Annotated in this window: 69 protein-coding genes and 2 tRNA genes (2 of these 71 only partly in view); 21 read left to right on the top strand and 50 right to left on the bottom strand. The window is 30.8% G+C overall.

Features of this window, described 5'->3' with window-relative positions:
• The 23 genes from L8X38_RS04750 to rpsJ all read right to left on the bottom strand — a co-directional run.
• A protein-coding gene (locus L8X38_RS04750) for a type II asparaginase (protein WP_263659249.1) crosses the window boundary here: on the bottom strand, positions 1-206 show its beginning. Its footprint begins 826 nt before the window's first position; the window shows 206 of its 1,032 coding nt (coding positions 1-206); its start codon is at positions 204-206; its stop codon lies off the left edge, out of view.
• Between the two features lie 114 nt (positions 207-320).
• Entirely contained in the window at positions 321-1,061 is a 741-nt protein-coding gene (gene murI, locus L8X38_RS04745; protein ID WP_263660381.1) for a glutamate racemase, read from the bottom strand.
• Between the two features lie 41 nt (positions 1,062-1,102).
• Positions 1,103-2,365 (bottom strand): preprotein translocase subunit SecY, encoded by a 1,263-nt coding sequence (secY, locus tag L8X38_RS04740; RefSeq protein ID WP_133319135.1) that lies wholly within the window; start codon positions 2,363-2,365, stop codon positions 1,103-1,105.
• Positions 2,365-2,757 (bottom strand): 50S ribosomal protein L15, encoded by a 393-nt coding sequence (gene rplO / locus L8X38_RS04735; protein ID WP_039617163.1) that lies wholly within the window; start codon positions 2,755-2,757, stop codon positions 2,365-2,367. The genes secY and rplO overlap by 1 nt, the downstream gene beginning before the upstream one ends.
• Before the next feature lie 3 nt (positions 2,758-2,760).
• Positions 2,761-3,204 carry a 30S ribosomal protein S5 gene (rpsE, locus tag L8X38_RS04730; protein ID WP_039617161.1) on the bottom strand — a complete coding sequence of 148 codons (444 nt, stop codon included), beginning with the start codon at positions 3,202-3,204 and terminating at the stop codon, positions 2,761-2,763.
• Positions 3,205-3,220: 16 nt separating this feature from the next.
• Positions 3,221-3,577 (bottom strand): 50S ribosomal protein L18, encoded by a 357-nt coding sequence (gene rplR / locus L8X38_RS04725; RefSeq protein WP_039617157.1) that lies wholly within the window; start codon positions 3,575-3,577, stop codon positions 3,221-3,223.
• Positions 3,578-3,586: 9 nt separating this feature from the next.
• Complete coding sequence (gene rplF / locus L8X38_RS04720; protein ID WP_263661429.1) at positions 3,587-4,123, bottom strand: 50S ribosomal protein L6; 537 nt, start codon at positions 4,121-4,123, stop codon at positions 3,587-3,589.
• A 78-nt stretch (positions 4,124-4,201) separates the two neighbouring features.
• Entirely contained in the window at positions 4,202-4,597 is a 396-nt protein-coding gene (rpsH, locus tag L8X38_RS04715; RefSeq protein ID WP_039617152.1) for a 30S ribosomal protein S8, read from the bottom strand.
• Between the two features lie 12 nt (positions 4,598-4,609).
• Positions 4,610-4,795 (bottom strand): type Z 30S ribosomal protein S14, encoded by a 186-nt coding sequence (locus L8X38_RS04710; RefSeq protein ID WP_263661428.1) that lies wholly within the window; start codon positions 4,793-4,795, stop codon positions 4,610-4,612.
• 1 nt (position 4,796) lies between these two features.
• Positions 4,797-5,342, bottom strand: coding sequence for a 50S ribosomal protein L5 (gene rplE, locus L8X38_RS04705; protein ID WP_133319134.1), 546 nt, complete (start codon positions 5,340-5,342; stop codon positions 4,797-4,799).
• Position 5,343: 1 nt separating this feature from the next.
• On the bottom strand, positions 5,344-5,571 hold the full coding sequence (gene rplX / locus L8X38_RS04700; RefSeq protein WP_012660822.1) for a 50S ribosomal protein L24: 228 nt from the start codon (positions 5,569-5,571) through the stop codon (positions 5,344-5,346).
• Complete coding sequence (rplN, locus tag L8X38_RS04695) at positions 5,571-5,939, bottom strand: 50S ribosomal protein L14 (RefSeq protein WP_012660821.1); 369 nt, start codon at positions 5,937-5,939, stop codon at positions 5,571-5,573. The genes rplX and rplN overlap by 1 nt, the downstream gene beginning before the upstream one ends.
• Positions 5,939-6,190 carry a 30S ribosomal protein S17 gene (gene rpsQ / locus L8X38_RS04690; RefSeq protein ID WP_039617148.1) on the bottom strand — a complete coding sequence of 84 codons (252 nt, stop codon included), beginning with the start codon at positions 6,188-6,190 and terminating at the stop codon, positions 5,939-5,941. The genes rplN and rpsQ overlap by 1 nt, the downstream gene beginning before the upstream one ends.
• A gap of 9 nt (positions 6,191-6,199) precedes the next feature.
• A complete protein-coding gene (gene rpmC / locus L8X38_RS04685; RefSeq protein ID WP_012660819.1) occupies positions 6,200-6,385 on the bottom strand; it encodes a 50S ribosomal protein L29 in 186 nt (61 codons plus the stop codon).
• Positions 6,372-6,797, bottom strand: coding sequence for a 50S ribosomal protein L16 (gene rplP, locus L8X38_RS04680; protein WP_012660818.1), 426 nt, complete (start codon positions 6,795-6,797; stop codon positions 6,372-6,374). Before rplP ends, rpmC begins: the two co-directional genes overlap by 14 nt.
• A gap of 2 nt (positions 6,798-6,799) precedes the next feature.
• Entirely contained in the window at positions 6,800-7,501 is a 702-nt protein-coding gene (gene rpsC / locus L8X38_RS04675; protein ID WP_039617145.1) for a 30S ribosomal protein S3, read from the bottom strand.
• 1 nt (position 7,502) lies between these two features.
• Positions 7,503-7,877, bottom strand: a complete 375-nt coding sequence (gene rplV, locus L8X38_RS04670; RefSeq protein WP_039617143.1) for a 50S ribosomal protein L22 — start codon at positions 7,875-7,877, stop codon at positions 7,503-7,505.
• 9 nt (positions 7,878-7,886) lie between these two features.
• Positions 7,887-8,168 (bottom strand): 30S ribosomal protein S19, encoded by a 282-nt coding sequence (gene rpsS, locus L8X38_RS04665; protein WP_039664929.1) that lies wholly within the window; start codon positions 8,166-8,168, stop codon positions 7,887-7,889.
• Between the two features lies 1 nt (position 8,169).
• Positions 8,170-9,000, bottom strand: a complete 831-nt coding sequence (gene rplB, locus L8X38_RS04660; protein ID WP_039625087.1) for a 50S ribosomal protein L2 — start codon at positions 8,998-9,000, stop codon at positions 8,170-8,172.
• Between the two features lies 1 nt (position 9,001).
• A complete protein-coding gene (locus L8X38_RS04655; protein WP_039617139.1) occupies positions 9,002-9,283 on the bottom strand; it encodes a 50S ribosomal protein L23 in 282 nt (93 codons plus the stop codon).
• A 1-nt stretch (position 9,284) separates the two neighbouring features.
• Entirely contained in the window at positions 9,285-9,899 is a 615-nt protein-coding gene (gene rplD, locus L8X38_RS04650) for a 50S ribosomal protein L4 (RefSeq protein WP_039617137.1), read from the bottom strand.
• Positions 9,896-10,471 (bottom strand): 50S ribosomal protein L3, encoded by a 576-nt coding sequence (gene rplC / locus L8X38_RS04645; RefSeq protein WP_012660811.1) that lies wholly within the window; start codon positions 10,469-10,471, stop codon positions 9,896-9,898. Before rplC ends, rplD begins: the two co-directional genes overlap by 4 nt.
• 9 nt (positions 10,472-10,480) lie before the next feature.
• Entirely contained in the window at positions 10,481-10,792 is a 312-nt protein-coding gene (rpsJ, locus tag L8X38_RS04640) for a 30S ribosomal protein S10 (RefSeq protein ID WP_012660810.1), read from the bottom strand.
• A 226-nt stretch (positions 10,793-11,018) separates the two neighbouring features.
• Between rpsJ and L8X38_RS04635 the strand changes: the two genes are divergently transcribed.
• Together L8X38_RS04635 and L8X38_RS04630 are read left to right on the top strand one after the other, a co-directional pair.
• Positions 11,019-11,094: transfer RNA gene (locus L8X38_RS04635), tRNA-Ala, on the top strand.
• A gap of 18 nt (positions 11,095-11,112) precedes the next feature.
• Entirely contained in the window at positions 11,113-12,174 is a 1,062-nt protein-coding gene (locus L8X38_RS04630) for an ATP-binding protein (protein ID WP_263661427.1), read from the top strand.
• Here the strand turns inward: L8X38_RS04630 and L8X38_RS04625 are convergent.
• From L8X38_RS04625 to coaE, 3 genes are read right to left on the bottom strand one after another with little or no spacing between them, the layout of a single operon-like run.
• Positions 12,171-12,878: a glucosaminidase domain-containing protein gene (locus L8X38_RS04625; RefSeq protein ID WP_263661426.1), complete on the bottom strand. Its 708-nt coding sequence runs from the start codon at positions 12,876-12,878 to the stop codon at positions 12,171-12,173. The genes L8X38_RS04630 and L8X38_RS04625 overlap by 4 nt on opposite strands.
• Entirely contained in the window at positions 12,853-13,602 is a 750-nt protein-coding gene (dapF, locus tag L8X38_RS04620) for a diaminopimelate epimerase (protein ID WP_263661425.1), read from the bottom strand. The genes L8X38_RS04625 and dapF overlap by 26 nt, the downstream gene beginning before the upstream one ends.
• On the bottom strand, positions 13,589-14,191 hold the full coding sequence (gene coaE / locus L8X38_RS04615) for a dephospho-CoA kinase (protein WP_220566998.1): 603 nt from the start codon (positions 14,189-14,191) through the stop codon (positions 13,589-13,591). Before coaE ends, dapF begins: the two co-directional genes overlap by 14 nt.
• A 58-nt stretch (positions 14,192-14,249) precedes the next feature.
• On the opposite strand from coaE, the gene purM reads away from it, so the two are divergent.
• Positions 14,250-15,239 (top strand): phosphoribosylformylglycinamidine cyclo-ligase, encoded by a 990-nt coding sequence (purM, locus tag L8X38_RS04610; RefSeq protein WP_263661424.1) that lies wholly within the window; start codon positions 14,250-14,252, stop codon positions 15,237-15,239.
• 269 nt (positions 15,240-15,508) lie between these two features.
• Here the strand turns inward: purM and L8X38_RS04605 are convergent, their stop codons facing one another.
• The 7 genes from L8X38_RS04605 to L8X38_RS04575 form a co-directional block, all read right to left on the bottom strand.
• Complete coding sequence (locus L8X38_RS04605) at positions 15,509-18,679, bottom strand: autotransporter outer membrane beta-barrel domain-containing protein (protein ID WP_263661423.1); 3,171 nt, start codon at positions 18,677-18,679, stop codon at positions 15,509-15,511.
• A gap of 552 nt (positions 18,680-19,231) precedes the next feature.
• On the bottom strand, positions 19,232-19,885 hold the full coding sequence (gene sodB / locus L8X38_RS04600) for a superoxide dismutase [Fe] (protein WP_263661422.1): 654 nt from the start codon (positions 19,883-19,885) through the stop codon (positions 19,232-19,234).
• Positions 19,886-19,953: 68 nt separating this feature from the next.
• The gene (gene nrdG / locus L8X38_RS04595) at positions 19,954-20,463 is read right to left on the bottom strand and encodes an anaerobic ribonucleoside-triphosphate reductase activating protein (RefSeq protein WP_263661421.1); all 510 of its coding nucleotides are present in this window, start codon (positions 20,461-20,463) and stop codon (positions 19,954-19,956) included.
• On the bottom strand, positions 20,435-22,714 hold the full coding sequence (locus L8X38_RS04590) for an anaerobic ribonucleoside triphosphate reductase (protein ID WP_220566995.1): 2,280 nt from the start codon (positions 22,712-22,714) through the stop codon (positions 20,435-20,437). Before L8X38_RS04590 ends, nrdG begins: the two co-directional genes overlap by 29 nt.
• A gap of 132 nt (positions 22,715-22,846) precedes the next feature.
• Entirely contained in the window at positions 22,847-23,461 is a 615-nt protein-coding gene (locus L8X38_RS04585; protein WP_263661420.1) for a BspA family leucine-rich repeat surface protein, read from the bottom strand.
• 218 nt (positions 23,462-23,679) lie between these two features.
• A tRNA-Glu gene (locus L8X38_RS04580) sits at positions 23,680-23,754 on the bottom strand.
• A gap of 69 nt (positions 23,755-23,823) precedes the next feature.
• Positions 23,824-24,582, bottom strand: coding sequence for an exodeoxyribonuclease III (locus L8X38_RS04575; protein ID WP_039617114.1), 759 nt, complete (start codon positions 24,580-24,582; stop codon positions 23,824-23,826).
• A gap of 99 nt (positions 24,583-24,681) precedes the next feature.
• Here L8X38_RS04575 and L8X38_RS04570 point away from each other — a divergent pair, with 99 nt between their 5' ends.
• The 4 genes from L8X38_RS04570 to pyrC are packed head-to-tail and all read left to right on the top strand — an operon-like array spanning position 24,682 to position 27,816.
• Positions 24,682-26,229, top strand: coding sequence for a phosphoethanolamine transferase (locus L8X38_RS04570; protein WP_263661419.1), 1,548 nt, complete (start codon positions 24,682-24,684; stop codon positions 26,227-26,229).
• The gene (locus L8X38_RS04565; RefSeq protein ID WP_263660393.1) at positions 26,229-26,600 is read left to right on the top strand and encodes a diacylglycerol kinase; all 372 of its coding nucleotides are present in this window, start codon (positions 26,229-26,231) and stop codon (positions 26,598-26,600) included. Before L8X38_RS04570 ends, L8X38_RS04565 begins: the two co-directional genes overlap by 1 nt.
• Entirely contained in the window at positions 26,585-26,815 is a 231-nt protein-coding gene (locus L8X38_RS04560) for a helix-turn-helix domain-containing protein (protein WP_263661418.1), read from the top strand. The genes L8X38_RS04565 and L8X38_RS04560 overlap by 16 nt, the downstream gene beginning before the upstream one ends.
• An 8-nt stretch (positions 26,816-26,823) precedes the next feature.
• Positions 26,824-27,816, top strand: a complete 993-nt coding sequence (pyrC, locus tag L8X38_RS04555) for a dihydroorotase (protein ID WP_263661417.1) — start codon at positions 26,824-26,826, stop codon at positions 27,814-27,816.
• Between the two features lie 9 nt (positions 27,817-27,825).
• Here pyrC and L8X38_RS04550 read toward each other — a convergent pair whose 3' ends face one another.
• Together L8X38_RS04550 and L8X38_RS04545 are read right to left on the bottom strand one after the other, a co-directional pair.
• Positions 27,826-28,524: a class I SAM-dependent methyltransferase gene (locus L8X38_RS04550; RefSeq protein WP_263661416.1), complete on the bottom strand. Its 699-nt coding sequence runs from the start codon at positions 28,522-28,524 to the stop codon at positions 27,826-27,828.
• A complete protein-coding gene (locus tag L8X38_RS04545; protein WP_220566989.1) occupies positions 28,524-28,871 on the bottom strand; it encodes a Fur family transcriptional regulator in 348 nt (115 codons plus the stop codon). Before L8X38_RS04545 ends, L8X38_RS04550 begins: the two co-directional genes overlap by 1 nt.
• A gap of 127 nt (positions 28,872-28,998) precedes the next feature.
• Here L8X38_RS04545 and L8X38_RS04540 point away from each other — a divergent pair, with 127 nt between their 5' ends.
• From L8X38_RS04540 to L8X38_RS04525, 4 genes are read left to right on the top strand one after another with little or no spacing between them, the layout of a single operon-like run.
• A complete protein-coding gene (locus tag L8X38_RS04540; RefSeq protein ID WP_263659193.1) occupies positions 28,999-29,844 on the top strand; it encodes a metal ABC transporter solute-binding protein, Zn/Mn family in 846 nt (281 codons plus the stop codon).
• Positions 29,841-31,169 carry a DUF1007 family protein gene (locus L8X38_RS04535; protein ID WP_263661415.1) on the top strand — a complete coding sequence of 443 codons (1,329 nt, stop codon included), beginning with the start codon at positions 29,841-29,843 and terminating at the stop codon, positions 31,167-31,169. Before L8X38_RS04540 ends, L8X38_RS04535 begins: the two co-directional genes overlap by 4 nt.
• Complete coding sequence (locus L8X38_RS04530) at positions 31,169-31,918, top strand: metal ABC transporter ATP-binding protein (protein ID WP_263660398.1); 750 nt, start codon at positions 31,169-31,171, stop codon at positions 31,916-31,918. The genes L8X38_RS04535 and L8X38_RS04530 overlap by 1 nt, the downstream gene beginning before the upstream one ends.
• Positions 31,911-32,726: a metal ABC transporter permease gene (locus L8X38_RS04525; protein WP_263659196.1), complete on the top strand. Its 816-nt coding sequence runs from the start codon at positions 31,911-31,913 to the stop codon at positions 32,724-32,726. The genes L8X38_RS04530 and L8X38_RS04525 overlap by 8 nt, the downstream gene beginning before the upstream one ends.
• Here the strand turns inward: L8X38_RS04525 and L8X38_RS04520 are convergent.
• From L8X38_RS04520 to rpmI, 3 genes are all read right to left on the bottom strand, one after another.
• On the bottom strand, positions 32,703-33,602 hold the full coding sequence (locus L8X38_RS04520; RefSeq protein WP_263661414.1) for a DNA ligase: 900 nt from the start codon (positions 33,600-33,602) through the stop codon (positions 32,703-32,705). The two genes, L8X38_RS04525 and L8X38_RS04520, sit on opposite strands and share 24 nt — an antisense overlap.
• Positions 33,580-33,933, bottom strand: coding sequence for a 50S ribosomal protein L20 (rplT, locus tag L8X38_RS04515; protein ID WP_039617097.1), 354 nt, complete (start codon positions 33,931-33,933; stop codon positions 33,580-33,582). The genes L8X38_RS04520 and rplT overlap by 23 nt, the downstream gene beginning before the upstream one ends.
• A gap of 98 nt (positions 33,934-34,031) precedes the next feature.
• Complete coding sequence (gene rpmI, locus L8X38_RS04510) at positions 34,032-34,223, bottom strand: 50S ribosomal protein L35 (protein ID WP_039617094.1); 192 nt, start codon at positions 34,221-34,223, stop codon at positions 34,032-34,034.
• Between the two features lie 147 nt (positions 34,224-34,370).
• Between rpmI and L8X38_RS04505 the strand changes: the two genes are divergently transcribed.
• The 6 genes from L8X38_RS04505 to L8X38_RS04480 all read left to right on the top strand — a co-directional run bounded on the left by L8X38_RS04505 (position 34,371) and on the right by L8X38_RS04480 (position 39,225).
• Positions 34,371-34,592, top strand: a complete 222-nt coding sequence (locus L8X38_RS04505) for a hypothetical protein (RefSeq protein ID WP_263659198.1) — start codon at positions 34,371-34,373, stop codon at positions 34,590-34,592.
• Between the two features lie 62 nt (positions 34,593-34,654).
• Entirely contained in the window at positions 34,655-35,401 is a 747-nt protein-coding gene (locus L8X38_RS04500) for a DUF3944 domain-containing protein (RefSeq protein WP_263661413.1), read from the top strand.
• A gap of 11 nt (positions 35,402-35,412) precedes the next feature.
• Positions 35,413-37,146 carry a hypothetical protein gene (locus tag L8X38_RS04495; protein WP_263661412.1) on the top strand — a complete coding sequence of 578 codons (1,734 nt, stop codon included), beginning with the start codon at positions 35,413-35,415 and terminating at the stop codon, positions 37,144-37,146.
• Positions 37,139-38,032 (top strand): hypothetical protein, encoded by an 894-nt coding sequence (locus tag L8X38_RS04490; protein ID WP_263661411.1) that lies wholly within the window; start codon positions 37,139-37,141, stop codon positions 38,030-38,032. Before L8X38_RS04495 ends, L8X38_RS04490 begins: the two co-directional genes overlap by 8 nt.
• A 3-nt stretch (positions 38,033-38,035) precedes the next feature.
• Positions 38,036-38,341, top strand: coding sequence for a hypothetical protein (locus L8X38_RS04485; RefSeq protein WP_263661410.1), 306 nt, complete (start codon positions 38,036-38,038; stop codon positions 38,339-38,341).
• Positions 38,342-38,358: 17 nt separating this feature from the next.
• Positions 38,359-39,225: a helix-turn-helix transcriptional regulator gene (locus L8X38_RS04480; RefSeq protein WP_263661409.1), complete on the top strand. Its 867-nt coding sequence runs from the start codon at positions 38,359-38,361 to the stop codon at positions 39,223-39,225.
• On the opposite strand, the gene L8X38_RS04475 is transcribed toward L8X38_RS04480, so the two are convergent.
• From L8X38_RS04475 to purB, 7 genes are all read right to left on the bottom strand, one after another.
• Complete coding sequence (locus tag L8X38_RS04475; RefSeq protein ID WP_263661408.1) at positions 39,222-40,313, bottom strand: DNA adenine methylase; 1,092 nt, start codon at positions 40,311-40,313, stop codon at positions 39,222-39,224. The two genes, L8X38_RS04480 and L8X38_RS04475, sit on opposite strands and share 4 nt — an antisense overlap.
• A gap of 34 nt (positions 40,314-40,347) precedes the next feature.
• Positions 40,348-40,869: a translation initiation factor IF-3 gene (infC, locus tag L8X38_RS04470; RefSeq protein WP_039617082.1), complete on the bottom strand. Its 522-nt coding sequence runs from the start codon at positions 40,867-40,869 to the stop codon at positions 40,348-40,350.
• Entirely contained in the window at positions 40,866-42,677 is a 1,812-nt protein-coding gene (thrS, locus tag L8X38_RS04465) for a threonine--tRNA ligase (RefSeq protein ID WP_039619515.1), read from the bottom strand. The genes infC and thrS overlap by 4 nt, the downstream gene beginning before the upstream one ends.
• 106 nt (positions 42,678-42,783) lie before the next feature.
• A complete protein-coding gene (locus L8X38_RS04460; protein ID WP_263661407.1) occupies positions 42,784-43,590 on the bottom strand; it encodes an undecaprenyl-diphosphate phosphatase in 807 nt (268 codons plus the stop codon).
• The gene (locus L8X38_RS04455) at positions 43,587-45,572 is read right to left on the bottom strand and encodes an OPT family oligopeptide transporter (protein WP_263661406.1); all 1,986 of its coding nucleotides are present in this window, start codon (positions 45,570-45,572) and stop codon (positions 43,587-43,589) included. The genes L8X38_RS04460 and L8X38_RS04455 overlap by 4 nt, the downstream gene beginning before the upstream one ends.
• Positions 45,573-45,587: 15 nt before the next feature.
• Positions 45,588-47,963, bottom strand: a complete 2,376-nt coding sequence (locus L8X38_RS04450) for a ribonucleoside-diphosphate reductase subunit alpha (protein WP_263661405.1) — start codon at positions 47,961-47,963, stop codon at positions 45,588-45,590.
• A gap of 17 nt (positions 47,964-47,980) precedes the next feature.
• On the bottom strand, positions 47,981-49,309 hold the full coding sequence (purB, locus tag L8X38_RS04445) for an adenylosuccinate lyase (RefSeq protein ID WP_258107746.1): 1,329 nt from the start codon (positions 49,307-49,309) through the stop codon (positions 47,981-47,983).
• Positions 49,310-49,388: 79 nt separating this feature from the next.
• On the opposite strand from purB, the gene L8X38_RS04440 reads away from it, so the two are divergent.
• Positions 49,389-50,291 (top strand): RluA family pseudouridine synthase, encoded by a 903-nt coding sequence (locus tag L8X38_RS04440; RefSeq protein WP_263661404.1) that lies wholly within the window; start codon positions 49,389-49,391, stop codon positions 50,289-50,291.
• Here the strand turns inward: L8X38_RS04440 and L8X38_RS04435 are convergent.
• The 5 genes from L8X38_RS04435 to L8X38_RS04415 form a co-directional block, all read right to left on the bottom strand.
• Complete coding sequence (locus L8X38_RS04435; protein ID WP_263661403.1) at positions 50,288-50,992, bottom strand: hypothetical protein; 705 nt, start codon at positions 50,990-50,992, stop codon at positions 50,288-50,290. The genes L8X38_RS04440 and L8X38_RS04435 overlap by 4 nt on opposite strands.
• Before the next feature lie 45 nt (positions 50,993-51,037).
• Positions 51,038-51,169, bottom strand: a complete 132-nt coding sequence (locus L8X38_RS04430) for a hypothetical protein (RefSeq protein ID WP_263661402.1) — start codon at positions 51,167-51,169, stop codon at positions 51,038-51,040.
• Between the two features lie 126 nt (positions 51,170-51,295).
• Positions 51,296-51,406 (bottom strand): hypothetical protein, encoded by a 111-nt coding sequence (locus L8X38_RS04425; RefSeq protein ID WP_263659213.1) that lies wholly within the window; start codon positions 51,404-51,406, stop codon positions 51,296-51,298.
• A complete protein-coding gene (gene rlmN, locus L8X38_RS04420; protein ID WP_263661401.1) occupies positions 51,403-52,473 on the bottom strand; it encodes a 23S rRNA (adenine(2503)-C(2))-methyltransferase RlmN in 1,071 nt (356 codons plus the stop codon). Before rlmN ends, L8X38_RS04425 begins: the two co-directional genes overlap by 4 nt.
• An 8-nt stretch (positions 52,474-52,481) precedes the next feature.
• Complete coding sequence (locus L8X38_RS04415) at positions 52,482-53,015, bottom strand: purine-nucleoside phosphorylase (protein ID WP_263661400.1); 534 nt, start codon at positions 53,013-53,015, stop codon at positions 52,482-52,484.
• Between the two features lie 90 nt (positions 53,016-53,105).
• Here L8X38_RS04415 and rsmA point away from each other — a divergent pair, with 90 nt between their 5' ends.
• The 3 genes in view from rsmA to L8X38_RS04400 are tightly spaced (at most 9 nt apart) and all read left to right on the top strand, a layout consistent with a single transcriptional unit that may run on beyond the window.
• The gene (gene rsmA, locus L8X38_RS04410; protein WP_263661399.1) at positions 53,106-53,927 is read left to right on the top strand and encodes a 16S rRNA (adenine(1518)-N(6)/adenine(1519)-N(6))-dimethyltransferase RsmA; all 822 of its coding nucleotides are present in this window, start codon (positions 53,106-53,108) and stop codon (positions 53,925-53,927) included.
• On the top strand, positions 53,893-55,851 hold the full coding sequence (locus L8X38_RS04405) for a ribonuclease J (RefSeq protein WP_263661398.1): 1,959 nt from the start codon (positions 53,893-53,895) through the stop codon (positions 55,849-55,851). Before rsmA ends, L8X38_RS04405 begins: the two co-directional genes overlap by 35 nt.
• A gap of 9 nt (positions 55,852-55,860) precedes the next feature.
• A protein-coding gene (locus L8X38_RS04400; RefSeq protein ID WP_263659218.1) for a pseudouridine synthase crosses the window boundary here: on the top strand, positions 55,861-56,251 show its 5' portion. 371 nt of this gene lie beyond the right edge of the window; the window shows 391 of its 762 coding nt (coding positions 1-391); it begins with the start codon at positions 55,861-55,863; its stop codon lies off the right edge, out of view.

Below are 56,251 nucleotides of genomic sequence, written 5' to 3'. Positions count from 1 at the left end.
TGATCCCCGCTAATTACTGCTAAATCTTGAATTTGAGGCACTGCTTTAATCAAAGCATCAACCCCTAAAACACCCGCTGTATAACCTGTTGTAGCTACCGAACTATCAATCGAGCCTGCAATAGTTCCACCTGTAGCTAAAATTGCAACTTTTGGTTTTGCTTCCAAAATTCCTGCTCCTAAACTTAGTGCCATAGCTGCGCACATTAACATTTTTTTCATGTTAGTCCTTTCATTAGAAATGATAAAAATTATAATGCAACTATGTTTAAATAAAAATAAATTATTAATATAAAAAATACTTTAGTAAATATTCATTAATTAAAGCCATAAATTTGCAATTTTTTTTAGTTTTTCCACATCGCTTGAAGCATAAAATTGAATGTTGGCTTCTTCTTGGATTGATGTTAAGTTAAATTCTTGTTGCAATTGCAAAGCTATAGCCTCGCCTGAATGAATAAGTTTTGTATTTTTGCCAAAATACTCTTCCAAAGAATGAGCAATTAAAGGAAAATGCGTGCATGCTAAGATTAGAGCATTAGGATGAAATTTAAGCTTATTAAAATAATACTCAAAAGCAGCTTTTAAAAAATCTCCTTGAAAAATCCCTTCTTCAACCATAGGTACAAAAAGCCCAGTTGCTTTTTCTTCCACTTTTAAAAAACCTTCTTTGATTAAAGCTTGCTTATAAGCGTGAGAATCCACGGTAGCTTGTGTTGCAATAACTAATATATTAGAGTTTTTATCTTCTAAAGAGTTTTTAACCGCTAAAACCCCTGCTTCTATAACTCCAAGAACCGGAAATGGTGCATTTGCTTTTAGAATTTCTAAAGCATGCGCGCTAACTGTATTACACGCAATAATAAGCATATCGACTTTTTTTTCTTTGAAAAACTCTAAAGCTTCTAGGGAAAATTTAATGATAGTTTCTTTATCTTTAACCCCATAAGGTACCCTTGCGGTATCTCCATAGTAAATATATTCTTTAAAAAGTTTTGCTTGAAGTAAAGATTTTAAAACACTAAGCCCACCTACACCGCTATCAAAAACGCCTAGTCTCATCAAAATCCTTAAAAAGAGAAGAAAGTAGAAAATCTACTTTCTTATAAGCCTACTGCACTTAAGGTTTGGTATTTATTCATATAAATTTGAGCTTCAATTTTTCTCATTGTATCAAGCGCTACTTGAACTACGATCAAAACAGAAGTTCCACCAAAATAAAAAGGCACACCAAACAACTTCACAATAAGCCATGGTAATGTAGCTACAAGCCCTAAATAAATAGAACCTGACAAGGTAAGTCTTGATGCTACTTCATTAAGATAATTTGCAGTTCCTTCACCTGGTCTAATACCTGGTATGAAACCGCCTTGTCTTTTAAGATTTTCAGCTATATCTTTTGCATTAAATACAATTGATGCATAAAAATACGCAAAGAAAATAACAAGTAAGAATGTTAAAAAATGAAAGAAAAATCCATTTGGATTTAAAAAGTCATAAATTTTTAACACATACTCATTTGTACTTGTTTGCAAAATAGTGCTTGGAAACATCAAAATCGCACTTGCAAAAATAGGAGGAATTACTCCACTTAAATTTATTTTAATAGGTATGTAATTCATAATGCGTTTGTTTTGATTTTGCATGATTACTTTTCTTGAGTAAGAAATAGGAATTCTTCTTTCTCCAAGCTCTACTACTATAATAGCCCAAATAGTAAGTAAAATTACAACTAAAATAGCAATGATAGTCAAGAAATTCATCTCACCTGTATTTACCAAATTTACTGTTCCACTAATTGCACCTGGAATTGTAGAAACAATACCGCCAAAGATGATCAAAGAAATACCATTTCCTATACCGCGTTGAGTGATTTGCTCACCTATCCACATTAAAAGCATGGTACCTGCAAGCATAGAAATAGCAGAAAGTGCAATAAAAGTATTCATATCAATCATAATAGCTGACTGACCTGCTTTCCCATGAAGACTTTGCAAGCCTATAGAAACGCCTATACTTTGTATCAAAGTGATAGCTATAGTAGCATAACGGATAATTTGCATATATTTTTGCATACCATCGCGTTCTTTTTTCATCTTTCCTATGTTAGGAAAAGTTGCCGCTAAAAGCTCCATAATAATCGAAGCAGTAATATAAGGCATAATGCCTAGAGAGATGATGCTAAGTCTTTCAGCAGCACCCCCACTAAACATATTAAACAAGCCTAATGCATTAGATGCATTAGAATCAAAAAATTCCTTGATAACACTGACATTAACCCCCGGAACTGGAACATAAGCTAATATTCTATAAGCAAATAAAAAAGCTAATGTTATGAGAATTTTATTTGTCAATGCTTTATTCATTATTTTTGTCCGCTAAAAGTGATCTTCTCGTCTTTAATTTTACTAGCAAGATCTTTAGCACTTGCTCCAATAAGCTTAACTTTATTTACATTTTTTGAAAGCTTATGAATACTATTGATTGTTTCAAATGTAATTTCGCTAAGCTCTTTGATTGCTGTGATTTTTTCAACATTAATCACATAAGGTTTTTCAAATTTAGAAGTAAAGCCTACTTTTGGTAAGCGTCTTTGAAGTGGTTGTTGACCCCCTTCAAAACCTCTTTTTTCGTTATAACCTTTTCTAGCAGTTTGGCCTTTTCCACCTTTAGTAGAAGTTTTACCCATACCACTACCTTGACCACGGCCTATTCTTTTGGTTTTATGTGTTGAACCTGGTGCTTTTGTTAAATTCATTGATTATCCTTTAAGCATTGTAAGTGCTTTGATAGTAGCACGCACAACATTTGCTGAATTATTTGAACCTAAAGACTTAGTTAAAATGTCTTTAATACCTGCAAGTTCCACGATAGGACGTGTTGAACCACCTGCAATAACCCCTGTACCTTCGCTTGCTGGTTTAAGTAAAATTCTACTTGCGTTGTATTTTACTTCTACATCATGAGGGATAGTTGAACCTTTTGTTTTAACTTCAACAATGTTTTTAAAAGCATCATCAACTGCTTTTCTGATAGCATCTGGAACTTCTTTAGCTTTTCCATAGCCCACACCAACTAAACCTTTTCTATTTCCAACGATAACTAAAGCAGTAAATCTAAATCTTCTACCACCTTTAACAACCTTAGTAACCCTGCCGATATCGACGATTACTTCTTCAAATTCTTCTCTATTATATTTTTCCATCGATCTTCCTTTTGGGTTATAGTTTGATTCCGTTTTCTCTTAGTGCTTCAGCTAATGCTGCAATAACACCATGGTATAAATAACCATTTCTATCAAACACTGCTTCTTCTATGTTTTTAGCTTTTAAAACTTTTGCAAATTCAGCTGCTATTTTTTTAGCACCTTCTTTATTTGCTTTAACACCAATTTTTCTTCCATCTACTGCTGCTAAAGTTACTGCTTTAACATCATCGATAGCTTGGATATATAAAGTTCTGTTTGATTTAAAAACAGAAACTCTTGGAAGAGCTTGTGTTCCTGAAATTTTTGCTCTAATTCTTTTTTTTCTTTTAATTCTTAAAGATATTTTTCTTTTTAATACATTTGCTCTCATATTCTATCCTTACTTCTTAGATGTCTTACCAGCTTTGCGGATAATACGCTCATCTGAATATTTAACACCTTTTCCTTTGTAAGGCTCAGGTGGTCTAAATTCACGAATTTGAGCAGCAACTTGACCTACCACTTGTTTATCGCTACCTTTAATAATAACATTGTTTTTATCAACGGTAATTTCTATGCCTTCTGGAATAGCATAGTTGATAGGATGAGAAAAACCTAAAGCAAGTTCAAGAACTTTACCTTTTAACGCAGCTTTATAACCAACACCGTTGACTTCTAAAGTTTTGCTAAAGCCATCAGTTAAACCGATAATGATGTTTTGAGCTAAAGCTCTATAAGTTCCCCAATAAGCTCTACTTTGTCTATCTTCACCTTTAGGAGAGAAAAGAATTTGTCCTTCTTTAATCTCAACATTAACATTTGCTTTTGTATCAAGCTCTTTTGCTAAATTTCCTTTTTTGAATTTTAGCAAGTTACCTTCTAATTTTACTTCTACTCCACTTGGAATAGCAACTGGTTGTTTACCTATACGAGACATTCATTTTTCCTTTTTACTTGTCTACGATATGACTACTTTATAAGAATGGATACCGAATACCATAAAAAGTAGAAACTCTTACCAAATAGTACATAAAACTTCGCCGCCAACGCCTGCTTTATAAGCTTCGTCGTTAGCTAAAACACCTTTTGAAGTGCTTACTACGATAGTACCATAACCGTTTTTAAATCTTTTAATCTCATCTTTGCCTTTATAAACACGACGACCAGGTTTAGAAATACGCTTAACTTCGTTAATTACGCTTTTACCTTTTTCATCATATTTTAAAACTACATTGATGAATTTCTTTTTATCCTCTTCAATAACATTAAAGCTTTCAATATAGCCTTTAGCTTGGAAAATTCCAAGTAAAGCTTCGATAACTTTAGAATGCAAAAGTTGAGTAGTCTCTAATCTTCTCATCCCTGCATTTCTAATTCTTGTTAGTGAATCTGAAATTAAATCATTTATCATGGTTCTTTCCTCTTACCAACTTGCTTTTTTAAGACCAGGAATTAAACCTTCATTTGCCATTTTTCTTAAGCAAACTCTGCAAATTCCAAAATCTCTATAAACTGAATGTGGTCTTCCACAAATTTGGCATCTAGTATACCCTCTAACGCTAAATTTAAGTTTGCGGGCAGCTTTTGCAATCATTGATTTTTTAGCCATATTACTTTCCTTTTGCAAATGGCACGCCAAATAATTCTAATAATTTTTGTGCCTCTTTATCTGATTTTGCTGTTGTAACGATAGAAATGTTCATACCATGAGTTCTTAAGATTTTATCATATTCAACTTCTGGGAACATTAACTGCTCATCTAAACCAAAGTTATAGTTTCCTCTTCCATCAAAACCATCTCTTGGAAGACCTCTAAAGTCTTTAACACGAGGAAGAGCTATAGTAATAAGCTTATCTAAGAAAGCATACATATTGTCTTTTCTTAATGTTACCATTACACCTACTGGGAAACCTTCTCTTACTTTAAAACCAGCAACTGATTTTTTAGCTTTTGTGATAACTGCTTTTTGCCCAGCGATCAATGAAATAGTATCTGCAACATTTTGTAATACTTTTTGATCTTTTGCTAATTCCCCAGCACCTACACTGATTACAACTTTTTCAATAAAAGGAACAAGCATAGGATTTTTAATATCAAATTCTTTAACTAAAGCAGGTTTGATATTTTGAGTATATTTTTCTTTCAATCTCATCATCTTATTCTCCTGCCTTTGCTACATTTGAAATATCCATTGGCATTTCTTTATTGATAAAACCGCCATTTGGATTTTTATCACTTGGCTTAACAGCTTTTTTAGCGATTTTACAACCCTCAACAATTACTTTATTTGTCTTAGGAAATACTGCTAAAACTTTACCTGTTTTGCCTTTGTCATCGCCTGCGATAACTTTTACCATATCATTCTTTTTAATTTTTAATTTCATTACAACACCTCCGGTGCTAGTGAAACAATTTTCATAAAGCCACCATATCTTACTTCACGACCTACTGGTCCAAAAATACGCGTTCCGATAGGCTCTCTTTTAGCATCAAGAATAACTGCTGCATTTTCATCAAAACGAATTAAAGAACCATTGTCTCTATGAATTTCTTTTTTAGTTCTAACGATAACTGCTTTTACTACTTGACCTTTTTTAACTTTACCATTTGGTAGAGCTTTTTTTACAGATGCAACGATTACATCACCAACAGTAGCGTATCTTCTTTTGCTACCACCTAAAACCTTAATACACATTAATTCTTTTGCACCGCTATTATCAGCAACTGCAAGCCTAGTAAAACTTTGAATCATTACTCAACTCCTGCTGATACTATAGTTTTTAAGCGAAATGATTTTCTCTTAGAAAGTGGTCTACATTCAATAGCAACTACAGTATTTCCCACTTTAAGTTCATTTCTTTCATCATGAATTAAATATTTTTTAAAGCGTTTTACGATTTTTCTGTATTTTGGGTGAACCACTTTTCTTTCAACCAAAATTGTTGCTGTTTTATCTCCAGCAATTTGAACAACAACGCCTTGAATTTCTCTTTTAAATGCCATTTTCTATCCTTATTTTAAAGCGCTAATTGCAGTATTGATTCTAGCGATGTCTTTTTTAACTTCGCTAATCTCTTTAGGATTAGTTAGCTGCATTGTTTTTAGCTTTTGTCTTAAAGTAAATAAAAGCACCTTTTTTTCTTTTAGCATTGTTGCAAGCTCACCTGCTGTTTTATCTTTAATCTCAGTATATTTCATTTTGGCTCTCTCTTGTAACAAACTTAGTTTTAAATGGCAATTTATGCATCGCTAAAGTTAAAGCTTGTCTTGCCATTTCTTCATTAACCCCTGCCATTTCATAAATAATACGACCTGGTTTAATGTTCATTACCCATTCCTCAACTGCACCTTTACCTTTACCCATACGAGTTTCTAAAGGTTTTTTAGTTAGAGGTTTATCTGGGAAAACTCTAATCCAAGTTTTACCTTGTCTTTTTACAAAACGAGTTAAAGCAATACGAGCTGCTTCGATTTGGCGTGAATTGATACGGCCAGCTTCAGTTGCTTTTAGGGCAAAATCACCAAAAGTAAATTCAGTCCCTCTGTTGGCATAACCTCTGTTACGCCCTTTCATCATTTTACGATATTTTGTTCTTTTTGGCATTAACATGATTATTTACCTCTTCTTGCTCTTCTAGTTTTTTTAGCTGGAGCGTTTTCTTCGGTTTTTTCAGGTTGAACACCCTTTTGTAAAACTTCACCTTTGAAGATCCACACTTTAATACCTATATTTCCATAAGTAGTATGTGCTTCTGCAAAACCGTAATCGATTTTTGCTCTTAAAGTGTGAAGTGGAACACGACCTTCTAGGTACCATTCAGTTCTTGCCATTTCAGCACCACCTAAACGGCCTGAAACTGAAACTTTAATCCCTTTAGCACCTGCTTTTTGCGCTCCTTGAATTACTTTTTTCATTGCTCTTCTAAAAGCAATTCTTTTTTCAAGTTGAGTAGCAACACTTTCAGCTGCAAGCTGAGCTGAAGCACCTGCTTTTCTTTCTTCTTTGATATTGATATTAACTTCTTTTTTGATTAAATCTTGAAGTTCTTTTCTTAAAATATCAACATCACTACCTTTTTTACCAATAATAATCCCTGGTCTTGCAGCTACAACAGTTACTCTTAATTTTTTCGCTGTTCTTTCTACAAGAATTTGGCTAATTCCTGCATAATAAAGTTTTCTTTTTAAAAATGTTCTGATTTTATAATCTTCACCAATATTTTCTGCTAAATTAGCTTTTGTAGGAAACCATCTTGATTCCCAATTTCTATTAATTCCTAGTCTTAAACCAATCGGATTTACTTTTTGTCCCATATTAGCTTTCCTTTTTCACTGATGCTTTTTTAGCTTTTGTAGTTTTTTCAGCACTTGCTTCTACTTTACTAACTTCTACCAAAATGTGTGAAGTTGGCTTTCTAATACGACTAGCACTTCCTCTAGCTCTTGGTCTAAATCTTTTTAAAACCGCACCAGCATCAACACGACAACTTGAAACAACAACTTCATTTGCTTCAAATCCGCCATTTGCTACAGCACTTGAAATAGCATTTGCTATAAATTTAGCACCTTTATTTGGCATAAATTTCAAACTAGCTAATGCAAGCTCTGCATTCATACCTTGAACTTCTCTAGCAATCAATCTCGCTTTAGTTGGAGATAATCTTATGAATTTAATTAACGCTCTACTCATAAATCTCCCTTACTTACCTATTTTTTTCTGAACAGAGCCCTTATGACCCTTAAATGTTCTAGTAGGTGCAAATTCACCTAATTTGTAACCGATATGATTTTCAGTAATATATACTGGGATAAAGCTTTTTCCATTATGAACATTAAAAGTTAAACCTATCATATCAGGTATAATAGTGCTGCGTCTTGACCAAGTTTTAATTGGCTTACCATCGTTAGCTTTTTTAGCAGCGATGACTTTTTTCATTACATGGTCATCAACAAAAGGACCTTTTTTTAGTGACCTAGCCATCTTACTTTCCTTTTCTTCTTGAAATTATTAGCTTATCGCTAGCTTTTTTACGGCGAGTTTTAGCACCTTTAGTTGGTTTACCCCATGGAGTAACTGGATGACGGCCTGAATTTTTCTTACCTTCACCCCCACCGTGCGGGTGATCAACTGGGTTCATCGCAGAACCTCTTGTTTGAGGACGAATACCTCTATGGCGGTTTCTTCCTGCTTTACCGATAGTCACATTTGACCATTCTTCATTACCAACTTCACCGATACTTGCCATACATTCAGCTAAAACTTGTCTCATTTCACCACTTGCAAGTCTTAAGATAACATATTTTTCTTCTTTACCCATTAATTGAGCATAAGCACCCGCTGAACGGATCATTTGTCCGCCTTTGCCCGGTTTTAACTCGATATTGTGTACGATAGTACCCACTGGGATATTTCTCAATTTCATTGCATTACCTGGTTTAATGTCAAGTCCGCTTTCAGCAGCGCAAATAACATCACCAACGCTTAAACCTTTTGGTTGTAAGATGTATCTTTTTTCACCATCTCTATAAGAGATTAATGCAATACGACAATTTCTGTATGGATCATACTCGATTGCTTCAACTTTACCTTCAATACCAAATTTTCTTCTTTTAAAATCTATAATTCTGTAAAGTTTCTTAGCACCTGCTTCTTTATGACGGCTTGTGATTCTACCATTATTGTTACGACCTGCATGAGCTGGAAGTTTTACAAGTAATGAACGCACACTAGCTTTTGCTGTGATATCATCAGAGCTTACACCTGTGATGTATCTTCTACTTGGAGTATATGGTTTATAAGTTTTAATTGCCATCTTATGCCTCCGAACTTTCTAAGCTCACACCTTCTGGTAGCTTAACATAGAATTTTTTAAAGCTATTTCTTTGACCTTCACGACCTCTAAAACGCTTTACTTTTCCATCCATTTTTAAAGAATTAATTCTTACTGGAGTTACACCAAAATATTCTCTTAAAACTTCTTTTAGACCATTTTTAGTCATTTTTGGAGAAGTTTGAATAACTACAACACCTTGCTCTTGAAGGTTTAAGCTTTTTTCAGTGTAAAGTATTGTTTTTATATCAGTAATATCTGCCATTTTAACCCTCTTTTACGATAGATTCAAGCGCTGCTTTTTCAATGATAACAGCATTAAATACAGATACTAAATAAGCATTTACTTCGCTAATATCAACTACATAGCAATTTGCTAAGTTTCTAAAAGCAAGAAGTGTTTTTTCATCTAGTAAATCTTTTACAATTAAAGCATCTTTTAAACCAAGCTTTTTAATAACTGCATTTGCATCTTTTGTTTTACCGCTTTCAATGCTTAAACTATCTACTGAGAATAATGCATTGTTTTGTGCTTTATCAGCCAATGCTCTTTCAAGCGCTAAGCGTTTTTGTTTTTTATTAACTTTTTGGAAATAATTACGATTGTTTGTAGGACCAAATGCTACAGCACCACCAACCCAAACATTCGTTCTTGTTGAACCTGCTCTTGCACCACCACGACCTTTTTGTCTCCATGGTTTTTTACCACCACCGCTTACATCGCTTCTACCTTTAGTATGAGCTGTGTTTGCTCTAAGGCTAGCAAGATAAGATTTTACATATAAATAAAGGTTGTGAGGATTAACTTCTGCATATTTTGCTGGAAGATCGAGTTCACTAGCTTTTTCAAATTTATCATTTAAAACAGTTACTTTACTCATTTTGCAATCCTTATTTTACCCATAGCACCATTAAATCCTGGTACCGCACCTTTTACTACTAAGATGCCATTTTCTTCATCAAATGAAACTACTTCATTTTTAACAGTAACTTTTACATTACCATAATGACCTGCCATTTTCATACCTGGTTGAACACGACCTGGCCATTCGCGGTTACCGATTGATCCGTGGCGTCTGTGAAATCTTGAACCGTGACTTGCAGGACCTCCGGCAAATCCATGTCTTTTAACAACCCCACTATAACCTCTACCTTTAGAATTAAAGCTTACTTTTAAGATAGAAGCTTCTTTTAAAGGATTAAGATCAATATCACCTGCTTCTGTGTTTGCTACTTCTAAAGAAGCAAATCTATTATATTCAGCTGAAAGATTGTATTTTTTTTGCTGACCCGCAATGCATTTATTATTTGCTTTGCCTTTTACATAAGCAACCAAAGCTTTTCCATTTTCTACTTCACATACTTTAGTTTGAACAAGTTTAAGTAAGGTTACAGGAATGCTTGGTGTGCTGATTGTTCTACTCATACCAATTTTTTCTACAATGTATTCCATATTCTATCCTTATTTACCCATAGCTCTTACTTCAACATTGACCTCTGGAGCCAAGTCAAGCTTAGTGAGTGAATCTACTGTATCTGGAGTAGCTGCTACAATATCAAGCATACGAGCATGAATTCTCATCTCAAATTGTTCGCGTGAATCTTTATTGATGTGTGGAGATTTCAAAACTGTGTATCTTTTGATTTTTGTAGGCATTGGCACTGGACCTCTGATGTCAGCACCTGTTCTTTTAACAGCTTCTACAATTGCTGCAACTGTGCGATCTAGAACTCTGTGGTCATAAGCTTTTAGCTTAAGCCTGATTCTTTCCATATTTTTTCCTTTGTAAAGAACTCGTTAGACCCATAAGAATCTAACCACCATATAAAATGATGTTGAGATTATATAAAAAGAGCCTTTGCTATGTCAAGAAATTTATACATTTTTTTTAATTATTTTCCTTTTAAAAAGGATAAAAATTAAATTTTATAAAATTTACAAGATTTTTTATACATTAAGAAAATCTAAGAAAAAATATAGTATGATTTCAAAATCTAAAGGGGCATTAGCTCAGCTGGGAGAGCACAACGCTGGCAGCGTTGGGGTCAGCGGTTCGAACCCGCTATGCTCCACCATTAATTACAAAGAAATTTATGAAATCACTACAATTTTTTTACGATAATTACCCAAAATTTCAAAAATTTGATGAAAGAAAAATTCAAATTCAAACCCATAAAAACATCATTATAAAAGGTGGTTTTGCAAGTGGTAAGAAAAATTTAATTTTAAATTTTTTATCTTTGTACAAAAGTGAAAATATACTTTTTATTGATTGTGATGATTTAAAATTTCAAGCAAGTGCTTTGGTAAATTTAAATTCGTTTTTAACCTATAATCCACAGATTAAATTTTTAGCACTTTGCAACTTTGCTCATAATTTTGACTTTGCCAGTTTAAAACACCTTAATTTGCAAATCATAATAAGCATTTGTGATAGCAATTTTCATTTAGATTATTTTGAAGAACTTCATTTAGATTATTTAGACTTTGAAGAATTTTTAAGCTTAAACAAAAAATACGCTGACACTAAAACCATGGTAAGTTATTTTTTACATACAGGACGCAATGTGATTTTAAATCACAACTTTAACACAAACTCATCATACTTAAGAAGTTTTTACACTCCATTAGAGCTTACCATACTCAAACAAATTGCCTTAGAACTCGGGAATGAATTTAGCGTTAATGAGCTATTAAAAACACTAAAAAATACTATAAAAATTTCCAAAGATACCTTATATAAAAGCATAGAAAAACTAGAATCAAACTACACTTTGTATTTTGTAAAAAATCTTGAAAAGAATTTAAAAAAAGTATATTTTTGGGACTTTTCACTAAAAAATTCTCTAAGCATACAAAAAGACTTTAGTGCTTTGTTTGAAAATTTGATTTTAAGCGAGTTGTTTAAATTTGAACAAGAAATTTTTTATACCAAATATTTTGATTTTTACTTACCAAGTCTTAAAAATGCATTTTTATGCTCGCCCTTTAAAGATAAAGATTTACTTAGTTTAAAAGTCAAAAAAATACTTAGTAAAAACCAACTCGCACTTTCAACTATTTATATCATCACGCTTTCACAAAGAGATGAGTTTTTCATAGAAGGGGTGCGTGTGATGATTTTACCTTTTGATGAGTGGGCTTTAGGAAATTAATCTAACTCATCAAGCTTATGTTGATTTATGATAGAAATAATAAGCTTAGTATAATTACTTTTAATCTCTGAGTATTTTTCCAAATGACTTGCCGCTTCTTTGCCATCAAGTTTTTCATTTTGATTTATAGCATCCCACCGCCAAGCTCTAAATTCCTTATAAGCATCATGACGATTTAAATTTAGCAAGTATGAATCCACGCTTTCTTGCAAGGTATCAAATATACGAATTTTATGAGTTTTACCCTCGCCTCTTTCTTTTGGAATTAAACCTTTTTCACCCCAAGTCCATTCTCCAAATAAATTATTTGCTTCTTTAGCAAAACGACTTGTACCAGTTGCGCTCTCAATAATTGCTTGGGCTATGGCTAAAGATTTTGGAACCTTTTGGATACGCAGTTGGTATTCCTTGTGATCGTATAAATTTTTAACGCGATATTTTTCTTTTAAAAACCATAGTTTTTGCACAGCATTAGAATTTAGTTTTCTAAAATTACTCTTTAAAGCTTCCTCAAAAAAAATATCTATAAATTCTTTTTCATTTTCAATTTCTTTGAAAGAAACATCCAACAAAGCATTGATTTTTTTGATAAAAACTTCACGCTTTTCTTTTATACTTAAAGCATAATAATATTTATCAAAACCTGCTATAAATTCAGCTTTTAAAAATAAAAAACTACTAAGTAAAATTATAATCAGCTTCAAAACAGCACTTTACCTTTCCTCTGAAAAATATTTGATCATCCTCTAATCTAAAATATAAATTTTCTTTGCTTTTTGGCTTTACTAAAATATCATCTTTAACTTTTTGATTTAAATAAGCAAGATAAAAACAAGCTCCCATACCTGTACCACAAGCTAAAGTCTCATCTTCTACCCCGCGTTCATAGGTTCTAACTCTTATAAATTCTTCATTTTCTATTTTAGCAAAATTAACATTTGCATTATATTTTTTACGCACTTCTTTGCATAAATTTACATCAAATTCATTTAAATCATCAACAAAAGTCACCATATGTGGCACACCTGTATTACATCCTTGCCAAATTCTATCTTTATGTTTAAAAGCTTCTTTAATATCCTTCACTCCACTTAATTTAATCTCTACCATGTCATCATCAACAAATGATTTTATAAGTCCTGCTCCGGTTAAAAAATTTAAATATTGTGATTTTTTTAGATAATGATGAGCAAAATGAGCTGCTGCACGCGATCCATTACCACACATATTTGCTTTACTACCATCGCAATTATAAAATTCCCATTCAAAATCATATCTATCATGAGGCACAACTACTATAAGCCCATCAGCACCTATGCCCTCATAACGACTACAAAGAATTCTAGCTAACTCGCTACGATCTTTTTTTTCACCATCTGCAAATACTACAAAATCATTTCCGCTTGCACAATATTTATAAAATTTCATTTTTAACCTTTAAAGTATGTTTTAAAAAATTTAGCACATTTTCTTCAAATTTTTCATAACTTGAAATATTTTTTATCACAAAATCTGCTTTTTTTAGTTTTTCTTCTATATCAAGTTGCAAATTAATTCTTTTTAAGGCTTCATTTTCATCTAAATTATCTCTTTGCATTAATCTTTTTAATAAAATTTCTTTTGGAGCATAAATCAATATACTTTTTCCTAGATCTTGATAATGATTATTTTCAAAAAATAAAGGCAATTCTATAAAAAAAGCCTTGTTTTTTTTATCTAAAATTAGTGCTTTTTGTAAAATTTCTTCTTTGATTTTAGGATGTAAAAAACCTTCTAACTTTTTTTTGGCGTTTAAATCATTAAATACAATAGCACCAAGCTTTTTTCTATCTATTTTTCCTGCTATAAGTAAATCATCATTATCAAAAAGCTTAGCTATAGAATTAGCATTTTCATTTAAAAGCTCATGAGCTATCACATCTGCACTTAAAGTATCAAAACCCAAATTTTGAACTATTTTTATAAAGCTTGACTTTCCACCTGCTATACTTGAAGTCACAAAATAAGCATTTTGCATAATTTAACCTTAAAATATTTTTAGTTAAAATACCTTTTAAATTCTTAAAGGAAGATAAATGAATATAAGTTATGAAGATGCGGGCGTAAGTATAGATAATGGTAATACTTTGGTAGAAGCAATCAAGCCTTTAGTAAAAGAAACTTTTAATGAAAATGTTTTAGGAGGCATAGGTTCTTTTTCGGGTGCTTTTGCCATGCCAAGTGGTTTTAAAAATCCTGTTATGCTAGCAGCAACAGATGGGGTAGGCACAAAGTTGCGTCTTGCTATTGATAGTCAAAAATTTGACACAATAGGCGAAGATTTAGTAGCAATGTGCGTGAATGATTTAATTTGCAATTTTGCTACGCCTTTGTTTTTTCTAGACTATTATGCAAGTGCAAAGTTAGATGTAGAAGTAGCTAAAAAGGTTGTAGCAGGGATTGCTAATGGTTGTAAAAAAGCAAATTGTGCCTTAATAGGCGGAGAAACTGCTGAAATGCCTGGAATGTATCATAACAATGACTTTGACTTAGCAGGTTTTTCAGTGGGCATGGCTGAAAAAGATGAAATAGATAGAAGAAATTTTGTAAAAAATGGAGATATTTTACTAGCTTTGCCTAGTAGTGGGCTTCATTCTAATGGATATTCTTTAGCTAGAAAAGTATTATTTGAAACACAAAAGCTTAAATTTGATGATAAAATAGATGGTAAAAATTTAATCGATATTTTACTTGAACCTACAAGAATTTATGTAAAAGACTTTTTAAAATTAAAACCTTTCATCAATGCACTAGCTCATATAACAGGTGGTGGTTTGGTAGAGAATTTACCTAGAGTTTTCCCAAGAGGAATAGGTGCTATTATTAGAAAACATCATCTAAAAACTCCTGAAATTTTTTATCAAATAGGCCAAAGTGTAGAAGAAGCTGAAATGTATAGAAGCTTTAACATGGGTGTGGGCTTAGTTATAGTGGTAGATCCATCTAATGTAGGAAAAGTTTTAGAGAACTCAGATGCTTATGTAATAGGCGAAGTTGTGCTAAATGAAGGGGTTGTTTTAGAGTAATTAACTCCCTAGAGTTTGCTAATAAATCACATTGAGCTTAAAAATAAGCTTAATGTGATAGAGTGTATTTAATAAGGAGTTTATTGTTTTTAAATTATTTATAATACTAAAAACTTTTATAGTTTTTATATTCAACATTGGCGCATTCTTAACTTTATTGTACCAATTGTGCTTTTTTAAATTTTTATTTTGTCATTTTATAATCTGTTTTAAGCAAACTCTGGGCAATTAATTAAACACTAAGCCTTAAAAGGCTTAGTTAATCATTATTAAAATATAAAGTCAAACTGTAAAAATCCCGTATGCGAATGAGAATTATTTGCAAAAGTTCCATTATAATTAAATGACATTTCTAAATCTTCTGCCAAAGAAAAAATCAAAGACGCACTTGCATATTGATAAGTTCTTGGCAAATCTAAGGTTTCGCTTGCTTTTAAGTTTGCAAAATTTACTCTTGATTCTACTTCAGGATTAAAATTAATTCTTGCACCTGCTTCAAATGAAGTGCTAATTTGCGGATGCCATTTATTAAGCCATTTAAGAGATGCCGTACTTGAAAATAGATTTAATTCACTCTTATAATATCTTTCATGATTTAATGCTCCATCTCCATGCATGCTGAAAGCTTTTGTGAAACCACCTTCATAGTTTAAAGACACCTCAGGAGTAATTATATTATCTGCCCCATCTAAATAAAAATTCATACCAGTTCCAATACTTGCTCCATAACCATAGGTATCTGTATTACCATTAGCCTCTCTTTTTCCTTTATCAACAAATTTTTGCACATCATTTTTGGTATATGCTGCTTTGGTATGGAATTTAAAAAAGGCTTCTTTTATCTCATCTTCTAATAAAATATTAGAATACTTCAAACCAGCATACACTGTTTGCATTTTTAAAGAGAAATAATCTTTAGTATCCATATTAGCCTCTTCGGTTCCTACATAAGCTCCTAGCATACCTATATCTTTTAAAGTATGAAAGCCAGCCACTATACCTTTGGTATGTCCTTTAGAATAATCATTTGTTCCTAAAAGCTTAATGCTATTAGATGAAAAATAAGGCAATACAAAGCCGTGATAATGCTCATCTGTATCAAAACCTACTAAGTCTTTATTTGTTTTATGATTATTGTGTATTCTTGCATGTTTGTAAGCCATTCTTGATGCATCATCTAAAACAGTATCAAGGAAGAATGATCTCATCATATAAGTGTTAATTATTGTTTGAGCCATAACAGAACCCACACCAGCACTTACATCTGCTAAGGTTTTATATTGTCCTGTTATAGGATCATAAACTAAATTTAATAAATCATTGTTTGAACCAACATTACCTACTCCTATGTTACCACCACTACCAGTATTATTAACTATATTGTCAGGATTGATAGGTTTGCTTGCATCAAAATTTGGATCTGAAGTATCTACTGTGATATTGTCTATATTTGTAGAACCACTACCACTACCGCCTACATTAATAGCTCCATCAAAGCTACCATCTTCATTTGGTTTTACTATCCAATCTCCTACATTTACATTACCATTACCATTATTAGTAATGTGATTACCATCTTTATCAGGTTTAACTGTACCTTGGTTATCTATATTAACATCATTATTACCATTATTAACTATACCACCGCCGATATTACCATTAGAACCATTTGAAATAGAAGTATTACCACCGCCACTACCTACAGTGATAGAGCCACCTAAATCTCCATCATTTTTGATTTCTAAATCACCGTTGTTATTCTCAATAGAACCGCTGATAGAACCACTATTGTTAATTGAGCCTAAATTACCATTGTTTATAATATTTCCACCTATACTACCATGACCGCTATTGATAATCTTATCTACAGAAGATTTTTCACCTATAGATACATCCCCTGTAATTTTTCCATAATCATCATTAATGATATTACCTACTTTTGAACCATTATCAACGCTAACATTACTGCTAATAAGCCCATTACCAGAATTAGAAATATTAGTAACTTCGCTACTATTATCAACTTTAATACCACCAGTAATCTCTCCTTGCCCAGCATTGATGATGCTTCCAACTATACTTCCATTATCAACGCTAACATCTCCTGAAATTTTACCAGTAGAAACTCCATTATTATAAAAAGAACTTGCCAAAGCACCATTGATAATATTCTCAACTTTAGAGTGATTATCTACTTTTACACTACCGCTAATCTCTCCACTTCCAGCATTGATGATACTATCTATCTGTCCTTTATTATTAACCTCTATAAAACCCTCTATTTTACCATTATCTTGATTTATTATACCACCTACTATAGAAGAGCCTTCTCCATCCACTTTTATAGTTCCGGTAATCTTAGCATTATCTTTATTTAAAATACCAGTAACCACACCGCCACTACTGATTAAAATAGATCCGCCTATATTAGCATTATCAGCATTTATAATACCAAATCCATTCTCACCACCTGAGATCATACCTTTCTCTTTAACCTCTATAGTTCCTTTTAAAGCAGATCCTCTGCTTAAATAAATTCCAGCAATTCCACCATGTATTGCAGAATTTTCTCCAGCTATAGTTGTGTTTTGATTTAAATATGCGTGATCAAAATACATCCCATAATCACCTCCATATACCACGCCACCATTTTTTATAGATATATCACTTGTAGTAGAACCTGTACTTAACAAAATACCACTTTCTCCTCCATAAATGCTACCATTATCAACATATAAATTTCCTAATGTTTGCCATTGACTTATATTTATACCATATCTTTTAGCTTTTATTATTCCATCATCTTTTATGTCTAGAGTTTCAAATTTACCATAAGATACAGCAATTCCATCATGATTTGATTCTATAGTGCCCGTATTAGTAATATTTTTAATCGTGCCACCACCTTCTAGCTTAATAGCTGCACTCCAATCATTAGTTCCTGTAGAAATTATATTACCAGAATTGTTTATAGTTCCAATATTTCCTCCATAAACAAAAATAGCAGCAGCGTTGCCATCATTAATAGTTCCGCTGTTTTCTAAATTATCTAATGTAGAGTTCCTAATATAAACACCATAACCATTTCCACTTATAGTTCCGCTGTTTTTTAAATTTTGCAATGTAGCACTATCAACTCTAATACCATGACTTCCACTTCCAATTATGGTACCTGTATTATTAAGCGTTTCTAATTTACCTCCATGATCAACTTTTATACCATTAGAACCACCTTTTATAGTTCCGCTGTTTTCTAAATTTTTTAAAGTAGTATTTTGGGTTGTTACACTAACACCAGTACTAGAGCCTTCAATTAAACCTGTATTAGTTATTTTATCTACAGTAGAATTTCCCCATATTTCTATACCATGATTATTACCATTAGCTGTACTTTTTATTGTACCAGCATTATTAATGGTTACATTAGTAGCACTACCCATAATTTCTACGCCATGTTTATTTGAGTTTGTAACACTACCATTACTTGTAATAGCTAATGAGTTATTATCACTTCCACTATTAATAGTTACACCATTACTAATAGAGCTACTTATAGTACAATCACTACTGCTACTACAATTACCACCACTAATATTTTTTGAATTTTTTACTTGTTTGGCTTTAGTGTTTTTAACACTACTATTAGAATTTTGATCATTTATAGTTACTATACTAGCATTGGCACAGGTTGCTAAAAAAGATATAGTCGCTAAAGATAAGAAAGTTTTTTTAACAAAAGAAAGATTATTGTTTAAATAAGATGATTTTAAAGTGGGATTATTTTCACATACCCCCCCCCATAAAATAAGACATTAAAACTCCTTGATTTATTAAAATTTTTTGTAATGATAAAAAATAATTATTAATATTTTTTAAATATGATAGTGCTTTTGTTAATTATTTGTGTAAATTAGGATATTTTTATTGTTGTTATTCTTAAGATAATTTAGCTTTGATTAAAAAAAGCCTCTTAAAAATAAGAGACTTTTTTCTTATTTTATAGGATGAAGTTCATTTGCATAAAAGCTTACTGAATTCATACCTTCTTTGATAGCCCATTCATAAGCTTTTACTACAAATTCCCAATTAATGTGTGCGTAGAATTTTTCTAAATACGCAGGGCGTGCATTACGGTGATCTACATAGTAAGCATGCTCCCACACATCAACTACTAAAAGTGGAACTTTACCTTCAGTGATAGGTGTAGCAGCATTGCTTGTAGCTACTAATTCTAATTTTTGATTTTGAGTGTTATAAACTAGCCAAAACCAACCAGAACCAAATACTCCTGTAGCTCCTTTGATGAATTCTTCTTTTAAATTTTCCATAGAACCAAAGTCTTTTTCAACCGCTGCTTTAAACTCATCACTTAAAGAACAGCCACAGCCACAGCATGTTTTTGGCTTAATGCAGTCAAAATAAAAGTCATGATTATACACTTGAGCAGCGTTGTTAAAAACTCCACCATTTGAGTTTTGTATGATATAAACTAAATCTTTTCCTGCAAATTCAGTATCTTTAATAAGATTGTTTAGGTTGTTTACATAAGTTTGATGGTGTTTGCCATGATGAAATGCAAAAGTTTCTGCACTCAAAAAGTCTCCAAAAGCGTCTGCTTCATAAGGTAGTTTTCTTAATTCAAACATATTGTTCTCCTTTTTTTAAATTTTATAGCATTCTAACATAGTTAAGTTAAAAAAGACTAAATGAGTCTTTATTTTTCAAAAAGTATTACTTTGCCTTGTTCTAAGCTTTTTGCTACATCGATAATGCGTTGGTTTTTACTACCTTTAAATTTTAAAGATAGGTCTTTTTGCTCTAAAATAAACTTCCCATCTATCAAAACATCAGCTAAGATAAGTAATTCTTTTTTTGATTTTTCTTCTAATAGCTCTTCATAAGTAAAACCTGTATACATAGTAAGATCAAGCCCTAAAGCCTTAATGTGCTTTGCCAGAATACTTAAATTTTTTGCTTGCATAAAAGGCTCCCCGCCACTAAAAGTAACACCTTGGAGCAAAGGATTTTTACACATATCATCATACAAACTTGCTAAATCTTGCAAATATCCTTTGTTAAAATCATGTGTTTGTGGATTATGACAACCTTTGCAATGATGAGGGCAGCCTTGAGTAAAAATCACATAACGCAAACCATAGCCATCGACTATGGATTCTTTTATGACACCGGCTAATCTAAGAAAAATCGTGTTTAATTCTTGCATGAACTTCAGCTTTTTTAGCGTCATTAAAACGATCAAGCGTTCCTACTAAATAACCTGTGATTCTTCTTATGCGTTCAAATTTAATATCATCTTCTTTTCTATGGCACTTTGGACAAAACTCATCTATCACACCACTATAACCACATACCGGATCTCTATCTAGTGGGAAATTAATCGAGCCATAGCCTATATTGCTTTCTTTCATACATTTTATAATGCGTTCAAAACTTTCTAAATTCTTACTCACATCGCCGTTTAATTCTACATAAGTAATATGCCCACCATTATTTAACTCATGATATGGGGCTTCTATTTGAATTTTTTCATATATACTAATAGGAAAATCTACAGGAATATGAAAAGAATTGGTATAAAATTCTTTATCGGTTATGCCTTTTAAAATGCCGTATTTTTTTTGATCTAGTTTTAAAAATCTTCCACTTAAACCTTCAGCCGGGGTAGCTATGAGTGAAAAATTCAGTTTGTCTTTGAGTGCTTTTTCATCGACAAATTCACGCATAAAACGCACGATTTGCAAACCTAAATCCCTTGCTTCTTGACTTTGTCCATGATGAGAACCTACTAAAGCTATTAAACTCTCACAAAGTCCTATATAACCTATAGCTAAAGTCCCGTGTGCTATGATTTTTTCTACGCTATCATTTTCTTTTAAAGAATCTGAATCTATCCAAATTCCCTCGCCCATTAAAAATGGGAAATTTTTAACCTTTTTTAGACTTTGAATTTTATATCTATGAAGTAATTGCTCATACACAAGCTCTAATTTTTCTTTTAAAAGTGAGTAAAAAAGCTCTAAATTTCCTTTAGCTTCTATGGCTAAACGCACAAGGTTTATACTTGTAAAACTTAAATTTCCCCTGCCACTTGTGATTTCTTTGCTCTCATCATAAACATTTGCCATAACCCTAGTTCTACAACCCATATAAGCTACTTCGCTATTATAATCACCCTTTTTATAGTATTTTGCATTAAAGCTTGCATCTAAAAAGCTAAAATTTGGAAAAAGTCTTTTAGAAGCACATTCTATAGCGAGTTTAAAAAGCTTGTAGTTTGGATCTTTTTCATTATAATTAATACCTTCTTTTATTTTAAAAATTTGCACAGGAAAAATTGGTGTTTCACCATTTCCTAAGCCTTTCATCGTGGCTTTGAGTAAATTTTCTATTACCATTTGCCCTTCAAAAGAAGTATCGGTGCCATAATTTAGCGTGCTAAAAGGCACTTGAGCTCCTGCTCTTGAGTTCATAGTATTAAGATTATGCACCAAAGCTTCCATAGCTTGAAAAGTCGCATCTTGGGTTTGCTTTAATGCTCTTTTGTAAGCATAAGCATTTGCTTGTTTTAAAAAATTCTCATCACTATTTAAATCAAGCTTTAAAAGCTCTTTAAAGCATTCTTTTTCGCTTGAAACTTGAAAATTAGCATTTTTAAAGCATTGCTCGTCTAGGTTTTGTTCTAATTTTATTTCAAAAAAAGCATTTATAGCCTTTTTATACTCTTTTTGAAAAGTCTTTGCCACACCCTTTGCCATAGCAAAATCAAAATTTGGTATAGATTGACCCCCATGCATTTCATTTTGATTAGCCTGTAAAGCAATGCAAGCTAAAGAAGCATAAGATCTGATATCATTTGGCTCACGCAAACTTCCATGTCCAGTGCTAAAACCATTTTCAAAAAGCTTTAACAAGTCTATTTGACAACAAGTTTGTGTTAGCATATAAAAGTCTTTATCGTGTATATGTATATCGCCATTTTTATGTGCATTTGCGATATGTTTTGGTAAAATACACTCATCTACATAGTATTTTGCTCCTTCTGAACCATATTTTAACATCATACCCATAGCACTATCTGAGTTGATATTGGCATTTTCTCTTTTTAAATCAGCTTCTTTGGAATCTTTGAAGGTTAAATCATCATACAAATTTAGCAAATCATAGCTACCATTGCGGATTTGTGTTCTTTTTTGGCGGTATAATATATAAGATTTTGCAGTATTGATTAAAGCATTTTTTATTAAAACCTCTTCAACTTTATCTTGAATTTGTTCTACTTGTGCATGATTTTCATCAAGCAAAGCTACAACCTCATCACAAAGCCTACCTAATTCATCATTTTCTAATTTTTTATCAGTAGAGTTTATATTGGCTCTAAAAATAGCATTTTTAATTTTAAAAATATCAAATGCAACTTGACTTTTATCTCTTTTTGTAATAAATTTTATTTTCATGTAAATTTTCCTAAAAAATAATCTCTAGAAGCTAAAAAATAACGCTTTATGAAGATAAGTTTAGTACAAAAACTTGATGAAAAACTTAAAAAGATAAAAGAAAAATTCACACAAAAATTGTGTGAATTTTGTTTATTCTAACTCTATACCTTTTACTGCATAAAGTTTATCAATACCACGATTTCCAAACATTTTTTCAGTATTACAATCCTTTTGGATATTCCACTCATCTAATTCATGATGGAAATTTTTGCAATTGTGAAAAAGATATGCCATAGTAATTACATTTTGCACATCCCAATTCACAACACTATGCTCATACGCATGACAGTTTTCAAAACAATGTGCCATTCTAGTAGTATTTGAAGTTTTCCAATGCAATAAAGAATGATTGAAATTAACACGATTAAAAAACATATAAGACATATCTTTTAAATTTTGAGTATCCCATTTTGATAAATCTTGATTAAAATTTTTGCAGTTAAAAAACATACTTGCCATATTTTCAACTTTAGAAACATTCCAGCGTGACAAATTTGCATTAAAACTTTCGCAACAATAAAACATATAAGACATATCTTTAGCATTTGATACATCCCAATGTTCAATACCTAAAAAATCCAATCTTTTAGAATAATAAAATACATAAGAAAAATCATCAATCAAAGATACATCAATATCTCTTAGAGAAATTCTTTCATTATGCACCAAATTCATTAACTCATTTTTGCTTTTAGGTCTATACATTTTGTCCTCCTTTTTGTATATTTTAAAAAACAAGTGTGAAGTCAATGTAAAAATTTACAAATTATTAATAATAACTTTCAATATATTAATAATAAGTATTTTAAAATAAACTTAATTTAAATAAGATAAAACAAATAAAAAATATTTAAATCGAACAATGTAACTTTTTGTAAAATATGACAATGATTATCAAAAAAAGTGGATATAAATATAGTAAGTGGTGACCCATACGAGACTCGAACTCGTGTTACCGCCGTGAAAGGGCGATGTCCTAACCGCTAGACGAATGGGCCATTTTGCAGTTTTAAGATGAAATTATAACAATTTTTACTTAATAATTATTTAAGGCATTAAAAAATACCTTAAATATCGATTTCTATCCCTACAGGAGCATGATCTGAGCCAAAAATATCATCTCTTATAAAAGCATTTTTAAGTTTATCTTTTAAGCCATTAGAAATGAAAAAATAATCAATCCTCCAGCCCACATTTCTTTCTCTTGCTTTCATTCTATAACTCCACCACGAATACTTTTCTTTAACATCGCCATTTATATGTCTAAAAGTATCTATAAAACCTAATTTTAATAAATCATCTATCCAAGCACGCTCAATCGGTAGAAAACCTGAAGTTTTTTCATTAGCTTTTGGGTGGGTTAAGTCTATCTCACGATGTGCGGTATTAACATCTCCACAGATGATAATTTCTTTACCTTCTTTTAAAAGTTTATCTAAATACACTAAAAAGTCATTATAAAATTTCATTTTAAAATTCAAACGCTCTTCATCTTTTTGACCATTTGGAAAGTAAATATTAAACAAAACTACATTTTTAAAGCTATGCTCTAAAACTCTACCCTCATCATCATCAAAAAACTCACATTTTTTGACTTCACAATCAAAATTACACAAGCTCATTACACCTGAATACCCTGCTCTTTTAGCACTATTTGAATACATATGTTTAAAAGGATACTCATAAATTCTTTTTGGAAATTTATCCTCGTGTGCTTTGATTTCTTGAAAACCTATAAAATCAATTTCTTCTTTTTCAATCCAATCAAGTGCATTTTTATCACAAATTGCCCTTAGGCCATTTACATTCCATGATAATAATTTCATAATTTAATCCTTAAACTTACAAAAAGCAAAATCATACCATAAAGATATTAAGTTAACCATTTTTATTTATAATTAAATCTTTAATTTTGAAAGGATTTCATGAAATTTTTTAATATATCGTGGCTTAAATTTATTATTTTGAGTGCTTTTTATATAACTAGTATCAATCTGAAATTGTTTTCTTATATTCACGAAAATTTACATCCTCATAATAATGATATTTCCATTATTTTATATATAATTATATATTTTGCACTATTAGTTGGAATTTTCGCTTTATTATTTTTGCCTTATCTTAGCAAGATTTTAATGATTTTTTTAATAGGTGTGAGTTCAATTAGTAGTTATTTTATGATCAATTATGGTGTTATTATAGATCATGATATGATTAGAAATGCTATGCAAACTGATCAAAAAGAAGTACGCGATCTGATTAATTTTAATATTTTTGTTTATATATTTTTTACTTTTGTGATTCCAGCATTTTTAGTTATAAAAGCTAAAATAGAATATCACAATATCAAAAAACATTTAATCATTAAATTTGGCACTTTATTTGTTGCTTTATTTGTTGCTTTTGGATTGCTTGGAATTTTTTCAAAAAGTATTGTACCATTTTTAAGAACTTATAATGAAGTAAGAGTTTATAACACTCCTTTTTATCAAATTTATTCAGCAATTAAATATATAAAATTAGAAGTTATTCCAGAAAAAGAACTTCAAAAGATAGCTTTAGATGCGAAAATGGAAAAAGACTTAAACAAAACTATGATTTTAGTCATAGGGGAAACCGCTAGAGCAAATAACTATTCTTTGGGTGGTTATACCAAAAATGATACTAATTTTTACACCAAAAACGAACCTAATTTAATATATTTTGACAATGTAAGCTCTTGCGGGACAGCAACTGCTAGAAGTTTACCTTGTATATTTTCAAGACACAAAAGAGCTACTTTTGACAATAGTCTTTATGAAGAAAATGCTTTAGATATTTTACAAAGAGTTGGAGTTCAAAGTGTTTGGCTTGGAAATAATTCTGGAGGTTGCAAAGGAAACTGCGATCGTATAGCACATAAATTGATTTCAAAAGATTATGATGAGAGTTTACTTGAGCTTGTAAAAGAACAATTACAAAATCCATCTTCAAGTAAAATCATAGTCGTTCATTTGCAAGGTTCTCATGGACCAGCTTATTTTAAGCGCTATCCAAATGAGTTTAAAAAATTTACGCCAACTTGCGATACAAATGAATTACAACAATGCTCGCAAGAAGAATTAACTAATACCTATGACAATACTTTACTTTATACAGATTTTATCATCAAAAGTCTTATTGACTTATTAAAGCAAAGTCCTGCACAAAATGCCTCATTGTTGTATGTATCAGACCATGGAGAAAGTTTAGGAGAAAATGGAATTTACCTTCATGGAATGCCCTATTTCATAGCACCAAAAGAACAAACTCATGTTCCTATGATTCTTTGGAGCAAAGATAATAATTTAATCCAAGAATTACAAAAAAAGAAAGATTATAAATTATCTCAAGATAATATTTTTTCAAGTTTATTAGGATATTTTAATGTCCAAACTAAAGAATATGAAGAAAACTATGACTTATATAGTAAAAATTTAAAGGAAAATCCTTAATGAAGCCAAAGTATTCTTTATTTAAAAATGCAAGTTATGCCTTTAGTGGCATTAAATTCTTGCTTAAAGATGAAATGGCTTTTAGAATAGAATTTGCCATTATCTTACCTTTGATTTTTGTAAGCTTTTTTTTACCTGTGAGTTTTTTAGAACATTTTGTGCTTATTTTAGTATTAGTTTTGATTTTAATTATAGAAGCATTAAATTCTGCTATAGAAGCTTGCGTGGATCTTTACACGAGCGAATTTCACATCTTAGCTAAAAAAGCAAAAGATTGTGCGAGCGCTGGGGTGTTTTTTAGCGTTGTTTTGGCTATAATTACTTGGAGTTTTATTCTTTTTAATATGGCTAGAGAATGGATGATAAAGTAAAAACACTATGCGTGAAAATCTTTGGTAAAAAACGCTTTGAAATTTTAGAATTTTTAGCCCTTCATGCTAATGAAGATGGCTTTGTCTTTGCAAATATCGAAGAACTTTCTAAAAAGTTAAACATCAGCAAACCAACCATCATTTCTACTTTTAAATTTTTAGAAGAGAAAGCTTTGCTTGAAAAGCTCAAAAACGGCTTATATAAACTCAAATAGGAGATAAAATGACGCTTAAAAACCCTTTGGATATGCATTTACATTTACGCGATGAAAGCATGCTTGAACTTGTAGCTCCATTTAGCGCAAAAGACTTTAAAGCGGGAGTTATCATGCCAAATTTAATCTCTCCGCTTACTGAAATAAATACACTAAAAGCCTACAAAGAACGCATTTTAAAAGCATGCAAAAATGAAGATTTTACGCCTTTGATGACTTTATTTTTTAAAGACTATGATGAGAAATTTTTAGAAAAAGCTAAAGATGAAATTTTTGCTATCAAACTTTATCCTGCAGGCATAACTACAAATTCAGATAATGGAATTTCAAACTTTGATATAGAAAAGTTAAAACCTACACTAAATGCTATGAGTGAGCTTGGCCTGCCTTTACTTGTACATGGAGAAACAAATGATTTTGTAATGGACAGAGAAGCAAATTTTGCTAAAATCTATGAAAAATTAACTAAAAATTTTCCAAAATTAAAAATTGTAATGGAACATATTACCACTAAGGTTTTGTGTGATTTATTAAAAGATTATGAAAATTTATACGCAACTATCACTTTACATCATTTAATGATAACCCTTGATGATGTGGTGGGTGGTAAGATGGATCCGCATTTATTTTGCAAGCCTATTGCAAAACGCTATGAAGACAAAGACGCTTTATGTGAGCTTGCTTTTAGCGGCTATGAAAAGGCTATGTTTGGAAGCGATAGCGCACCTCATCCATTACACGCTAAAGAATGCTGCGGGTGTGCAGCTGGCGTATTTAGCGCACCGGTAATTTTACCTGTATTAGCTGAACTTTTTGAAAAGCACTCAAATGAAGCAAATTTACAAAAATTTATTTCAGATAATGCTTGTAAAATCCATAATCTTAAATTTGAAAAAGATAAAATTATTACTTTAGAAAAACAAGAATGGCAAGTAGCGCAAAAATACGGCGATGTGGTGCCATTTATGGCAGGAAAAACTTTAAATTTCAAGGTTATTTAGCCTTGAAATTTAATCAATAATCAAAAGTTTTATCTTAGCTTCTATAATCTCTTCTACCTCATCTTTTACAAAGCTTTCTAACTCTTGTTTGTTTGCATTAATGCCATTCATACTCAAATGCCACAAAGCATTTTCTATCGCACTATCTTTATCTCTTTTTACTACTCTAATTTCATTAAAAATTTCATACTCATAAGGGATACTTTGTACATTTAAAAAACTTTGCAAATCCTCTTCATAAAAACCTTTAAAATGCGTGTTAAAATGCTCAAATATAGGATCTAAAAAGCTACTTTTGCGCCTACTCGCCCAGCCTAAATACACTTTTTTAGAAGCTAAGCTTAAAAAAGCTTTATAGTCTTTTTCATTTTGCAAGGCAGGAGACATGCTCAAAAAGGCTAAATCAAAATTTGTGTTATTGTTTTTATAAAAGTTTTCAAAGTCTAAATTTAAAGTTTTTATATTTGATATAGCATGAGTTTTTGCATCTTCTTGTAAAATTTCAAGCATAGCACTAGAGCTATCTACACCCAAAACACTTTTTGCTTTTTGCGCTAAATGCAAAGTCCAAACACCGCTTCCACAACCTATATCCACCACGATTTTGCCTTGTAAAGATCCAAGTTTTGCAAAAGTGGCTTTTTGAATTTCGTTTAAGTTAGAACTATATCTTGCATAGCTTTTTGCTTTTTTATTCCATAAATTCATTATTCATTCTCACATTTTTGGCAAATTCCTTTAATCACAACACTTTTTATAATCCCTTTAATTTCAGGCATTTTTACATCACTAATCTCATGACATACATCGCATATAAAATGTGCTTTAGCATGATCTGCTAATTCATAAAAACTTTTGCGATCAAGTTGACTTTTATTAACAATACCCTTTTTTTCAAAAAGCTCCATATTTCTATAAAAGCTAGTTTTATTTGCTTTGAGATTAAATTGATCATAACTTAATGGGGTTTTAGCAAGAGATAAAATTTGCAAGATTTCCACTCGTAAAGTTGTCATAGAAATATCATGTTTTTTTAATAAATCAATAGCTTCCATAATTCTACCTTAGAAAATAAATGTATTTTACCACAAAAAAAGTTTTATAAATGCAACTTAATTTTTAAGTTGCAACTAAGTTGCATTATATATAATTACATAAATTTTAGATAATCAGGAGGAAATAATGTTAAAAATATTGTTATTGTTATTATCATGCGCACTTGCTTTTTCAAAACCTATTGTGAGTGTTAGCATACCACCTCAGGCATTTTTTGTAGAAAAGATTGCTAAAGATAGTGTTGAAATTAATATCTTGATTTCACCTAATTCCAATGAACATAATGTAGAATTTAAACCTATGATGATTAAAAATCTTGAAAAAAGCAAAATTTATTTTCTTGCCGATTTAGAACTTGAAAAAATCCTAGAAAACAAATTTAAAAATACACTCAAAAATGTCAAAATTGTTAATATTAATGATGGCATATCATTACTAGAAAATGATGAGACTGATGAACATGACCACGATGAACATGAGCATGGTAAAAACGATCCTCATACTTGGCTAGATCCTATTTTAGTAAAAATACAAGCACAAAATATCTATAAAGCTTTAAGTCAAACTTTTCCACAAAATAAAGACTTTTATGCAAAAAATTTAGAAAATTTTCTTAAAGAATTGGATGACTTAAATTCAGTAATCAAAACAAATTTACAAGATATCAAACACCGAGAATTTATAGTCTATCATCCTAGCTGGAATTATCTTGCAAAAAGATACAACCTCATCCAAATTCCTGTGGAAATTGATGGAAAAGAGCCAAAAATTCAAGATTTGCAAAAACTAATAAAAATAGCCAAAGAAAAAAACATAAAGGTTATTTTTGTCCAACCTGGTTTTAGTGAAAATTCGGCTAAAGTATTATCTAAAGAATTAAACGCAAAAATTGTTTTTATCGATCATTTGGCTAAAGATTGGGATAAAGAACTTTTAAAAACCATACAAGCATTAAAAATGGCTTTAGAATGAAAATCATTTTAATACTAGCTTTTATATGCTTTCAAAAAGTATTAAGCTGTGCTTTGTGTGCAGCTTATACTCCAACGGCAAATGTAAAATTAGACTTTAACGCAAGTGATGATAACATCAATAAAATTTATGTAACTTGGGAATTTTCGCAAGATTTTATAAAAATACTGCTTCAAAACTATGATATAAATTATAATAATACTTTAGACAAAGACGAACTTACTGATATTAAATATACTCTTTTAGATTATATAGAGCCAAGACAATTTTTAATGCAATTTCAATTTTACAATTTAGATGAAAAAATTTACATAGAAAAATTTTTAAATGCCAAATTAATCTTAGATAAAACGAAACTATTTTTCACTTTTGAAGTAAAGCTTAACATCCCTATAAAAGAAAATAACACATTTAGCATAAGATTTGAAGATAAGGAAGGATTTTTTAGTTTTAAATTTATACCGCAAGATTTTATCACTTTGAATTCAAACTATTATCTAAGTGCAAATCCCAATTTAAATCTCATATTTTTACAAGCACAAAAAGGCAAAACACCAAATACAACCTTTGCAGAAATTCAAATCAAGCAAAGTCCAAATTTTATAGATGATCTTTTAAATAAATTGCAAATTTTTAAAGAAAATATTTTATTGTATATCAAGCAACTTCTTCAACAAGAATTTAATATACAAACATTTTTAATATTATTAATCATATCTTTTGGATATGGCGTTTTTCATGCTAGTGCACCAGGTCATTCTAAAATGCTTACAAGTTCGTATTTTTTAACACACAAAAGCTCATTTTCTAAAATATTTTATTTTGTATTAAAAATAGGCATAGTGCATATAATGAGTGCATTTTTACTTGTAAGCATTGGTATAATTATCCTTGAGAAATTACTCAAAGATATCAATATGGCTGGATTTATTCTTACAAAATTTACAAGTTTACTTATAGTTTTTATAGCTCTTTTTATGCTAAGCAAAAAGATACTTCATAAAAACTCTTGCTCATGCTCTTGCCACTCACATAAAACAAGTGAATGGGTAGTCATACTAGGAGCTTCTTTGGTGCCTTGTCCTGGTGTTATATTACTTTTTATTTTTGCGTATAAATTCAACTTTTTTTATGCTTTAAGCTCTGCTGTGTTTGTGACATTGGGAATGTGTTTTGTATTATTTTTATTTGCTATAGGGGCAAATAAAATTCACCAAAATGTCAAAACTATAAAAATAAGAACCTTACTAGAGTATCTAGCTTTGATATTTATGATATCATTTGGATTATTTTTATTCATCAATACCAAAGAAGGTGTATTTTAGTGGAATTATTTCGAATATCTAATTTAAATTTTTCTTATAATGAAGAACTTGTGTTAAAAAATATCAATCTAAGCTATGATAATAATGATTTTTTATCTATCATAGGACCAAATGGTGGTGGAAAATCAACCCTTATAAAACTCATATTTGGACTTTTAAAAAGTAAAAATATAATTGAATTTAAAAATATAAATTTAAGTCAAATAGGCTATGTCCCACAAAACACTCTAACTAATACTAATTTTCCAACTAGAGTCTTAGAAGTCGTGCTTATGGGAAGGATAAATCATAAAACTTTTGGTTTTTACACCAAAAAAGACAAAGAGTTAGCTCTAGATGCTCTAAAAAAAGTATCTATGCAAGATTTTTGGGATAAAACTATCCATTCTTTAAGCGGCGGCCAAAGACAAAGAGTGCTCATAGCAAGAGCTTTAGTAGGAGAGTGTAAATTGCTTATATTAGATGAACCTACAGCAAGTGTAGATACTAAAAATGCTATACAAATTTTTGAGCTTTTAAAACAACTTCATCAAAATGGCATAGGTATTATATGCATTAGTCACGACATTAACATAACTTTAGCATATAGTGATAAAATCGCATATTTAAACAAAGAAATTTTTATACACAAAAACATTAAAGATCCAAATAAAATCAACTATATAAAACACTTATACCAAAACCATTCTCATTTTTGCGATGTTGAAATGAGTTTAAATTCTTGCCTATGTAAGGAATGTAATGCTTGAAATTTTAAATTTTAACTTTTTTCAAAATGCTTTATTTTCTTGTGTGCTAGTAAGCATTGCATGTGGTTGTATAGGAAGTTTGGTAATGGTAAATAGGCTTATGTCTATGGCTGGTGGCATTACACATGGGGCATTTGGTGGCATTGGAGTAGCATTTTACTTTTCTTTACCCGTTTTACTTAGCACAAGTTTATTTACTTTGATTTTAGCCTTTATAGTGGCTTATTTAAGCAAACACTATCCAAACAGAAGCGATAGCATTATAGCTGTCATATGGGCGTTTGGTATGGCTATAGGAATCATACTTATAGACTTAAGCCCAAAATACAATAACGACTTAATGGCATATTTATTTGGCAATATATTAACCGTTTCTAATGAAGACATTTGGCTTATGCTTGGTGCAGATATCATTTTTATCATTATTTTATTATGCTTTTATAGACAATTTGAAATCATAAGCTTTGATAGCGAATTTGCTCAAACTAGAGGGATTAACACTAATTTATTTTATTATCTTTTGATTTTTATGATAAGCTTGTGCGTAGTTATTGGTATTAGACTTGTGGGATTAATTTTAGCCATGGCTTTATTAAGCATACCAAGCTTTATAGCAGAAGGTATTAGTAAAAAACTTGGTTGGATGATGATTTATTCAAGTATTTTGAGTTTATGTTTTTGCTTAAGTGGTTTGATGGTGAGTTATTATTTTAATATCTCAAGTGGTGCTAGTATCATTATGATCTCATGTGTTGCTTTTGCTATATTTTTAGGAATTAATGCTTTAAAAAACTTCCCTCGTTCTTAAAAAACTAGCAAATTTTGGTTTGCCATTTTTGGTTAAGCCATTGTATTTAAAAGTGATAATAGCACCAACTGGCGGAGGGTTTAAGCGATCGCTTTCTTTAAAACCTGAGCCTATCTTAAAACTTACTTTTTTACCCTCAATCACTGCTTCACAAAGCAAAGATCCCATTTTACCTTCAAATTTTCCCTTACCTTCAAAATGCTTTTTTACAACACATTCTGCATCATCAAAAGGTTTTAGTTTAAAAGCATTGTTTGACCTTTTCTTTTCATAAGGTGCGTTGTTTAATCTTACAATCACGCCCTCACCTTTATGTGAAATGATATCTTGATAAAACTGCTTTAAATGATTTTTATCTTTAATGCGAATTTGTGGGATGATTTTTATAAAATCATTTGGATTTTTAGCTAAATACTTTTTTAAAACTTCTAATCTTGCTTCTAAGGTGCAAGGATCAAGTTTAAATTCCTCACAAGCATTTGGCACATCAAAGACATTATAACTTACTTTTTGCCAAAGTTTTTCATCAGGATTTTCTTGGCGTATTAAAGATGAAATTTCTTCAAAAGAAGCTCTTTTTATCCAAAGTTCTCCATCTAACTCAAATTTAGGAAAGTTTTTTATGAAAAATGAAGGGAGTTTTATAGCATTTCCTGCTCTTGTTTGCATAGACTTACCATTCCAAAGACCTCTTACGCCATCGAGTTTTTCACTCATGAGATAATGGCTTAAATTTACATCTTTAAATGCTTTTTCATCATAAACTTTAAAAAGCAAAATATCTTTAGCAAAAAGAGAATTTAAAAAGAGAGTAAAGAGAAAAGCAAGGCTTATAAATAGCCTTGCAATAAGATTAAAGTGCTTTTTTAGCAGCATCTGCAATTTTTGCAAAAGCAGCTGCGTCATTCATCGCTAAATCAGCTAAGATTTTTCTATCAAGCTCAATGCCTGCTTTTTTAAGACCATTTATAAATCTTGAATAACTAATATCATTTAGTCTGCAAGCTGCATTGATACGCACTATCCAAAGACGACGAAAATCGCGTTTTTTGCGGCGTCTATCACGATACGCATAAACCAAACTTCTTTCTAATTGTTCTTTAGCTTTTCTAAAGTGTTTGCGGCGACCACTATAAAAACCACGCGCAAGTTTTAAAACTTTTTTATGTCTGCGGCGTCTTACAACACCTGTTTTTACTCTTGCCATATTTATCCTTTCACAAATTGGCGTTCGTTAAACGAATCTTGCCCTTTAAAATAAGGGGAGTTTGAATGACTTTCGTCAAAAACTAAATTTAAGCGAGCTTAAATTCCTAACATTTTTTCAACCGCTTTAACATTGGTTGAGTGAACATACTTAGAAGTGCGAAGATCACGCATTCTTTTAGCAGGTTTTTTAGTCAAAATGTGGCTTCTATAAGCAGCACCTCTTTTGATTTTATTTTTACCTACTTTGAAGCGTTTAACAGCACTTTTAACGCTTTTCATTTTTGGCATGTGTATCCTTTGGATAAATTTTTTCATAAAAGAAAGCTATCATTTTACTATAACTATGCTTTAGAAAAATTAAATTTTTATGACACAACCTGTCACAAGGATTTAATATGATTTTATTAATTTTATAAAATCCAATAAAGGAGTCAAATGGCAATAGTAATTGGTATTATAGTTATGATAGCTACTGCTATATGGGCTATAGTTTGTGGTACTTTTTGGGCTTTATTTTTGTTTGTAGTGTGGTGCGTTATATTACCAAGTTTATTTTTAATAGAAAAATACGGAATTATAAATGTAGCAGTTTCTTATGTGCTAATTTTAGCAGGCGTAGTAGTACTTGCAAGGATAATTAAAAGTAAACAATACTAAAAACCTTGACAATACGGGGGGGGGGTATTGATATAATAAAAATTTAAATTGAAAGGAAAAAGATGGCATATAGATATGACAAAGATTTGGAATTTTTGAGAAACTTAAGTAGCGAAGAATTAAATGATTTTGTTAGTATTCTCACACATGATAAAGATAATACTACAAGATTTACGGAATTAATAACAGTAAATGAGTTGTATAAAAAATTCTATCCTGATCACAAACAGTATTTAGATTTAATTTTAGATGAGTTTCAGTGTTTTGGGGGAAACACCTTTGCAAATATCTTAAGAATGGGAAAAGGTGTACTTTATAAAGAAATTTTATGCGATGTAGCCGATAAACTTAAAGTTAATTATAATAAAAATTCCGATACAGAGATAATAGAAATAAATCTTTTTATGAAAATTTTAGAAAATTCTTTAGACCAAATGAGCAAAGAGCAAATCAAGGAAATTTCTCAAGAATTAAATTTAAATTTATCAACTTTTACAAAACAATCTACAATGGCAGCAATGCAATTTTTAATAAAACAAGGTAGTTTCAAAAGCTATCAATTAATAGTTATTGTTGCAAATGCCATATCAAAATTAATTTTAGGCAGAGGATTGTCAGCTGTAGTTAATGTGAGTTTAACAAAAGCGATGAGTATTTTTGTTGGTCCTATTGGATGGACAATAACAGGGATGTGGACTGCAATAGATATAGCAGGACCTGCTTATAGAGTAACTATACCAGCTGTTATTCAAATAGCATATCTACGACAAAGTTATAATATGAAACAAAACAACCAAAAACTATTATAAAAGAGACCACTATGATAGATAATAAAGAACTTATAAACGATTATGAACTTTTAGAAAATGATTTGAAAGAGATATCACAAAGAGAACAACTTAAAATTAATATAAATCAAAACTTAGAAGAAGCCTTGCAAGAACTAAAAAACATAGAAACACAACTACCAAAAGAGCAAAGTAAAAAACTTTTTGAGCAATGCACCCAAAACGCACTTGATGCTATAACAAGTCATTTTGGATTGGCTGCTATTGTTCTAGATTCTCAAGACGGTGGTAATGTAAGCACCACACATAATGCCAGGAAAGATATATATGCCAACGAAAACGATAAGCAACAATATGAAAAACGTGAAAAATACTGTTCAAAAAAATATCATAATGGGGAATACAATAAAATAAATAATAAACTAAAAAAAGAAATAGAAGAGGGAAGATTATATGATTATGCAACTGGAAAGATGATTAAGCCAAAAGACAATACTCAGCTAGATCATGTTGTTTCAGCCAAAGAAATTCATGAAGATCGTGCAAGAATTTTAGCTAATGCTGATGGTGTATCTTTAGCTAATACACCTCAAAATCTAAAAAAAACAGATGCTAAGATAAATAATTTTAAAAGAGATAATAGCGCAACAAAAACTTTAGAGAAATTAGAAGGACAGATACAAATATTAACCGAAAAAGAAATAAAAAATGGAAAACTATCCTTAAAAGATCAAAAAAATATAGAAAGATTATTGGATATGCAATGTAAAATTGATGGTGAAAAATTTATAGAAGAATATAATCATCAAAAAAAACATATTGATAGTGAAATTGATAAAATTTACTATACAAGCCTAAAACCTTACAAAGAAGCTTTGATAACCGGAGCTAAAGACTCTACAAAAATGATTGTATATTCAGCACTTGGAATGATTTTAAGAGACTTTTTCAAAAGCTTAATGATAGAAATTAGGAAAACATTTAAAGAATTTGGAAACGAGAGTTTTAGTGATATATTCAAAAGATTTAAAGATAGAATCCATTACATTTGGGATGATATCAAAAAGAAATGGAAAAATATTTTTGCAAGTTCTTTAGAGGCAGGAATTCAAGCATTTTTATCTAATTTAGTTGTATTTGCTATAAATACTATATTTACAACTTTAAAAAGAATAGTTCAAGTTATTCGTGCTGGCTTTACTTCTTTATATAATGCGATAAAAATTATTATAAATCCTCCAAAAGATATGCCTAAAGAAGATATATATTTTGAGGCCGCTAAAATTTTTACAGCAGGTATTATCGCCTCACTCACAATGCTAGGAAGTGAGGCGATAAATAAATGGCTTATAACTATACCTGGGCTTAATGTTTTATTATCTTTACCTATACCATTTACGAGTGAAACTATAGGTGATGCAATTTCATTAAGTATAAGTGCTGCTTTTGGAGCTATTGTTAGCACTATTGTTATTTTTTATATGGATAAATGGAAAAACAACTCCAAAATAGGAAATTTACGATTACAGCTTGTTACTCAAAGTGGTGTTATTTTAAATTGTAAAATAGCTCAAACATGGCTTATGCTAGATGATGCATATATTTTTTTAACACATGCAATAAATTCTATAAAAGAAAAGAATTTAATACTACAAAACAATCTCACTCAAGAGCTAAATACTTATAAAAAAATGGACGAGGAAAGAAAAACTAAAATATCTAATCTGAAGAAAAAGATTCTTGATCTAAAGGAATTGCATGATTAGTTATAGTAAAAGTAAACATAAAATTAGTATAATAAATTCACATGAATGTTTAACAAAAACAAATACACCTAATAAAAATGCAAATTCGCAAGAAGTAGCTAACATACTTAATAATAAAATTCACAAAGCTTCTAAAAAAATCATAGAGGCAAAAAAAGTTGCAAAATTAGCTAAAAATACTAAAAATACTTTTTTGGAAAATATGGCAAAAAATATACCTTTTGTTGGAAATTTTATTGATAGTGAAGAGATTAAAAAAATAAATATTCTAATAGAATTAAACATGATGAATATAGAGGCTATTGAAGCACAAAATGATTTAATTCAAGAAGTTATAAAACTCACATGTTATAGCATAGAATTTATAAATGACACAATCAACGATCTACAATTAATAATTTCCAAAACAAATGAAAATTATAGGACTAGCATTACAGAATTATCTTATGATACAAATGAAATTTTAGAAATATATAATGAACTTACAGATATTGTAATAAATCAAATGCAAGATCATACAAAACATTTTCAAGAAATTCAAATAAAAATAGAAAAAAATGAAGATGAAGTAAATCTAATTAAACAACAACAAAAAAACTTCACCGAAACTATTGAGTTACAAGAAAATAAAATAAACTCACTTAATAAAGATTTACTATTATCTTCAAAAAAAATCGACAATTTATCAATGCAACAAAATGAATTTATGCAAAAATATGAAAACCAAATAGCAAATTTATCGAAAGATATTATGCAGGAATTGGAAAATATAAAAACTGTAATAAAAAAACACGAAAATCTATTAGATAATAATATATTAAAAATAGTTTCTATTACATCTTTGGGGATTGCAATAATAGCAATTTTATTGCAATATATACAATAAACCATGCTAAACAAACTACCTCAACTTTTTTCATTGCTTTTTAGCTATAAATCAAACATCTTTGATATCATCTCAAAGCCAAAGCAAGCTTATACTTACACTAAGTTTGCTTTAGAGCTAAAAGAGCTTTATGAAAAAGAAAATAACAAAACAGAAGCCGCTTTTATCATCCTAGATAGAGTACTTAAATTTAAAAAAGAAAATCCTGATGATTTTAGTGATTTTTTAAAACTTATTCAAGAGCTTTTAACTACCTATGAAAATGATCCAAAAACAATCAAACAAAACATCAAAGATTTGCTAAAATAAACAAAAAAAGGTTGTATATGGAAAAAGACAAGCTTTCTACGCGTTTAGTTTCTATACTGCAGTGTTTAAACAATGGAGAGCGTTTTAGCTTAAAAGAGCTTGCGCAAGAATTTAATGTCAGCATTCGCACCATACAAAGAGACTTACATGAACGCCTTGCTTTTATCCCTATAAAAAAAGAAAATGGAAAGTATTTTTTAGAAGGCTATGTTTTAGGAAAATTAAGCTTTAAAGATATACAAAATTTTGCTATTTTAAGCGGTATAGGTAGGCTTTATCCTAGTTTAGATAAAGAGTTTTTAAACGACTTGCTTAATGAAAAAATCAATAAAGCCTTTTTAGTCAAAACCCAAAGCTATGAAACACTTGATAGAGAAGTTTTTGAGGAACTAAGTGCAGCTATCATAGCAAAATACCCCATTAGTTTTCACTACAAAGAAAAATGCAGAAAAGCCAATCCATACAAACTCATCAATATTGATCACATATGGTATCTTTTAGCAGATGAAAACGATACTTTAAAAACCTTTGCTTTTTCTAAAATCACACAACTAAGAGTGGAAAAAAAAGAAATTTTTACCCCAAAAGAAGAGTTTTTAAAACAAATTCAAAAAGATCAAAGCAACTGGATTAGTAAAGAAAACAAAGAAGCTATTTTAAAACTTGATAAAAAAGCTAAAGAATATTTCTTAAGAAAAAATGCCCTTACTAAATACGAATTTATAGATGAGGATGAGAATTTTATTTACATCAAGGCATTTTATACCTATGATGATGAGCTTTTAAATTTAATAAGATATTGGATACCATATATTAAAATAAACAAACCTATCGCTTTAAAAGAAAAACTTTTTGAGCAGTTAAATACATACATGCAAGATTAGCGTTTTTTTAATACATAAAGTTGTTCTTGTATATGCATAGAGCGCTTAGAAAGGTTTCTACTAGCTCTAAAGGCATTATACTTTTGCTCAAGCACAAAACATTCTCCAAGACTTTGAAGTCTTTTTGTGAATTTTTCTTTTTTTACAAAACCCTCACAATTATAAGAAAGCAATACAATCTTGGCTTTTAAATCATTTATCAAATCAAACAAAGCATCTTCGGCTTTTTTTTCTTTGTTAAAAGCACTGCGGTTCCAGTCTTTTGGTATACCAGAAACCTTTGAAATTTCCTTTGGCTTTTTATAATTAGCGATTAAATTTAACATAAAATAATTTGATCCATAAGGGTGTTGATTATAAGGTGGGTCTAAATACGCCACATCAAAGCCATCAAGCTCTTTAGCTAAAACATTTGCATCCTTTTGAAAAACCTCATACTCACAAGTAAAATTTGAAAAAATAGGCATTTTTAAAGCTATATCACCCTTTATACGACTAAGCGCATTTGCTCCATTTCCTCCAAATTTTCCCACTCCATTTTTATCTTTATAAAAGCCTTTAAAAACCCCGCTTGTATTTGCATGTACACTTGCTTCATAGATAAGCGGTGCGATGAAGTATTTTTGAATTTCTTTCGGCAGGCTTGAAATTTTTTCTCGCATAGAGTCTAAATACATAGCGTTTTTAAGTGTGTAGAAAACTCTTTCATTCTTTTGGATATACTCATCATCATTTGGCGCATAAAGCTTGCTTATAAAGCCTTTTTTGAGTTTTAAATCAGAAGTTAAAAAAGCATAATGTTTTTGTAATTCTTGTAAAAATTTCGCGTTTTGATTGCTTAAATAACACTCATTGATGATTTTAGAATAATCTTCCAAATCATTTGCCATGATAAAACTCGCATAAGGCTTCACAAAACGCGAAACTACCCCAGAGCCACTAAATACATCACAAAAACTAAATTTGTCTTTTTTAAGCTCATTTTGTGCGAATTTAAAGCCTTGATTTAAAAACTCGAGCAAAGATCTTTTATTACCAAGATAAGTTATGATTTGTTCTTTTAAAAATTGCGGATTTTCTTCTAGCATAAGTTTAAAATACAAGCCTTAAAAAGGCTTGTGATTATTTTTTCTTTTTAGGAGTTACTAGCATATTTACATAGCGTCCTTCGAGTAAAGGCTCTTTGTCTCTATCTGCTATATCTTCAACCATTTGCCAAATTTTTTCAAGCAAAGCTACCCCTGCTTCAGGAGAGCCCATCTCACGACCTTTTAAAAACACTCTAAATTTCACATGCTTGCCTTGCTCTAAAAACTCGCTTGCATGTTTGACTTTATAATTAATGTCATTTTGAGCAATTTTCACAGAAAGTTTGATTTCTTTTATATCAATAACTTTTTGTTTTTTCTTTGCTTCTTTTTGTTTCTTTTCTTGTTGATAACGAAATTTTCCATAATCCATTATCTTACATACAGGTGGTTTGGCTTCAGGGGCTATCATCACCAAATCAAGCCCTAGTCTATTTGCTATATCTAGTGCTTCATCACTACTAATAATGCCATAAACCTTGCCATCATCACCTATACATCTGATCTCATCTGCTTGAATTTCTTCATTTAGCAATACTTCTTTTTCTTTACTCAAAAGCGTACCTCACTTAATTTCTCCTTTGTTAGGGTTATAAATTCATCTAAAGTCATTGTTTTTTGTTCTTTTGCTCTTCTATCTCTTAAAGCCACACTTTTGTTTGCTACTTCTTCATCGCCTAAAACAAGTATCATAGGCACATGTGCTTTTTCGGCTGTGCGGATTTTTTTATTTAAGCTTTCATTTTTATTATACACTTCACTATCAATGCCAAGTTCTAAAAGTTTTCTTGCTATTTCTTTTGCATAATCATGATGATTTTGCGAAATAGGCACTATAGCTACTTGAGTTGGCGCTATGAAAAATGGCAACTCACCCGCACAATGCTCTACTAAAATTCCTATAAATCTTTCAAAAGAACCCAAAATAGCACGGTGAAGCATTACAGGTTGTTTTTTCTCATTATCTGCGTCTGTGTATTCGAGTTTAAAACGGCTTGGTAGGTTAAAATCTACTTGTATAGTTCCGCACTGCCATTTTCTTTTTAGCGCATCAGTGATTTTAATATCGATTTTTGGGCCATAGAAAGCTCCGCCGCCCTCATCAATGCCATATTTTAAACCTTGTTCATCTAAAGCTTCTTTTAAAGCCTTTGTAGCTATGTCCCAAATTTCATCATCGCCTATTGCTTTTGCTGGGCGTGTTGAAATTTCCATTTCATAATCAAACTCAAAAGCCTTCATCAAAGTATCAACAAAGCTTAAAATTTCTAAAACTTGTTCTTTTATCTGACTTGGCATACAAAAAATATGCGCATCATCTTGAGTGAATTCTCTTACCCTAAAAAGCCCGTGTAAAACTCCACTTTTTTCATGGCGGTGCACCACGCCGTATTCAAAAAATTTCAAAGGTAAATCGCGATAACTTCTAACATCACTTTGATAAATTTTAATATGTCCTACACAATTCATCGGCTTAATGCCGTATTCTTGCTCATCAATTTGCGTAAAATACATATTTTCTTTATAGTTTGCATAATGCCCACTAATTTTCCACGCATCAGCTTTTAAAAGTTCAGGCCCACGCACAGGCTCATAGCCTCTTAATCTATGTGCTTTATATAATAAATGTTCTAATTTACTTCTTAATTTTGCACCATTGCTAAGCCATATAGGAAGCCCGCCGCCTATTTCATCATCAAAAGCAAAAAGCTTCATTTCATTACCAAGTTTTCTATGATCTCTTTTTTTAGCTTCTTCAATGATTTTTAAGTATTCATTTAGACTTTCTTTATCTGCAAAAGCAGTACCATAAATTCTTGTGAGCATTTCTCTTTTTTCATCACCACCCAAATACGCTCCCGCTACGCGAGTAAGTTTGAAAAATCTTAAATATCTAGTATTTGGTACATGAGGCCCACGGCATAAATCTTCAAATTCACCTTGCTTATAAATACTTACTTTTCCATCAGGAATTCTTAGTAAAACTTCTTGTTTTAAATCATCATTAGCAAATTTTTCTTTAACCTCAGTCTTTGAGAGTTCATATTTTGTGATGTCTAGCTTTGCTTCAGCTAGTTCTTTCATTTTCTTTTCGATTTTGCTTAAGTCTTCTTCTGAAATCTTACTATCAACTCTAAAATCATAATAAAATCCATCTTCTATCACAGGCCCTACGAAAAATTTAGCCTCTGGATATAAACTTTTAATCGCTTGAGCCATTAAATGCGCACAAGAGTGGCGGATAACTTCTAAACTTTCTTTAGAGTTATCAAAATAAATCGGAGTTAAATTTGTATCATTGTTAAAACTTTGAGTATCTACTAAAGTTTCATTATTTGCATATGCAATTATATCTTTTGTCATTTCTACCCTTAACACTCACTAACCTTGTGAGCTTAAATTAAAATATAAGACTAATTTTAGCTATGAAAAACTTAAACTTTTTTTAAATAAAGGATATTTTTATATTTCAAACACCCGTTCTTGATATATCTAAAGCCCCACTCATAAAAAGGTATAAAAATACAAAACCTAAAATTATCCTATAAATTCCAAAAGGTATGAAGTTTATTTTGCTGATTAATTTTAAAAATATTTTAATCACTACAAAAGCTACTACAAAAGCTGTTATAAAACCTATGGCTAAAGGAATGAAATTATTCATATTGCTTAGAACTTGTGGTTCTTTATAAATGCTATAAGCTGTTGCTATAATCATAGTAGGAATTGCAAGCAAAAATGAAAATTCAGAAGCCACTTTACGATCAAGTCCGAGCAATAACCCACCTATGATACTTGCTCCACTTCTTGAAGTACCTGGTATAATAGCAAGAGCTTGAGTTAAGCCTATCAAAAAAGCTTGTTTATAACTTACCTCATCTAAAGAGTGGATTGTATAGTCTTTTTTTCTATGTTTAAGTTCTATGATGATAAAAACAATCCCACCAATGATTAACATAGTAGCCACGGTATAGCCATTAAATATTTCTTTTAAAAACTTATATGCTATAAAACCCACCCCACCTGCAGGCAAAAAACCCACAGCAAGTTTTAACCAAATATCAAGTTTTTGAGTTAGTTTTTCTTTAAAAATAAAAATCACCGCTAGTATAGAACCAAGCTGAATGATGATAAAAAAACTTCTCCAAAAATCATCTATATTTAAACCCAAAATTTCAGCACCCAAGATCATATGCCCAGTAGATGAAACAGGTAAAAATTCTGTCAGACCCTCAATGATTCCTAAAATCAAAGCATAATAATAATCTAAATTCATTTTTTAAGCACTCTTCTTGCAAAAATTAGCATAATCGCTACAAAAACTACAAAACCTATAATTCCATCGTCTTTAAATGAAGTTGCAATAGCAAGCGGATCTTCAGCTCCACCTCTACTAATAGAAAGCACAGTTAAACCAGCTATTAATACTCCAAATATACTCTCACCCACTATCAAACCAGAGGCAAATAAGGTTCCTTTTTGCTCATGCTCTTGAATAAGTTCTTTTTTATGAGCATTTTTAGCATATCTTTGATCCAAACGCTTTTTAATTAAATATGCCAATAATCCACCTATAAACAAAGGCATATTAACAGCAGGTGGTAAATATATACCTATACCCACAGCTAAAGGTGGTAAAGACATATTTTTCTTTCTTAATAAACGATCGACAATGATTATACCAACACCCACAAAAGCTCCTGCTATAATATAACTCCAATCAATGTTAGCGTTAAAAATACCTTGAGCTATAGTGCTCATTAAATTTGCTTGTGGTGCAGCAAGTGCATTTGCCTCATCCATTCCTTGTCTTGGCATTGCACCCACAAAACCATAAGCTTGGTATAACAAATTTAAAACAGGAGCTATAGCTAAAGCTCCAAACACACAACCTATAATCAAAGAAACTTGTTGTTTCCAAGGAGTTGCACCCACTAAATAGCCAGTTTTTAAATCTTGTAAATTATCATTAGAAATAGCAGCAGTTGCTAAAATAACACTAGTAGTAAATATAGCAAAAGCAATAGCAAATTTAGACATTAAAGGATCACTAAATAAATCTACTTGATAACCCAAAAGTAAAATAATCAAAGAAGAAATCATAATCCCAATTAGTCCTATACCCGAAATAGGAGAAGATGATGAACCCACTAAACCTGCCATATATCCACAAGCAGAAGCTACAAAAAAGCCTATAAAAATAGCTACTAAAGTTCCCACCAAAGCAAAAAGAATTTGATAGCCACTTGCTAAATTTGAATCGGCCACAAAAGCATAAAATGAAATAAACAAACCTATACACATAAGCACAAATAAACCTAGCATAGCTTTTAAAGACAAATCCATATCTTTAGGATCTTGTGAGAGGTTTAATGAAGTTTTTTTAAGCATATTTTTCATGCCATCATATACAGGCTTTGCAAGTTCTATTAAAGTCCATAATGCTGCTATGGCAATAGCTCCTGTACCTATTAAGCGTACTTTTTGAGCCCAAATTTGATTAGCTATATCAAGTGCACTTAAACTCGCGTCAAAATTTTCTTTAGCAGAAAAATATGGCACAAAAACCATCCAAGCAAGCACCATACCCACAAGCAATGCAACACCTCCGGCTATACCTACTAAGTATCCAGCACCCAAAAGCGCCACTGAATAGCCCATAGAAAATCCAAAAGTCATTTTTTGCCAAATAAATGCAAAACTACTTCCACTTGAAAGTAGTTTAAAGCCACTTGAAAAAAGGCTTACAATAGAAGCTAATACTACACCAAGTGTGATTTCTTTTAAGCCCACCTTTCCTTTTTTATCAGCTTGATCTTTATTGGCCACTTTTAAAATTTCAGCAGCAGCCCTTCCTTCAGGATAAGCCAATTTACTCTTTACTACCATAGCTCTACGCAAAGGTATAGTAAAAAGCACGCCTAATCCACCTCCGCAAAGACAGAGCATAAAGGTAAGCCAAAGTGGAAATTCAAACCAATACCCACATATAAAAAGACCCGGTATAACAAAAATCACAGCCGAGAGCGTACCTGCAGCTGAAACTTGAGTTTGAACCATATTATTTTCTAAAATATTAGAATCTTTAAAGATTTTTAAAACAGCCATTGCAATTACAACAGCAGGAATAGAAGTAGAAAAAGTAAGACCAACTTTAAGCCCCAAATATACATTTGAGGCAGTAAAAATAATCGTTAAAATACTTCCTAGTATTATACCCCTAAGCGTAAGCTCCGGTAGTGAGTTTTTTACATGCATTTTGTTTCTCCATTTTTATTGACAACCTTCACATTCTATAGTTCTATCAACCACATCATCATTTACTTTTTGACTATCAGGGCTTTCGCTTCTTAGATAGTAAGTTGATTTAACACCTAATTCCCAAGCAAGTTGATAAATTTCATTTAAATATCCACCGCTTGCTTTATCTAAAGAAACAAAGATATTTAATGATTGACCTTGATCAATCCATTTACCACGAATCGCTGCTGCTTTTACTAAGATTTTTTGATCAAGCTCATAAGCAGGGGTATAATACTGCCAAGTATTAGCACTTAAATTTGGCACCACAGTTGGTATCATACCACTTAAGTTTTGCTCAAACCATTTTCTTTTATACACAGGCTCAATTGTTTGAGTAGTACCCACTAAAATCGAGATAGAAGAAGTTGGTGCTATAGCCATTAAATAACCATTTCTTATACCATCTCTTTTTAGTTTTTCTCTTAATTTTTCCCAATCACACTCGCTTTGATCAAACAAACCTTCACTTGCGGTAAGTTTTTTAGCATTTTCATTTGCCACATCAATTGGTACTATACCTTTACTCCAATTTGATCCTTCAAAGTCAGGATAACTTCCTTTTTCTAAGGCTAAATTTGAGCTAGCTAAAATCGCCTCATAGCTAATCATCTCCATAATACGATCAATTTTTTCAAAATGCTCATTAGAACCCCAATAAATTTCAGCTTCAGCCAGCATTTGCGCTTCACCCATTACACCAAGTCCTATAGCGCGTGATTTTAAGTTGGTATTTTTAACCTTTACATGGGGATAAAAATTCAAATCAATCACATTATCAAGCATTCTTATCGCTGTTGGTACTATTCTTTGGATATCTTCTTTAGTGTTGATTTTACTTAAGTTTATACTTGCTAGATTGCAAACTGCTGTTTTTCCTTCGTTTTTATATTTTTCTACTATATAGACTTTTTTACCATTGATACTATCTAAAGTAGAAACTTTCTTAGCAAGTTTTTTATACCCTCCATCTATTGTAAGCTCTTCATCCTCGTCTAAATGAAGCTCTGTTTTATCATCAAATACGATTTTAATTTGATAATGGTTTGGATCTGTATTTTGAAAAATTTCTGTACATAAATTTGAACTTCTTATAATTCCTGCGTGGGAATTTGGATTTGTTTTGTTTGCACTATCTTTAAAACATAAAAATGGCATACCTGTTTCAAAATAAGATAAAAGTATTTTTTTCCAAAGCTCTTTTGCATCTATAATTTCTTTAGCTATGCTTTCATCTTTTTCAAATTCTTCGTATTTTTTTTCAAATTCTTCACCGTATAAATCGCATAAACTTGCTGTATCAGCAGGATCAAAAAGCGTCCATTTACCATTTGTCCTTACTCTTTTCATAAATAAATCATTAATCCACAAAGCAGGGAAAAGTTCATGCGCTCTTCTTCTTTCTTCGCCAGAATTTTTACGCAAATCTAAAAAGTCATTAATATCCATATGCCAAGGTTCGATATATACAGCAATCGCCCCTTTTCTAGTACCAAGTTGATCAACAGCAACGGCTATGTCATTAGTGATTTTTAAAAATGGTATGATCCCGCCTGCTGCGTTTTTATGCCCATCTATACTTCCACCCATAGCACGCACCTTAGACCAATCCCAGCCTATACCACCACCAAATTTAGATAAGAGTGCCATTTCTTGATAGGAATCAAAAATCCCTTCTATATTATCAGGTGTGCTTCCTATATAACATGAGCTTAATTGGTGTCTTGTAGTTCTTGCATTTGAAAGGGTTGGAGTTGCAAGCATTACTTCAAAGGTTGAGATCAAATCATAAAATTTTTTAGCCCAAGTTTGAGAATCTAATTCATTTTGTGCTAAAAACATCGCAATAGCCATAAACATTTGTTGTGGTAATTCTATAGGCATACCTTTAGAATCTTTAATCAAATACCTATCATACAAAGTTTTTATACCAAGATAAGTAAATTGCAAATCACGCTCTGGCTTGATATAAGCATTAAGATCATCTAAATCATATTTTTCTTTTAAGCCGATTAAAATTCTACCTTCTTTTTCGCCTTTTTCAAGGTATTCTTTTAAATGCTTATACCCATTATAACCACTTACTTTTTTATACAAATCATACAAAAACAATCTTGCAGCAACAAAGGTCCAATTAGGTCTATCAATATCTATTTTATCTACTGCTGTTTTTATAAGAGTTTGTTGGATTTCTTCTGTTGTTATACCATCACGAAATTGAATTTTTGCATCTACTTCAAGCTCACTTTGACTTACATTTTCTAAATTTGCCACCGCGTCGGTAGTATATTTTTTAATCTTAGAAACATCTAACTCTTCAGTTCTTCCATTTCTTTTTAATACTTTCACTCACAACCCCTAGTTTATTATTTAAAAGTTCTTTCAAAAATTTTATCTACATTTTTAGTATAGTAGTTATAATCAAAGCAATTTCTAATATCTGCTTCACTTAAAGAATTTTTCAAATCCTCATCAGCCAATAAAGCTAATAAAAACAAACTCTCACCTTTTTCATTTAAAGCAGGCTTACCATTTTGTAAATCAGCCCAAACTTTCATAGCATTTCTTTGAACAATCTTGTAAGCTTCTTCTCTGCTTATACCTTTAAATGGAAGTTCAAGCAATACTCTTTGAGAAAATACAAGCCCTCCAGTTAAATTTAAATTTTTCATCATATTTTCTGGATATACCAAAAGCTTTTCTATCACACCGCATAATCTTGAAAGCATAAAATCAGTCGTGATAAAAGCATCAGGTAATACAAATCTTTCTACACTAGAATGTGATATATCTCTTTCATGCCACAATGCTACATTTTCTAAAGCAGGTGTTACATAAGCTCTTATCATCCTGCAAAGACCGGTAATATTTTCACTCAAAACAGGATTTCTTTTATGAGGCATAGCTGAACTTCCTTTTTGTCCTTGAGAAAAATATTCTTCAGCTTCATATACTTCTGTTCTTTGAAAATGGCGGATAGCAACAGCAATTTGCTCACAACTTGAAGCTAAAATAGCTAAAGCCGAGATAACTTGTGCGTAACGATCTCTTTGTATAACTTGGTTTGAAACTGGTGCTGGTTTAAGATCTAAATTTTTACAAACTTCTTCTTCAAATTCAAGTGGAGCATGAGCAAAATTTCCCATAGCACCGCTGATTTTTCCATAGCTAATCACTTCTTTTGCATGAATAATTAAATCTTTTGCATGAACTAGCGAATCATACCAAATAGCCAAAACTAAACCAAAAGTTATAGGCTCTCCATGAATTCCATGACTTCTTCCCACCATTAAGGTATTTTTATGCTCATATGCTCTTGTTTTAATCGCTGCTAAAACTTGATCTAAATCTTGCAAGATTAGTTCCAAACTATCTTTAATCTGCAAAGCAACTGCAGTATCAATACAATCTGAACTTGTCATTGCATAATGTACAAAACGACTTTCCTCACCTAAGCTTTCACTTACACTAGTTAAAAAAGCGATAACATCATGTTTGGTAGTTTTTTCTATTTCATCTATTCTTGCTATATCAAATTTTGCATTTTTTATAATTTTTTCACAATCATCGTCTTTAATAAGACCAAGTTTATTCCATGCTTTCACAGCAGCTAATTCTACTTTTAGCCATGCATCATATTTTGCTTGCATGTCCCATTTTTTAGCCATGATTTCTCTACTATATCTTTCAACCATTTTCAAGACCTTTTTTTATATAATTTTTTATGAAAAAATAGCTTGAATTTTATTATAAATTACCTAAGAAAGTTATTAAATGGCATATATAAAAAAGAAACTAGCAAATAATGGAAAAAAGGCATTTAGACTACTTATGGATGAGTTGAAAATTTCTATGCGTGAAGCACAAAAACTCATTGATAAAAAAAGATTATTTTGTGATGGAAATTTGGTAGAAGAAAAAAATAAATTTTTAAATGGTTTAGTAGAATTAATCATATATGAAAACAACCCCAAAGGATTAGAAATAGTTTTTGAAAATGAAGATTTTGCCATCGTAGAAAAACCAAGTGGAGTGCTAACTCATCCTAATGGGCGCAATTGTACTTATAGTCTTTGTGATGAAATTTGGCATTTATGGGGTGAAAAAGCTTGCGTAGCTCATAGACTAGATAAAGAAACAAGCGGACTTTTACTCATAGCAAAACATAAAAATACACAAATTGAGTTAAAAACTATGTTTGAAAAAAGATTAGTGCAAAAAAGCTATCTCGCTCTAGTAAAAGGAAAAACTAAAAAAGAATTTATAGTAGATAAAAGTATGGATTTGGCTAAAGACTATGATACAGTAAAAACTAGGATGCATATTTGTGAAAATGGCAAAGAAGCTTTAACACAATTTTATACTTTAGAATATTTTGAAAATTTAGATGCTAGTTTAGTTTTAGCTAAACCTCTAACAGGAAGACAACACCAAATAAGATTACATTTGTTTCATGTGAAACATAAAATTTTAGGTGAACCTTTATATGGTTTAGAAAAAACACAAATAGAGCAAATATTAGATGGAAAAATGAGCGATATCGAAAGAGCTCACATCACAGGTGCTAAAAGATTGCTTTTGCATTCTTTTAGCTTAGAATTTACATATAAAAATCAAAAATTTTTGATACAATCTCAAAAAAACATAAAGGATGAATTTTTGAAAAATCTACCTTAATCTTTTTCTAACTTTAAAACTTTATCAGTTTGGACTGCAACTGCAATTTGCTTAGCTGGCTCACCATAATCTCTACAATAATCACAAGATTTATAAAAATCTTGAGAATAAAATTCAAAAAATCTTTCTTTAGAATCCTCTAAATTTAAAAAATCACCATTAAATTCTTCAAGTCCTTTTAAGCGTGACAAGGAACTTGATATAGGACAAACAAAAATAGCTCCTTTAGGTGCTAATTGTTTATTTTCTAAGCCCTCAGATGTCATCAAACTTACACATGGCATTTGACAATTACGATAATTTTTGATTATATCTTCTTTACTTCTACCGCGTTTATAAATTTTTTCAGGATCACTCCAAGTAGAATTTTCGCCACTAGAGTCCATAGAAAATGGAATTTTATTTTCTTTTAATTTTCTTAGAATACTTTCTTGTTTTAGTGGAATTTTTAAATTTGGCGATCTTTTGTAGTCTGAAATTGTAATTTTTCTAACCTTATTAGATTTTTTTAACTTTTTCATCAATTCATCTTTAAAATCAATAGTTGCATTAGTAACTAAAGAAAAAGTTAGTATTTTCTTTTGAGCATCTAAATAATCAATCAATTGTGGTAAATCTTTAAACAACAGGGGTTCTTCGCCTATAATTCTAACTCTTGCAATAGAATCTACTTTAGATAAAAGTAGATCTAATGATTCCATAATGCCCTCTAAAGTACAGGTATATTGATTTGATGGTAAAAAATACTACATCAAATTATTACATGATTCACAACGCAAAGTACATCTTGTAGTTAAAACTAATTCTAAATAAGGAATATCCACCTTACCTTCTAAAACCCTCTTTTCGAAGTATTTTTTCAAATAAAATTTTTTCATCAAAGCAGCATAAGGAACTTTAAAAATTCTAGCAATTCCTCTTTTACCATTTAAATGAGAAAAATACCAAGAAATATTTGGCCTTATATATCTATTTTGAATAATTGGTTTTCTAACAATTGTTTTTTATCTATCATTATTTTTTCCTTCATTTTTTAATACATAAATAATTCCACCAAGTCCTATGATTACCACTATGCTTATAAAAATAAGTTGGACTATATCTAAAAAAGTCATTGTTTACTCTGCCTTTCTTTAAGCTGCCCGCATGCAGCTGAAATATCAAGTCCCTTGCTTTCTCTTATCGTACAAGTAACACCTTTTGCACTTAAATAATCTTGAAATTTAACCGCATTTTCAACACTTGGTCTTTTATATAAACTTCCTTCGTGTGGATTAAAAAGTATTAAATTCACTTTGGCTTTTATACCATTTAAGAGCTTGACTAGTTCTTTTGCATGTTCTATTTTATCATTTATACCATCGATTAAAAGGTATTCAAACATTACTCTTTTACGCTGATCTATAGGAAAATTTCTCACCGCTTCCATAATGCTTGCTATATTATAAGCTTTATTAATAGGCATTAATTCACTTCTAAGTTCATCATTTACAGCATGGAGCGAAATAGCCAAAAGCACACCTAAATTCATTTCTCCAAGCTCTTTAATTTGCTTTGCTAAACCACTTGTGCTTATAGTTTGTCTTCTAGGGCTTATCGCTAAAGCATCATTATCAGCTAAAATTTTAACTGCCTTAGAAACATTTTTAAGATTATCCAAAGGCTCTCCCATACCCATATAGACTATATTAACCCTTCTTTCATAAGGTATGTTGTTATGTTTTTTAATCCATAAAATTTGTCCTACTATTTCTCCTGCAGTCAAATTTCTTTTCAAACCGCCTTTAGCAGTCAGACAAAAACTGCACCCACTTTTACACCCCACTTGAGAGGAAACACAAATAGTATATCTTGCATGTTTGATGATTTTTCCATTTTCATCTACAAGCTCTTCTTTCATAGGTAGCAAAACAGCTTCTATTTTTTTACCATCTAAAAGCTCAAAAAGATATTTTATACTACCATCTTTGCTTTTTTCATCTTTCACACATTTTAAAGGTGAAAAATGAAAATTTTCTTGTAAATACACTCTAAAGTCTTTTGGCAAAGATGACATTTGTAAAAAATCGTCTGCATATTTTTTATATAACCATTCAAAAATTTGCTTTGCTCTAAATTTTGGCTGGACTAAATTTTCTAATTCTTCTTTAGTAAAATCTAATATATTTTTTAATTCACTCAATTTTTTTCCTATATAAGTTTCTTATCTAACAAAAAATCTTTTAATAATTCTTTTGCTTCTTGATGATTTTTTAAAAAATCCTCATGTGCAAATTCATTACAAAAATTTGTAGCACATAAATAACAAATTCCTTCTATTCCTTGCATTTTTGCACAAGAAAGCACAGTGTATGCCTCCATATTTTCTATATGGACGCCTTTTTTAAAAAATTCTTGAGCAATATTTTCATCTTTGCAAATATAATTTGAAGAATTAATCATAGTTTCATGTGAAACATTTAATCTAATCTCATTTGCTATAGGTGTATAAAAACTATCAAATAAATCTGCGTATTCTAAATTTGCAGCATTAGAACTTTCATAAATGTCTAAAATTTTTCCTTCTTGGTAAATTCCACATGTACCTATAAAAATCACTCTATCTACTTTTACTTGACTTAAAATTTTACCTAGAGAAAAAGCAGAATTAACTAAGCCTACACCTATACTTTGTGCAAATTTAAAATCCTCATTTCCTCCTGCACACACTATAAGATTTTTCAAAAATTAACCTTTATAAAAAATAATTCAAATTTTATCTAATTAGCGCTTAAAATAATGCTATAATTAATATTTTTTAGATAAAATAAATTTATGATAAAAGCAAAAAAACATTTTGGGCAAAATTTTTTATGTGATAAAAGCGTGGTAGATAAAATCATCCAAGCCATACCCAAAGATACTAAAAATATAGTTGAGATTGGGCCTGGCTTAGGTGATTTAACGCAAGAACTTTTGAAAATTCCACAAGCTCATATTAGAGCTTATGAGATTGATAAAGATTTGATTCCTATTTTAAATAAAAAATTTCAAAATGAGATTGAAGGTGGAAATTTTGAGCTTATTCATCAAAATGCAAGTGATGCTTTTGATCAAGGAAGTTTAAGCGATAAAGAGTACTTTTTAGTAGCAAATTTACCATATTATATTGCTACAAATTTGATTTTAAAAGCCCTAGAAGATCAAAATTGCCTTGGGCTTATAGTAATGGTGCAAAAAGAAGTGGCACAGAAATTTTGTGCGAATGAAAAAGAAAGTAATTTTTCGGCCTTAGGGGTGCTTTGTGCATTAATATGCCAAAGACAAATGCTTTTTGATATACAACCACAAAGCTTTAATCCTCCACCAAAAGTTACTTCAGCTGTAATGAAGTTAATAAAAACTACTCATTATCAGCAAAAATGTGAAAATATAGAAGCTTTTAAAGAATTTCTTAGAGCTTGTTTTCAAAATCCTAGAAAACAACTCTTATCTAATTTTAAAAATAAAAAAGAAAAAATTCTAAAAGCATTTGAAGCACTAAACATCTCTTCTACCTCAAGAGCTCATGAAATTAGCGTTGATTCATACCTTAAAATTTATGACTATTTAAAGGATGACTATGAGCGAAGAAAACAAAACTCAAGAACAAAATAAAACTAAAAGATTTAATAAATTTAGAAACAAAAGAAAAAAAGATTCACAAAATCAAGAGCAAAATAGTGAAATTAAAAATGAAACAAAAGTAGAAAATGCTCAAACTGAAGCTAGCGAAGAAAAAAAGAAAAAGAAAAAAAATAGAAATTTACCATCTAAATTAAGCGGTAATGAAGAATGGCAAATAGAACTTGCTAAAAGCATAGAAGCTAATAAAATCATGCACGAGCTAAGACTTCACCCTTTAAAACACAACAACTCAAGCGAACATAAAATTCGTATTACACCTTTGGGTGGGCTTGGGGAAATCGGTGGAAATATCACTGTTTTTGAAACTAATAATGATGCGATTATAATTGATATAGGTATGAGTTTTCCAGATGGAACCATGCATGGAGTAGATATTATCATACCTGATTTTGACTATGTAAGAAAGATTAAAAACAAAATTCGCGCTATCATCATCACTCATGCTCATGAAGATCATATCGGTGCTGTACCGTATTTTTTCAAAGAATTTCAATTTCCTATCTACGCAACACCTTTAGCACTAGGTATGATTTCAAATAAATTTGAAGAACATGGTTTAAAGGCTGAGCGTAAATGGTTTAGACCTATAACAAAAAGACAAATTTATGAAATAGGCGAGTTTAATTTAGAATGGATTCACATAACCCACTCTATCATCGATGCTTGTGCTTTGGCTATTAAAACTAAAGCAGGAACCATCATACACACTGGCGATTTTAAAATAGATCAAACACCAATTGATGGTTATCCAACGGATTTAAGTCGTTTAGCTCAATATGGCGAAGAAGGTGTGCTTTGTCTTTTAAGTGATAGTACAAACTCATATAAAGAAGGCTATACAAAAAGCGAAAGCTCTGTAGGACCTACTTTTGATCAAATTTTTGCCAAAACTAAAGGCAGGGTAATCATGAGCACCTTTAGCTCTAATATCCACCGTGTATATCAAGCTATTAGTTATGGTTTAAAATATGGCAGAAAAGTGTGCGTTATAGGGCGTTCTATGGAAAGAAATCTCTATACTACTATGGAACTTGGCTATATCAAGCTTGATAGAAAAATTTTCATTGACGCTGATGAAGTAAGCAAATATAAAGATAATGAAGTGCTAATTGTTACCACAGGAAGTCAAGGCGAGACTATGAGTGCTTTATATAGAATGGCAACTGATGAGCATAAATTTATCAAAATCAAACCTAGCGATCAAGTTATCATTTCAGCTAAAGCAATACCAGGTAATGAAGCAAATGTTTCTGCTGTGCTTGATTTTCTTTTAAAAGCAGGAGCTAAAGTAGCTTATCAAGAATTTAGTGAAATTCATGTAAGCGGACATGCTAGTATAGAAGAACAAAAACTCATGCTAACTTTAGTAAAACCTAAATTTTTCTTACCAGTGCATGGAGAGTATAATCATATCAATAAACATAAAGAAACTGCTCTAAAATGTGGTATACCTGAAAGAAATATCTACTTAATGAGTGATGGAGATCAAGTAGAGCTTTGCCAAAAATACATCAAACGCGTAAAAACAGTTAAAACAGGAAAAGTCTTTGTAGATAATCAAATCAACAAACAAATCGCAGATGATGTGGTAATTGATAGACAAAAACTAGCAGATAGCGGTATAGTTGTCATCATCGCCCAGCTTGATAAAGCAAGTAAAACACTAATTAATAAACCAAGAGTATTTAGTTATGGTTTGGTAGCTGATAAACAAGATGGAGCATTCTCAAAAGAAATGAGTGATGTTTTAAGTCAATTTTTCCCAAATGTAAAAGATGAAATTTTAGATAATCCAAAAGTTTTAGAAGCTCAAATTAGACAAGTACTAAGAAAGCATATTTTTAGAAAAATCAAAAAATATCCAACCATAGTACCAACTATTTTTGTGATGTAAAGTAAAATTATGAGAATTAATAAATTCATCTCACACAATAGCAAATATTCTCGCCGTGAGGCTGATGAGCTAATCAAGCAAGGCTTAGTAAAAATCAATAAAAAAACAGCTTTGCTAAATGATAGTGTAAATGCTGAGGATAAAGTTTTTATCAATGGTAAAAAACTCCATAAAAAAACACAATTTTCAGTCATCATTTATCACAAACAAAAAGGCGAAATAGTTAGCAAAAAAGATGATAGAGGCAGAAAAACCATCTATCATACTTTACCAAAACAATTTAGCACTTGGCTTAGCGTAGGAAGACTTGACTTTGCAAGCGAGGGATTACTTTTACTAACTGATTCACCTGTAATAGCAGATGCACTTATGCATAGTGATTTAGAAAGAGAATATTACT

Source organism: Campylobacter sp. CNRCH_2014_2452, assembly GCF_025772865.1.
In the GTDB taxonomy this organism is placed as follows: Bacteria; Campylobacterota; Campylobacteria; order Campylobacterales; family Campylobacteraceae; genus Campylobacter_D; species Campylobacter_D lari_D.
Note: the sequence above shows the minus strand (reverse complement) of the source record. Positions and strands in the feature narration are given on the sequence as shown.

Excerpts from the sequence above, each read along its gene's own strand:
- murI (WP_263660381.1), bottom strand. The coding sequence starts at position 1,061 with ATGAGACTAGGCGTTTTTGATAGCGGTGTAGGTGGGCTTAGTGTTTTA.
- secY (WP_133319135.1), bottom strand. The coding sequence starts at position 2,365 with ATGAATAAAGCATTGACAAATAAAATTCTCATAACATTAGCTTTTTTA.
- rplO (WP_039617163.1), bottom strand. The coding sequence starts at position 2,757 with ATGAATTTAACAAAAGCACCAGGTTCAACACATAAAACCAAAAGAATA.
- rpsE (WP_039617161.1), bottom strand. The coding sequence starts at position 3,204 with ATGGAAAAATATAATAGAGAAGAATTTGAAGAAGTAATCGTCGATATC.
- rplR (WP_039617157.1), bottom strand. The coding sequence starts at position 3,577 with ATGAGAGCAAATGTATTAAAAAGAAAAATATCTTTAAGAATTAAAAGA.
- rplF (WP_263661429.1), bottom strand. The coding sequence starts at position 4,123 with ATGTCTCGTATAGGTAAACAACCAGTTGCTATTCCAAGTGGAGTAGAA.
- rpsH (WP_039617152.1), bottom strand. The coding sequence starts at position 4,597 with ATGATAAATGATTTAATTTCAGATTCACTAACAAGAATTAGAAATGCA.
- L8X38_RS04710 (WP_263661428.1), bottom strand. The coding sequence starts at position 4,795 with ATGGCTAAAAAATCAATGATTGCAAAAGCTGCCCGCAAACTTAAATTT.
- rplE (WP_133319134.1), bottom strand. The coding sequence starts at position 5,342 with ATGATGAGATTGAAAGAAAAATATACTCAAAATATCAAACCTGCTTTA.
- rplX (WP_012660822.1), bottom strand. The coding sequence starts at position 5,571 with ATGAAATTAAAAATTAAAAAGAATGATATGGTAAAAGTTATCGCAGGC.
- rplN (WP_012660821.1), bottom strand. The coding sequence starts at position 5,939 with ATGATTCAAAGTTTTACTAGGCTTGCAGTTGCTGATAATAGCGGTGCA.
- rpsQ (WP_039617148.1), bottom strand. The coding sequence starts at position 6,190 with ATGGCATTTAAAAGAGAAATTCAAGGCGTTGTTGTTCAAATTGCTGGA.
- rpmC (WP_012660819.1), bottom strand. The coding sequence starts at position 6,385 with ATGAAATATACTGAGATTAAAGATAAAACAGCAGGTGAGCTTGCAACA.
- rplP (WP_012660818.1), bottom strand. The coding sequence starts at position 6,797 with ATGTTAATGCCAAAAAGAACAAAATATCGTAAAATGATGAAAGGGCGT.
- rpsC (WP_039617145.1), bottom strand. The coding sequence starts at position 7,501 with ATGGGACAAAAAGTAAATCCGATTGGTTTAAGACTAGGAATTAATAGA.
- rplV (WP_039617143.1), bottom strand. The coding sequence starts at position 7,877 with ATGAGTAGAGCGTTAATTAAATTCATAAGATTATCTCCAACTAAAGCG.
- rpsS (WP_039664929.1), bottom strand. The coding sequence starts at position 8,168 with ATGGCTAGGTCACTAAAAAAAGGTCCTTTTGTTGATGACCATGTAATG.
- rplB (WP_039625087.1), bottom strand. The coding sequence starts at position 9,000 with ATGGCAATTAAAACTTATAAACCATATACTCCAAGTAGAAGATACATC.
- L8X38_RS04655 (WP_039617139.1), bottom strand. The coding sequence starts at position 9,283 with ATGGCAGATATTACTGATATAAAAACAATACTTTACACTGAAAAAAGC.
- rplD (WP_039617137.1), bottom strand. The coding sequence starts at position 9,899 with ATGAGTAAAGTAACTGTTTTAAATGATAAATTTGAAAAAGCTAGTGAA.
- rplC (WP_012660811.1), bottom strand. The coding sequence starts at position 10,471 with ATGGAATACATTGTAGAAAAAATTGGTATGAGTAGAACAATCAGCACA.
- rpsJ (WP_012660810.1), bottom strand. The coding sequence starts at position 10,792 with ATGGAAAGAATCAGGCTTAAGCTAAAAGCTTATGACCACAGAGTTCTA.
- L8X38_RS04630 (WP_263661427.1), top strand. The coding sequence starts at position 11,113 with ATGAAATCACTACAATTTTTTTACGATAATTACCCAAAATTTCAAAAA.
- dapF (WP_263661425.1), bottom strand. The coding sequence starts at position 13,602 with ATGAAATTTTATAAATATTGTGCAAGCGGAAATGATTTTGTAGTATTT.
- coaE (WP_220566998.1), bottom strand. The coding sequence starts at position 14,191 with ATGCAAAATGCTTATTTTGTGACTTCAAGTATAGCAGGTGGAAAGTCA.
- purM (WP_263661424.1), top strand. The coding sequence starts at position 14,250 with ATGAATATAAGTTATGAAGATGCGGGCGTAAGTATAGATAATGGTAAT.
- L8X38_RS04605 (WP_263661423.1), bottom strand. The coding sequence starts at position 18,679 with ATGGGTAGTGCTACTAATGTAACCATTAATAATGCTGGTACAATAAAA.
- sodB (WP_263661422.1), bottom strand. The coding sequence starts at position 19,885 with ATGTTTGAATTAAGAAAACTACCTTATGAAGCAGACGCTTTTGGAGAC.
- nrdG (WP_263661421.1), bottom strand. The coding sequence starts at position 20,463 with ATGCAAGAATTAAACACGATTTTTCTTAGATTAGCCGGTGTCATAAAA.
- L8X38_RS04590 (WP_220566995.1), bottom strand. The coding sequence starts at position 22,714 with ATGAAAATAAAATTTATTACAAAAAGAGATAAAAGTCAAGTTGCATTT.
- L8X38_RS04585 (WP_263661420.1), bottom strand. The coding sequence starts at position 23,461 with ATGTATAGACCTAAAAGCAAAAATGAGTTAATGAATTTGGTGCATAAT.
- L8X38_RS04575 (WP_039617114.1), bottom strand. The coding sequence starts at position 24,582 with ATGAAATTATTATCATGGAATGTAAATGGCCTAAGGGCAATTTGTGAT.
- L8X38_RS04570 (WP_263661419.1), top strand. The coding sequence starts at position 24,682 with ATGAAATTTTTTAATATATCGTGGCTTAAATTTATTATTTTGAGTGCT.
- L8X38_RS04565 (WP_263660393.1), top strand. The coding sequence starts at position 26,229 with ATGAAGCCAAAGTATTCTTTATTTAAAAATGCAAGTTATGCCTTTAGT.
- L8X38_RS04560 (WP_263661418.1), top strand. The coding sequence starts at position 26,585 with ATGGATGATAAAGTAAAAACACTATGCGTGAAAATCTTTGGTAAAAAA.
- pyrC (WP_263661417.1), top strand. The coding sequence starts at position 26,824 with ATGACGCTTAAAAACCCTTTGGATATGCATTTACATTTACGCGATGAA.
- L8X38_RS04550 (WP_263661416.1), bottom strand. The coding sequence starts at position 28,524 with ATGAATTTATGGAATAAAAAAGCAAAAAGCTATGCAAGATATAGTTCT.
- L8X38_RS04545 (WP_220566989.1), bottom strand. The coding sequence starts at position 28,871 with ATGGAAGCTATTGATTTATTAAAAAAACATGATATTTCTATGACAACT.
- L8X38_RS04540 (WP_263659193.1), top strand. The coding sequence starts at position 28,999 with ATGTTAAAAATATTGTTATTGTTATTATCATGCGCACTTGCTTTTTCA.
- L8X38_RS04535 (WP_263661415.1), top strand. The coding sequence starts at position 29,841 with ATGAAAATCATTTTAATACTAGCTTTTATATGCTTTCAAAAAGTATTA.
- L8X38_RS04525 (WP_263659196.1), top strand. The coding sequence starts at position 31,911 with ATGCTTGAAATTTTAAATTTTAACTTTTTTCAAAATGCTTTATTTTCT.
- L8X38_RS04520 (WP_263661414.1), bottom strand. The coding sequence starts at position 33,602 with ATGCTGCTAAAAAAGCACTTTAATCTTATTGCAAGGCTATTTATAAGC.
- rplT (WP_039617097.1), bottom strand. The coding sequence starts at position 33,933 with ATGGCAAGAGTAAAAACAGGTGTTGTAAGACGCCGCAGACATAAAAAA.
- rpmI (WP_039617094.1), bottom strand. The coding sequence starts at position 34,223 with ATGCCAAAAATGAAAAGCGTTAAAAGTGCTGTTAAACGCTTCAAAGTA.
- L8X38_RS04505 (WP_263659198.1), top strand. The coding sequence starts at position 34,371 with ATGGCAATAGTAATTGGTATTATAGTTATGATAGCTACTGCTATATGG.
- L8X38_RS04500 (WP_263661413.1), top strand. The coding sequence starts at position 34,655 with ATGGCATATAGATATGACAAAGATTTGGAATTTTTGAGAAACTTAAGT.
- L8X38_RS04495 (WP_263661412.1), top strand. The coding sequence starts at position 35,413 with ATGATAGATAATAAAGAACTTATAAACGATTATGAACTTTTAGAAAAT.
- L8X38_RS04490 (WP_263661411.1), top strand. The coding sequence starts at position 37,139 with ATGATTAGTTATAGTAAAAGTAAACATAAAATTAGTATAATAAATTCA.
- L8X38_RS04485 (WP_263661410.1), top strand. The coding sequence starts at position 38,036 with ATGCTAAACAAACTACCTCAACTTTTTTCATTGCTTTTTAGCTATAAA.
- L8X38_RS04480 (WP_263661409.1), top strand. The coding sequence starts at position 38,359 with ATGGAAAAAGACAAGCTTTCTACGCGTTTAGTTTCTATACTGCAGTGT.
- L8X38_RS04475 (WP_263661408.1), bottom strand. The coding sequence starts at position 40,313 with ATGCTAGAAGAAAATCCGCAATTTTTAAAAGAACAAATCATAACTTAT.
- thrS (WP_039619515.1), bottom strand. The coding sequence starts at position 42,677 with ATGACAAAAGATATAATTGCATATGCAAATAATGAAACTTTAGTAGAT.
- L8X38_RS04460 (WP_263661407.1), bottom strand. The coding sequence starts at position 43,590 with ATGAATTTAGATTATTATTATGCTTTGATTTTAGGAATCATTGAGGGT.
- L8X38_RS04455 (WP_263661406.1), bottom strand. The coding sequence starts at position 45,572 with ATGCATGTAAAAAACTCACTACCGGAGCTTACGCTTAGGGGTATAATA.
- purB (WP_258107746.1), bottom strand. The coding sequence starts at position 49,309 with ATGGTTGAAAGATATAGTAGAGAAATCATGGCTAAAAAATGGGACATG.
- L8X38_RS04440 (WP_263661404.1), top strand. The coding sequence starts at position 49,389 with ATGGCATATATAAAAAAGAAACTAGCAAATAATGGAAAAAAGGCATTT.
- L8X38_RS04435 (WP_263661403.1), bottom strand. The coding sequence starts at position 50,992 with ATGGAATCATTAGATCTACTTTTATCTAAAGTAGATTCTATTGCAAGA.
- L8X38_RS04430 (WP_263661402.1), bottom strand. The coding sequence starts at position 51,169 with ATGAAAAAATTTTATTTGAAAAAATACTTCGAAAAGAGGGTTTTAGAA.
- L8X38_RS04425 (WP_263659213.1), bottom strand. The coding sequence starts at position 51,406 with ATGACTTTTTTAGATATAGTCCAACTTATTTTTATAAGCATAGTGGTA.
- rsmA (WP_263661399.1), top strand. The coding sequence starts at position 53,106 with ATGATAAAAGCAAAAAAACATTTTGGGCAAAATTTTTTATGTGATAAA.
- L8X38_RS04405 (WP_263661398.1), top strand. The coding sequence starts at position 53,893 with ATGAGCGAAGAAAACAAAACTCAAGAACAAAATAAAACTAAAAGATTT.